Genomic DNA, 41,216 nt, shown 5'->3' with positions numbered 1-41,216 from the left:
CCGACAACCTGCCGGCCGGCCTCGACGTGGTCGTGCTGACCGACCGCACCCAGACCATCCGCGCCTCGGTCAAGGACGTGCAGCACGAATTGCTGATCGCCATCGCCCTGGTGGTGATGGTCACCTTTCTGTTCCTGCGCCGCGCCAGTGCCACGATCATTCCGTCGGTGGCCGTGCCGCTGTCGTTGATCGGTACGTTCGGCGTGATGTACCTGGCGGGGTTCTCGGTCAACAACCTGACCCTGATGGCCCTGACCATCGCCACCGGCTTCGTGGTAGACGATGCGATCGTCATGCTGGAAAACATTGCGCGCTTCATCGAAGAGGGCGACAGCCCGCTGAACGCGGCGCTCAAGGGCGCCAGGCAGATCGGTTTCACGTTGATTTCCCTGACGTTGTCGCTGATCGCCGTGCTGATCCCGCTGCTGTTCATGGCGGACGTGGTCGGGCGGCTATTCCGCGAATTTGCCATCACCCTGGCGGTGGCGATTCTGATTTCCCTGGTGGTTTCCCTGACCCTGACGCCGATGATGTGTGCGCGGTTGCTCAAGCGTGAACCCAAGGAAGCAGAGCAGGGCCGCTTCTACCGTGCCAGTGGCGCGTTCATCGACTGGATGATTGCCGCCTACGGACGCAAGTTGCAGTGGGTGCTCAAACACCAGCCGCTGACCTTGATGGTGGCCATTGGCACTTTGGCGCTGACGGTATTCCTGTACATGGTGGTGCCCAAGGGCTTCTTCCCGGTGCAGGACACCGGCGTCATTCAGGGGATTTCCGAAGCGCCGCAATCGATTTCCTTCGCCGCCATGAGCGAGCGTCAGCAGGAGCTGGCCAAGGTCATTCTGGCCGACCCGGCCGTCGAGAGCCTGTCCTCCTACATCGGTGTGGACGGTGACAACTCGACCCTCAACAGCGGTCGTTTGCTGATCAACCTCAAGTCGCACCACGACCGTGACCTGAGTGCAACGCAAGTGATTGCCCGCCTGCAACCGGAGCTGGACAAGCTGGTCGGCATCCGCCTGTTCATGCAGCCGGTGCAGGACCTGACCATCGAGGACCGGGTCAGCCGCACGCAGTACCAGTTCAGCATGTCGTCACCGGACTCGGAGCTGCTGAGCCTGTGGAGCGGGCGCCTGGTCGAAGCCCTGGCCGACCGCCCGGAATTGACCGACGTCGCCAGCGATTTGCAGGACAAGGGCCTGCAGGTCTATCTGGTGATCGACCGCGATGCGGCGTCGCGGGTCGGGGTGTCGGTGTCGAACATCACCGATGCGCTGTACGACGCCTTCGGTCAGCGGCAGATCTCCACGATTTATACCCAGGCGAGCCAGTACCGCGTGGTGCTGCAATCGCAGTCCGGCGAGAAGATCGGCCCGGATGCGTTGAACCAGATTCACGTCAAGACCACCAATGGCGGTCAGGTACGCCTGTCCAGCCTGGCGCATATCGAGGAGCGTCAGGCGCAACTGGTGATCACCCACATCGGCCAGTTCCCGGCGGTGATGATGTCCTTCAACCTCGCGCCGGGCGTGGCGTTGGGGCATGCGGTGCAGATCATCGAGCAGGTGCAGAAGGACATCGGCATGCCGATTGGCGTGCAGACCCGGTTCCAGGGCGCGGCCGAGGCTTTCCAGGCGTCGTTGTCGAGCACCTTGCTGCTGATTCTGGCAGCGGTGGTGACCATGTACATCGTGCTGGGCGTGCTCTACGAGAGCTACATCCACCCGATCACCATTCTCTCGACCTTGCCCTCGGCGGCGGTCGGCGCGTTGTTGGCGTTGATCCTGAGCGGCAACGACCTGGGCATGATCGCGATCATCGGCATCATTCTGCTGATCGGCATCGTCAAGAAGAACGCGATCATGATGATCGACTTTGCCCTCGACGCCGAGCGCAATCAGGGCATGGACCCGCAGACGGCGATCTATCAGGCCGCGCTGCTGCGTTTCCGGCCGATCCTGATGACCACCCTGGCAGCGTTGTTCGGTGCCGTGCCGTTGATGCTCGCCACCGGTTCCGGCGCAGAACTGCGCCAGCCGCTRGGTCTGGTGATGGTCGGCGGCCTGTTGCTGAGCCAGGTTCTGACGCTGTTCACCACGCCGGTGATCTACCTGTATTTCGACCGTCTCGGTCGGCGATTTGGCAAGACCGGCGCTCAGGAGACGGCGGTATGACGGCCTGCATAACCTGTGGGAACGAGCTTGCTCGCGATGAGGCCCGTAAGTTCAACATCATTGCCGGCCGACCCACCGCTATCGCGAGCAAGCTCGCTCCCACAGTGGCGCAACAGCGATGAACCTTTCGGGACCTTTCATCAAGCGCCCGGTCGCGACCATGTTGCTGAGCCTGGCGATCATGCTGCTGGGCGGCGTGAGCTTCGGCTTGCTGCCCGTATCGCCGCTGCCGCAAATGGACTTTCCGGTGATCGTGGTCCAGGCCAGCCTGCCCGGGGCAAGCCCCGAGGTGATGGCGTCGACGGTGGCCACGCCGCTGGAGCGCTCTTTCGGCGCCATCGCCGGGGTCAACACCATGAGCAGCCGGTCCAGCCAGGGATCGACCCGGGTGATCCTGCAATTCGACCTGGACCGCGACATCAACGGCGCGGCGCGGGAAGTGCAGGCAGCCATCAATGCCTCGCGCAACCTGCTGCCCAGCGGGATGCGCAGCATGCCGACCTACAAGAAGGTCAACCCGTCCCAGGCGCCGATCATGGTGCTGTCGCTGACCTCGGATGTGCTGGAAAAAGGCCAGCTCTATGACCTGGCCTCGACGATCCTGTCCCAGAGCCTGTCCCAGGTGCAGGGCGTCGGTGAGGTGCAGATCGGCGGCAGTTCCCTGCCTGCGGTGCGTATCGAACTCGAACCGCAGTCGTTGAACCAGTACGGCGTGGCCCTGGACGATGTGCGCAACACCATCGCCAATGCCAACGTGCGCCGGCCCAAGGGCTCGGTGGAAGACGATCAACGGCTGTGGCAGGTCCAGGCCAACGATCAGTTGGAAAAAGCCAAGGACTACGAGTCGCTGATCATCCACTACAACGGTGGCGCAGCCCTGCGCCTGAAGGATGTGGCCAAGGTCAGCGATGGCGTCGAGGACCGCTACAACAGCGGCTTCTTCAACGATGACGCGGCGGTGCTGCTGGTGATCAACCGGCAGGCCGGCGCCAACATCATCGAGACAGTCAACGAGATCAAGGCCCAGTTGCCGGCGTTGCAGGCGGTGTTGCCGGCCAGCGTCAAGCTGAACCTGGCCATGGACCGTTCCCCGGTCATCAAGGCGACGCTTCACGAGGCGGAAATGACCCTGCTGATCGCCGTGGCACTGGTGATTCTGGTGGTGTTCCTGTTCCTCGGTAACTTCCGCGCCTCGCTGATTCCGACCCTGGCGGTGCCGGTGTCGCTGGTCGGCACCTTCGCGGTGATGTACCTCTACGGTTTCTCGCTGAACAACCTGTCGCTGATGGCGCTGATCCTGGCCACCGGGCTGGTGGTGGACGATGCCATCGTGGTGCTGGAGAACATATCCCGGCATATCGACGAGGGCGTAAAGCCGATGAAGGCGGCATACCTCGGCGCCCAGGAAGTTGGTTTTACCTTGCTGTCGATGAACGTGTCGCTGGTGGCGGTGTTCCTGTCGATCCTGTTCATGGGCGGGATCATCGAAAGCCTGTTCCGCGAATTCTCCATCACCCTGGCGGCGGCCATCGTGGTCTCGCTGCTGGTGTCGCTGACCCTGACGCCGATGCTCTGCGCCCGCTGGCTCAAGCCGCACACGCCGGGGCAGGAGAACCGCCTGCAACGCTGGAGCCGGCGAACCAACGACTGGATGGTTGGTAAATACGCCACCAGCCTCGACTGGGTGCTGCGTCACAAGCGCCTGACGTTACTCAGCCTGTTCGTGACAATCGGCGTGAACATCGCGCTATATGTGGTTGTTCCTAAAACATTTATGCCGCAGCAGGACACAGGCCAGTTGATCGGTTTCGTGCGCGGCGACGACGGCCTGTCGTTCAGTGTGATGCAGCCGAAGATGGAGATTTTCCGCCGGGCGGTGTTGAAGGACGAGGCGGTAGAAAGCGTCGCCGGGTTCATTGGCGGTAACAACGGCACCAACAACGCCTTCATGCTGGTGCGCCTCAAGCCGATCAAGGAACGCAACATTTCCGCGCAAAAGGTCATCGAGCGTCTGCGCAAGGAGATGCCCAAGGTCCCTGGTGCACAGCTGATGCTCATGGCGGACCAGGACCTGCAATTCGGCGGCGGCCGCGAGCAGACCTCGTCGCAGTATTCCTACATCCTGCAAAGCGGTGATCTGGGGTCGTTGCGCGAGTGGTATCCGAAAGTCGTCACCGCGCTCAGGGCCTTGCCGGAGCTGACGGCGATCGATGCGCGGGAAGGCCGGGGCGCCCGACAAGTGACGCTGATCGTCGACCGCGACCAGGCCAAGCGCCTGGGTGTCGACATGGATATGGTCACGGCGGTGCTGAACAACGCCTACAGTCAGCGACAGATTTCGACCATCTACGACAGCCTCAACCAGTATCAGGTGGTGATGGAGGTCAATCCGAAATACGCCCAGGACCCGATCACTCTCAAGCAGGTCCAGGTGATCACCGCTGATGGCGCGCGGATTCCACTGTCGACCATCGCCCATTACGAAAACAGCCTGGAAAACGACCGGGTCAGCCACGAAGGCCAGTTCGCGTCGGAAAGCATTGCCTTCGACATGGCCGAAGGCGTGACCGTGGAGCAGGGCAGTGCCGCCATTGAACGAGCGATTACCAAGGTCGGCCTCCCGGAAGACGTGATCGTGAAAATGGCCGGCACCGCCGACGCCTTTGCCGCCACGCAAAAGAGCCAGCCGTTCATGATTCTCGGCGCGCTGGTGGCGGTGTATCTGGTGCTCGGCGTGTTGTACGAAAGCTACATTCATCCGCTGACCATCCTGTCCACCCTGCCGTCGGCCGGGGTCGGCGCATTGCTGTCGATCTATGCGCTGGGCGGCGAGTTCAGCCTGATTTCATTGCTGGGGCTGTTTCTGCTGATCGGCGTGGTGAAGAAAAACGCGATTCTGATGATCGACCTGGCGTTGCAGCTGGAACGAAACCAGGGGATGGCACCGCTGGAATCGATTCGCAGCGCCTGCCTGCAACGTCTGCGACCTATTCTGATGACCACCCTGGCGGCAATCCTCGGTGCCTTGCCGTTACTGCTGAGCCGTGCCGAAGGGGCGGAAATGCGCCAGCCGCTGGGCCTGACCATCATCGGCGGGCTGATCTTCAGCCAGGTGCTGACGCTTTACACCACCCCGGTGGTTTACCTCTATCTCGACAAACTGCGCCATCGCTTCAATAAATGGCGTGGGGTGCGTACCGATGCTGCTCTGGAAACTCCGCTATGACTGAACGTTCGCTTTTCAACCTGGCTGCACCGCTGCTCATGGCCCGAGGCTCGCGTTTGTTGAGCCTGTCACTGTGCGTGGCAATGCYCAGTGCCTGCGCCGTCGGTCCGGATTACCAGCGCCCGAAAACCGCGGAACCTGCGCAGTACAAGGCCGCAGAGGGCTGGCGTCAGGCCAATCCGAGCGATGCCCTGGCGCGCGGCGCATGGTGGGAGTTGTACGGCGACCGGCAGCTCAACGGCCTGATCGAAAAACTCAACAGCTCGAATCAGACCGTTGCCCAGTCCGAAGCGCAGTACCGGCAGGCCCAGGCCTTGGTGCGCAGCGCACGCGGGGCGTTTTTCCCGACGGTCGACCTGAACGTCAGCAAGAACCGTTCAAGCCAGGGCACCGGCAGCAGCAGCTCCAGCCTGAGCAGTTCATCCAGCGGTATTCGCAACACGTATTCCGCCCAGGCGGGCGTCAGTTGGGAAGCGGATGTATGGGGCAAGCTGCGCCGGGGGCTCGAAGCCGACACCGCGAATGCCCAGGCGAGCTTTGCCGATCTGGCGGCCATGCGCCTGAGCCAACAGTCGGAGCTGGTGCAAAATTACCTGCAACTGCGGGTGATCGATGGCCAAAAGCGCTTGCTCCAGGACACGGTCGAGGCTTATCGGCGTTCGCTGAAGATGACCGAGAACCAGTACCGCGCCGGCGTATCGGGCAAGGACGCGGTGGCCCAGGCCCAGACACAGCTCAAAGGCACCGAAGCCGATATGGTCGACCTGATCTGGCAACGCGCCCAGTTCGAGAACGCCATTGCCGTGCTGATCGGCCTGCCGCCTTCGGAGTTCAGCCTGGCGGAAAGCCAGGACATCCCGCAGTTGCCGCAAGTGCCGCCGGCCTTGCCTTCACAGTTGCTGGAGCGGCGCCCGGACATTGCTTCCGCCGAGCGTTCGGTGATGGCCGCCAACGCCAACATCGGTGTGGCCAAGGCCGCCTATTACCCCGATCTGACACTGAACATGAACGGCGGTTACAGCAGCAGCACCTATTCCAACTGGATCAGCCTGCCGAACCGCTTCTGGTCGGTGGGACCGCAATTGGCCGTGACTCTGTTCGACGGCGGCCAGCGCTCGGCGGAAGTCGACCGCAGTGAAGCGGCCTATGACGAAACGGTGGCCAAATATCGCCAGACCGTGCTGGACGGATTCCGCGAAGTGGAAAACTTCCTGGTGCAGCTCAAGGTGCTTGAAGACGAGGCCGTCGTGCGCCAACAGGCCCTGGATGCCGCCCGTGAATCGCTACGCCTGACCCAGAACCAATACAAGGCCGGTTTGATTGCCTACATAGACGTAGTGGTGACCCAGGCGGCGGCGTTGAGCAATGAGCGCAGTAACCTGGACCTGCTGCAAAACCGCCTGATTGCCAGCGTGCAGTTGATTGCCGCGTTGGGAGGTGGCTGGGATGGGCAGCTTGAGGTGAGCGAAAACCGATAGCGCAATCCCTGTGGGAGCGAGCTTGCTCGCGATGGCTGCGTCACATTCAGCATGGATGTTGCCTGGCCCACCGCTATCGCGAGCAAGCTCGCTCCCACAGGTTTTGTACTCTTGACGCCTTCCTTGTGGCTGGCGCCAGCAGTTAATGTTTTACCTTAAAACAAGCGTTTCATCGGACTGGTGGCCCTTTGCTCATTTTGTGAGTGCGTTCTCAATTGGAATCAGTACAATCGCCGCATTTGCCCCCCACCCGAGATTGAATGCCATTAACAAGGGGGCGTTCGCGAGAAGTCTCCATGCTCATCGGCAGCTATTCCCCCACCCTGGTCATCATTTCCCTCTGTGTTGCGATTCTCGCCTCATACACCGCACTCGACCTGACCGGACGCATTGCCACTGCCAAAGGCCGCGCCGTGCATTTTTGGACCGCGGGCGGGGCCATTGCCATGGGCATCGGCATCTGGTCGATGCACTTTATCGGCATGCTCGCGTTCAAGTTGCCGATCGATCTGGGCTACGACGGTACGATCACCCTGTTGTCGCTACTGATCGGCGTGCTCTCCAGCGGTTTTGCGCTGTGGCTGGTCAGCCAACCGCAATTGCCGGCCTGGCAGCTGGCCTTTGGCGCGTTGGTCATGGGCGCCGGCATCAGCGCGATGCACTACACCGGCATGGCCGCCATGCGCATGCAACCGGGCATCGACTACGATCCGACGCTGTTCGGCGCTTCGCTTCTGATCGCGGTCGGTGCATCGGGCGCGGCATTGTGGATCGCTTTCCGCCTGCGCCAGCACACGCCTTATGTCCGGCTGATCCGTGGTGGTGCCGCGGTGATCATGGGTATCGCCATCGTCGGCATGCACTACACCGGCATGGCCGCCGCACGCTTTGCCGATGGCAGTTTTTGCGGGGCAGCGGTCAATGGCCTGAGCGGCAACGGCCTGGACAACCTGGTGCTGGTCACCACGCTGGCGGTGCTGAGCATCGCTTTGCTGACCTCGATCCTCGATGCGCGCCTGGAGGCCCGCACCGCGAGCCTGGCCGAGTCGCTGACCGAGGCCAACCGTGAACTGACCCAACTGGCGCTGCACGACACCCTGACCGGGTTGCCGAACCGGATGTTGCTTGCCGATCGTATCGATCAGGCCATGTCGCGGGCTCGGGAAGAGGGTGGCTGCTTTGCCCTGATGTTCATCGATCTGGACGGCTTCAAACCGGTCAACGATGCCTTTGGCCACCATACGGGTGATTTGCTGTTGCGCGAAGTGGCCTTGCGCCTGCGCGAAGACTTGCGTAGCCAGGACACCCTGGCGCGGATCGGCGGTGATGAGTTCGTGTTGCTGGTGCAATTGAGCGAGCAGATCGACGCCTTGAACCTCGCGGCCCGCCAGGTCGGGCTGATCGCGCGGGCGTTCCGGGTTGCCGAACATGATTTGCATATTTCCGCCAGCGTCGGCATTGCGCTCTACCCGGGTAATGGGCAGTCCGCCCACGAGTTGCTGATGAACGCCGACGCGGCGATGTATCACGCCAAGGGCGCGGGTAAAAACGGCTACAGTTTTTTCGATGCCTCGATGAACAGCAACGCCCGCAAACAGCTGCAATTGCTGCAGGACTTGCGCAATGCCGTGGAACAACAGGAATTCAGCCTGTATTACCAGCCCAAGTTCGACGCCGCCAATGGCCGTCCGGTGGGCGCCGAGGCCTTGTTGCGCTGGGAGCACCCCACGCAAGGGATGCTGTTGCCGGATACATTCATCGAGCTTGCAGAAAAAACCGGGCTGATCATTCCGATCGGCGAATGGGTGCTCAACGAAGCCTGCCGCCAGATGCGCGAGTGGTACGTGTCGGGCTACACCGATTGGCGCATTGCGGTGAACCTTTCGGCCATCCAGTTTTGCCATTCCGGGCTGGTCCAGAGCGTCGCCAAGGCCCTGGCGACTCACCATCTGCCGGCCAACAGCCTGACCCTGGAAATCACTGAGACCACCGCCATGAGCGATGCCGATGCGAGCATGAGGGTGCTTCAGGAGCTGTCGGAAATGGGCGTCGATTTGTCCATCGACGATTTTGGCACTGGTTATTCGAGCTTGATGTACCTCAAGCGCCTGCCGGCCAACGAACTGAAGATCGACCGCGGTTTTGTCCGCGACCTGGAGCACGACAGCGATGACGCCGCCATTGTTTCGGCCATCGTCGCCCTTGGCCAGGCGTTGGGGCTGCGCATCGTCGCCGAAGGCGTGGAGACGGGTGTGCAGCAGGACTTCCTGACGCAGCTCGGTTGCGATTCATTGCAGGGTTACCTGCTGGGGCATCCGCTGCCGGCTGCAGGTTTCATGGTGGAAATCCATCGCGGGGAGCAATTGGTCGAGCAATTGAAAGCCAGTGCCGAGCGCGAAATGTCGATGACATGACAGCTGACGTGAAGCCATGCAAAAACCGTCAATGGCGGTTATTCTTGCCCCCGACCGCTTAAGCTTCGATTGGGGGAAAGCTCGCATGGACAAAGTCATCGTCATCACCGGCGGTAGCCGCGGCATTGGTGCCGCCACCGCTCTGTTGGCCGCCGCGCAGGGCTATCGGATCTGCATCAACTACCAGGCTGACGAAAAGGCTGCGCTCGGCGTGCTCGAGCAAGTCCGCACCCTCGGTGCGCTAGCCATTGCGGTACGGGCCGATGTCAGCATCGAAGACGAAGTCATCGCGCTGTTCCATCGGGTAGACAGTGAACTGGGCCGGGTCACCGCGCTGGTGAACAACGCCGGCACCGTCGGGCAAAAGTCCCGGGTCGACGAAATGTCCGAGTTCCGCATTCTCAAGATCATGAAAACCAACGTCCTGGCGCCGATCCTTTGTGCCAAGCACGCGATCCTGCGCATGTCGCCCAGACACGGCGGGCAGGGCGGCAGCATCGTCAACGTGTCTTCGGTGGCCTCGCGTTTGGGCTCACCCAATGAATATGTCGACTACGCCGCCTCCAAAGGTGCGCTGGACACCTTCACCATCGGTCTGTCCAAGGAAGTGGCGGGCGAGGGAATTCGGGTCAACGCCGTGCGCCCGGGCTACATCTACACCGATTTCCATGCCTTGAGCGGCGATCCGGACCGGGTCAGCAAACTGGAATCGGCGATTCCGATGGCCCGGGGCGGGCGTCCGGATGAGGTGGCGGAGGCGATTGTCTGGTTGCTGTCGGACAAGGCTTCTTATGCGACGGGGACGTTTGTTGATCTTGGTGGTGGGCGTTAGTTCCTGAGACAGACGTTGTCTGCTCTGGCCTCATCGCGAGCAAGCTCGCTCCCACAATGGATCTCAACTGCTCACAAATCTTGTGTGTACGGAGAAACCTGTGGGAGCGAGCTTGCTCGCGATAGCCATTTATCAAACGACATGGCGCTGTCAGAACGAGCGCACAATCCGCCCGAGCGTCTCCATCGCCTTTTCCGCAGCCTCATCCCAAGGGCTCCCATAATTCAACCGAATACAATTCCTGAACCGCTGCGCCGGTGAAAAGATCGGCCCCGGCGCAATGCTGATTCCCTGCGCCAACGCCATCTGAAACAACTTCAGCGAATCCATCTGCTCCGGCAATTCCAGCCACAAAAAGTACCCGCCCGCCGGTTGGCTGACCCGCGTTTGCGCGGGAAAATAGCGGGCGATGGCGGCGAGCATGGCGCTTTGCTGGTCTTCCAGCGCGTGGCGCAATTTACGCAGGTGCCGGTCGTAGCCGCCGTGTTGCAGGTAATCGGCGATGGCGGCCTGGGCTGGCATCGAGGCACAGAGTGAGGTCATGAGTTTCAGTCGTTCGATTTTCTGCGCATAGCGCCCGGCGGCAACCCAGCCGATGCGGTAGCCGGGGGCCAGGCTCTTGGCGAACGAGCCGCAGTGCATCACCAGGCCTTCGGTATCAAAGGCCTTGGCCGGTTTCGGTGCTTGCTGGCCGTAATACAGTTCGGCGTAGACATCGTCTTCGATCAGCGGCACCTGGTGGCGGCGCAGCAGTTCCACAAGCTGCTGTTTCTTTGCCTCGGGCACGGTTGCACCCATGGGGTTCTGGAAGCTGGTCATGCACCAGCAGGCCTTGATCGGATGGCGCTCCAGGGTTTGCTCGAGCACACCGAGGTCAATGCCGTCGCGCGGGTGCACGGGGATTTCCACGGCCTTGAGCTTCAGGCGTTCGAGCACTTGCAGGCAGGCGTAGAACGCCGGGGCTTCGATGGCTACCAGGTCGCCGGGTTGGGTCACCGCTTGCAGGCACAGGTTGAGGGCTTCCAGCGCGCCATTGGTGATCAGCAGTTCTTCCATGGGCAGCATCAGCCCGCCGACCATGTAGCGCAGGGCGATTTGCCGGCGCAGCTGCGGGTTGCCCGGCGACATGTCGGTGACCACCATGCGCGGGTCCATCTCGCGGCTGGCGCTGGCCAGGGAGCGGGACAAGCGTTGCAGGGGAAACAGGGTCGGGCTGGGGAACGCCGAGCCGAAGGGCACGGTGTTCGGGTCCTTGATCGAGTCCAGCACCGAGAACACCAGTTCGCTGACGTCGACTTCCGTTGACTCGTTGACCTCATTGCTGATCACCGGCTCGGAAAACGGCCGGGGTGCGTGGGCGTTGACGAAATAGCCGGAGCGCGGACGGGCGCGGATCAGTCCACGACGTTCCAGCAGGTAGTAGGCCTGGAACACCGTCGACGGGCTGACACCGTAGGTCTGGCTGGCGTAGCGCACCGACGGCACACGCTGGCCCGGGCCGAGGACGCCGGAGCGGATCAGTTCTGCGATGTCGTCGGCGAATTTTTCGTAGCGTTTCATCGAGTGCCCGGAAGGTTGTCATTCAAGAAAATCGAGGTGAGTTCATCGCGGGCAAGTCGAATCGTCGCACCGCGATGGCAGCAACACAGTCTAAGGGCTCAGCGATTCATCGGCGCAACAAACCGGCTCTTCGCCACGCTGTAGACGTCGGGCTCATCGCTGTCGACCACCTTGAAGCCGATGCTCTGCGAACTGCTGGCCGGCCGCTCCGAGAGCATCGCCACCGACACCGGCACATCGACAATCTCCCCCGGCGCCAGGCTCAACCCGGTCTTGCCCCGCAACTCGAAACCATCGGCATCGACCAGGCGCAATTGGTAGTCCTGACGCTGCTGGGTCTTGTTGATCACCTTCAGACTGTAGATGTTTTCGATCTGCCCCTGGCTGTTCTCGCGGAACAGGCCACGGTCCTTACTGACGTCGAGCGACACCATCGGCCGTTCCACCAGGGCCACCACCAGGGCGGCGATCATCACCAGCAGCACGGCGGTGTAGCCGATCAGGCGCGGACGCAGCAGTTGGGTCTTGCCACCCTGCAACTGATGTTCGGACGTATAGCTGATCAATCCTCGGGCGTAGCCCATTTTGTCCATGATCGAATCACAGGCGTCGATGCACGCGGCGCAACCGATGCACTCCATCTGCAAGCCATCGCGAATGTCGATGCCGGTCGGACAGACCTGTACGCAGAGCTGGCAATCGATGCAATCGCCCAAACCGGCCTCGGCGGGTTTGACTTCGCGTTTGCGCGGACCACGGTTTTCACCTCGGGCCACGTCGTAGGAAATGGTCAGGGTGTCCTTGTCGAACATCACGCTCTGGAACCGCGCGTAGGGGCACATGTGCATGCAAACCGCTTCACGCAGCCAACCGGCATTGATGTAGGTGGCGCCGGTAAAAAACAGCACCCAGAACAGGCTGACGCCACTCATTTGCAAGGTCAGCAGCTCTTCGGCCAGTGGCCGGATCGGTGTGAAGTAGCCAACGAAGGTCAGGCCGGTCAACAGGCTGATGACCAGCCACAAGGTGTGCTTGGCCGCTCGACGCATCAGTTTGTTCAGGCCCCACGGCGCGGCTTGTAACTTGATCCGCTGGTTGCGCTCGCCCTCGGTGATCTTCTCGCACCACATGAAGATCCAGGTCCACGAACTTTGCGGGCAGGTGTAGCCGCACCAGACCCGTCCCGCGAACACGGTGATCGCAAACAGGCCGAAGGCGGCAATGATCAACAACGCCGAGAGCAGGATGAAATCCTGCGGCCAGAAAGTCGCGCCGAAGATATGGAATTTGCTTTCGGAAAGATCCCAGAGCACCGCCTGGCGGCCACCCCAGTTCAACCACACGGTGCCGAAGAACAGCAAAAACAGAAAACCCGCACCGCTGATGCGCAGGTTGCGGAACAGCCCGGTGAAGCTGCGGGTATGGATGTGGTTGTCGCTGGATTTGGCCTTCATCTTCGGACGCAAAGGCTCGAATGTTTCTACGGTTCGGACGGGGATTCTCTCGCTCATGGTCTTTCGCTCATCAGCCTCCATCAGGCATGAGCACTATGAGTGGCGATCTGTTTGCATAACAGACTCAGGTATTGCATTAAAAAGCGGATCAGATGGTGCTGGACGCACGGCCTGCGACAACTTGAAGCACCCGCCGCAGAACGGTGCAAACGCCTATCCACAATAGCTGCGGCGGATGTTGATCAACGTCAGTCAAATCACCGAATCACTGGCGGTGGCTTTCAAATGCCGGCGTTGCGGCCGGGCTGGGCAGTGAGGCAGTGAGGCAGTGAGGCAGTGAGGAGACAGCGTTGGGGCAAACGGGAATGGATTGTTCATTGTTCAAACCTCCACTGGCACATGGCGTGAGTCGTGCTTAAGTAGGTGGACTAGTGGGTTAACCGCTGCGCCAAAGACTTGATTGCGCAAATTGCAGATGAAACTTTCCCGGCGACTGTCGCTCGGAACCTAAGTAAGTGCATCCCGGGGCGGACAGTCCAGCGGGATGGTGACCAGACACACGCGCGTCCATGGGGCGTCAGGAGAGAGGCTCGATGACGGCTGAAAAACCGACTGAGTTGAGCTACAACCCGCACATGCCGCTGTCGCAGGCGTTGTTGCTGCCGCGTATCGTCATGGAAAACATCATGCCGACCCTTGAAGGCGGGCAATTCGCGGTCAAGGCCGTGGTGGGGCAGGACGTGGTGGTGACCGCCAAGGTGTTTGCCGACGGGCATGACAAACTGGCGGTTCGCGTGCGTTGGCGGGCCGAGGATGAGGACGTCTGGCAAAGCGCGGTCATGGACGATCTGGGCAACAACGGTTGGCAAGGGCAGTTCCGTGTCGACAGCCAGGGCCGTTATCTGTTCTGTATCGAAGCCTGGATCGATCAGTTCGCCAGTTTTTGCTACGAACTGGAAAAGAAGCATACGGCGGCGGTGCCCGTCAGCCTGGAGCTGCAGGAAGGGCGAATTCAAGTGCAACAAGCCGCCGAGCGCAGCGAAGGGCCACTCAGCGAGCAACTGGCGGCCTTGCACCATGAGCTGTCAGGACTGCTCGAAGCCGAGCAGGTCGCGCTGTTTTTGCACCCGCGTAGTGCCGACCTCATGGCCCGCGCGAATCATCGTGCTTTCCTGAGCCTGAGCCCGGAGTACCCGGTGGATGTGGAGCGCGAACTGGCGCAGTTCGCCAGTTGGTATGAGTTGTTCCCGCGTTCGATCACCGACAATCCGGCGCGCCACGGCACCTTCAATGACGTGCATTCACGGCTGGCGATGATTCAGGACATGGGCTTCGACGTGCTGTATTTCCCGCCGATCCACCCGATCGGGCGCAGCTACCGCAAAGGCCCGAACAACTCCCTGACGGCGGGCCCCGATGATCCGGGCAGTCCTTATGCAATCGGCAGCGAAGAGGGCGGGCACGAGGCGATTCACAAGCAGTTGGGCACGCGCGAAGACTTTCGCCGACTGGTGGCGGCCGCCGCGGCCCATGGCCTGGAAATCGCCCTCGACTTCGCCATCCAGTGTTCCCAGGACCACCCTTGGCTCAAGCAACACCCCGGCTGGTTCAACTGGCGGCCGGACGGCACGATCAAATATGCCGAGAACCCACCGAAGAAATACCAGGACATCGTCAACGTCGACTTCTATGCCCCCGAGGCGATTCCGGGCCTGTGGGTGGAACTGCGCGACATCGTGGTGGGCTGGGTCGAGGAGGGTGTGAAGATCTTCCGCGTCGATAACCCGCACACCAAGCCTTTGCCGTTCTGGCAGTGGCTGATCGCCGATGTACGGGCGTTGTACCCCGAGGTGATCTTCCTCGCTGAAGCCTTTACCACCCCGGCAATGATGGCGCGCCTGGGCAAGGTCGGTTATTCCCAGAGCTACACCTATTTTACCTGGCGCAACACCAAGGCCGAACTGGCGACCTACTTCACTGAACTCAACGAATCGCCATGGCGCGAATGCTACCGGCCGAACTTTTTCGTCAATACACCGGACATCAACCCGGCGTTCCTCCATGATTCAGGGCGCCCCGGGTTCCTCATCCGCGCCGTGTTGGCGACCATGGGTTCAGGCTTGTGGGGCATGTATTCGGGTTTCGAGTTGTGCGAGTCGGCGCCGGTGCCGGGCAAGGAGGAGTACCTTGACTCCGAGAAGTACGAGATCCGCCCCAGAGACTTCAACGCGCCGGGCAACATCATTGCCGAGATCGCCCAGCTCAACCGCATTCGCAGGCAGAACCCGGCGTTGCACACACATCTGGGACTGAAGGTCTACAACGCCTGGAACGACAACATCCTGTACTTCGGCAAACGCAGCTTTGACGGCGGCAATTTCATTCTGGTGGCGGTCAGCCTCGATCCGCACAACGTACAGGAAGCGAGCTTTGAGTTGCCGTTGTGGGAAATGGGCCTGCCCGATGACGCCAGCACCCAGGGCGAAGACCTGATGAATGGTCATCGCTGGACCTGGCACGGCAAGCAGCAATTCATGCGGATCGATCCGGCGTACCAGCCGTTCGGGATTTGGAGGATAACTGCTTAAACGCAAAACCTGTGGGAGCGAGCTTGCTCGCGATAGCAATTTTGTGGGCAACCTCTTTGTTGAATGTTCAATTGTCATCGCGAGCAAGCTCGCTCCCACAGAAATCTCATTGCGTTTGACTCGAGTGATCAGCCCGGCGGAACTTTCGAATTCACCAGGAGTTTCACATGGCGAAGAAACCCAAGGCAGCCACGTTCATCAAGGACCCGCTCTGGTACAAGGACGCGGTGATCTATCAAGTTCATGTCAAATCGTATTTCGACTCCAACAACGACGGAATTGGCGATTTTCCCGGCCTCATCGCCAAGCTCGACTACATCGCCGACCTTGGGGTCAACACCATCTGGTTGTTGCCGTTCTATCCCTCGCCACGGCGCGATGACGGTTACGACATCGCCGAGTATCGCGGCGTGCACAGTGACTACGGCACCATGGCCGATGCCAGGCGTTTCATTGCCGAGGCACACAAACGCGGCCTGCGGGTGATCACCGAACTGGTCATCAACCACACTTCCGACCAGCACCCGTGGTTCCAGCGCGCACGCAAGGCCAAAAAGGGTTCGGCCGCCCGGGACTTCTACGTGTGGTCCGATGACGATCAGAAATACGACGGCACCCGCATCATTTTCCTCGACACCGAAAAGTCCAACTGGACCTGGGACCCGGTCGCCGGCCAATACTTCTGGCACCGCTTCTACTCCCACCAGCCGGACCTGAATTTCGATAACCCGCAAGTCATGAAGGCGGTGCTGTCGGTGATGCGTTACTGGCTCGACATGGGCATCGACGGCTTGCGCCTGGACGCCATTCCTTATCTGATCGAACGCGACGGTACCAACAACGAGAACCTGCCGGAAACCCACGACGTCCTGAAAAAGATCCGCGCCGAAATCGACGCCAACTACCCCGATCGCATGCTGCTGGCCGAGGCCAATCAATGGCCGGAGGACACCCAGTTGTACTTCGGTGACACCGATAAAAAAGGCTTGAATGGCGACGAATGCCACATGGCCTTTCACTTTCCGTTGATGCCGCGCATGTACATGGCGCTGGCTCAGGAAGATCGCTTCCCGATTACCGACATTCTGCGCCAGACCCCGGATATTCCGGCCAATTGCCAGTGGGCGATTTTCCTGCGCAACCACGATGAGCTGACCCTGGAGATGGTCACCGACAAGGAGCGCGACTACCTGTGGAATTACTACGCTGCCGACCGCAGGGCGCGGATCAATCTGGGGATTCGCCGCCGTCTGGCGCCTTTGGTGGAGCGCGACCGCCGTCGGGTCGAGCTGCTCAATAGCCTGCTACTGTCGATGCCCGGCACGCCAACCCTGTACTACGGCGATGAAATCGGCATGGGCGACAACATCTACCTCGGTGACCGCGACGGCGTACGCACGCCGATGCAATGGTCCATCGACCGCAACGGCGGTTTCTCCCGCGCCGACCCGGCCAGCCTGGTGCTGCCACCGATCATGGACCCGCAATATGGCTACCTGTCGGTCAACGTCGAAACCCAKGCTGGCGACCCGCATTCGCTGTTGAACTGGACCCGGCGCATGCTTGCCGTGCGCAAGCAATCCWAGGCCTTCGGGCGCGGTACGTTGAGGATGCTTTCACCCAGCAACCGACGGATTCTGGCCTACACCCGTGAATACACCGGGGTGGATGGCAAGCACGAAGTCATTCTGTGCGTGGCCAATGTGTCGCGCAGTGCCCAGGCCGCCGAGCTGGATTTGTCGGCCTACGTCGGCATGGTGCCGGTGGAAATGCTCGGGGGTAACGCGTTCCCGCCGATCGGCCAGCTGAATTTCCTCCTGACGCTGGCGCCCTACGGCTTTTACTGGTTCGGCCTCGCCGCGGAAAACCAGATGCCGAGCTGGCACGTGGAGCCCGCACAAAGCCTGCCGGACTTCACCACGCTGGTGCTGAAAAAACGCATGGAAGAGCTGCTCGAAGCGCCGTCACGCACCATGCTGGAGCAAAGCATCCTGCCGAACTGGTTGCAGAATCGCCGCTGGTTCGCCGGCAAGGACGCCGCCATTGAACGGGTCGATCTGGCCTATGGCGTGCGTTTCGGCGATCCGCAGCATCCGGTGCTGTTCAGTGAGATCAATGTCACCAGTGCTGGCCAGGTCAGTCGCTACCAGTTGCCGTTCGGCTTTATTTCCGAGGATCAGGTCGGTACTCCGTTGCCGCAGCAGTTGGCGTTGTCGCGGGTACGGCGTGGACGTCAGGTCGGCCTGATCACCGATGCCTTCAGCCTGGACACCTTTGTGCATGCCGTATTACAGGGCATTCAGGCCGGCACCGTGTTGGCATCCAGTGATGGCGACATTCGCTTCGAGTCCACCGCGGAACTTGAAAAACTCGGCCTCAATGCCGAGTCCCCGGTGCGCTACCTGTCGGCCGAGCAGTCCAACAGCTCGGTGGTGATCGGCAACAGCCTGGTGCTTAAACTGATCCGCAAGGTCGCCTCAGGCGTGCATCCGGAACTGGAAATGAGCGCGTATCTGACCAACGCCGGGTTCGGCAATATTTCGCCATTGCTGGGGGCCGTGGTGCGCCGGGATGCGGCAGGTGAAGACAACCTGCTGATGATCGCCCAAGGCTATCTGAGCAATCAGGGCGACGCCTGGGAGTGGACGCAGAACAACCTTGAGCGGGCGCTGCGCGATGAGCTGGCCGACGCCGTGTCCGAGCAGGAACAACACTACAACGCCCTCGGCGAACTGAAAGATTTCGCCGGTATGCTCGGTCGGCGCCTGGGGGAAATGCATCAGGTACTGGCAGCGCCGAGTGTCAACCCGGACTTCCTGCCGCAGGTCACCACGCAGAAAGAAGCTCAGGCTACGGCCAAGGATGTTGCGGCACAAATCGAGCATGCATTGAGCTTGCTCGAGCAGCATAAAAATCAACTGAACACGGCGGACCAGACCCTGGTCAGCCGTTTACAGGACAACAAAAAAGTCATTCTCAGTCATGTGCAAGAGTTGGGCAAAAAGACCGCGGGCGGCTTGCGTATTCGCGTGCACGGCGACCTGCATCTGGGGCAGGTGCTGGTGATCAAGGGCGATGCCTACCTGATCGACTTCGAAGGCGAACCGGCGCGACCATTGCATGATCGACGGTGCAAACACAGCCCGTACAAGGATGTCAGCGGTGTGCTGCGTTCCTTCGACTATGCGGCGGCGATGGCGATCAATGTGCAGAGCCTCGATAACACCTCGTCAGCCGCTGCCGCGCGCTTGCGGGTCACCGATCGCTACTTGAGCGAGGCGCGGCAAGCATTTGTCGACGCTTATCGGCTAGCGGCAGCTACTCTTGCCCATGCATGGCAAGATCCCGAAGGCGAGGATGCCGCGCTGGCGTTGTTCGGTCTGGAGAAGGCGGCGTACGAAGTGGCCTATGAGGCGGAAAATCGCCCCACCTGGTTGCCCGTCCCGTTGCACGGTTTATATGGATTATTGAGTGGGCTTAAACCCTTTTCCGATCTTGGTGGAGAGTAGTCATGAGTGTCTCGAACAAGGAACAGGGTCATCACAAAGAAGCGCTGCTGCCCAGCGCGCGGGATATCGACGCATTGGTGCGCGCCGAGCATATCGACCCTTTTGCGATTCTCGGCCCTCACGCCGATGGCGTCGGCGGGCAGTTCATTCGCGCTTATCTGCCGGGCGCCCTGAGTGTAGAAGTGCTGGCCCGGGACTCGGGCGAAGCGCTTGGGAATCTTCAAGCCACAGAGACACCGGGGTTGTTTGTCGGGCATTTCCAGCGTGCGCTGGCGTATCTGCTGCGCACCCGTTGGGCCGGCGGCGAGCAAACCGCGGAAGATCCTTACAGCTTCGGCCCGTTGTTGGGCGAAATGGATTTGTACCTGTTTGCCGAAGGCAATCACCGCGACCTCAGTGCGTGCCTGGGCGCGCAACTCAAGACTGTGGACGGCGTCGACGGCGTGCGTTTCGCAGTGTGGGCGCCGAATGCCCGGCGGGTGTCGGTGGTCGGTGATTTCAACGTCTGGGACGGACGCCGGCATCCGATGCGCCTGCGTCATCCCACTGGCGTCTGGGAGTTGTTCATCCCGCGTCTGCGAGCCGGGGACACCTACAAATACGAGATTCTCGGCGCCCACGGCATTCTGCCCTTGAAGGCTGATCCCGTGGCACTGGCCACCAGCCTGCCACCGGACACCGCCTCGAAAGTCGCTTCACCCTTGAACGTCGACTGGCAGGATCAGGACTGGATGCTGGCCCGGAGCGACCGCCACCGGGTGACTGCGCCCTTGTCGATCTACGAATTGCACGCCGGCTCATGGCAATGTGAGCTGGATGACCTGGGCGAAGTGGCCCGCCAGTACACCTGGCCCGAATTGACCGAGCGACTGATTCCCTATGTAAAAGACCTGGGTTTTACCCACATCGAACTGATGCCGATCATGGAGCACCCGTTCGGCGGTTCGTGGGGCTATCAGTTGTTGTCGCAATTCGCGCCGAGTGCGCGGTATGGCACGCCGGACGAGTTCGCCGCCTTCGTCAACGCCTGCCATGTGGCCGGGCTCGGGGTGATCCTCGATTGGGTGCCGGCGCATTTCCCCACCGATACCCATGGCCTGGCCCAGTTCGACGGCACGGCGTTGTACGAGTACGGCAACCCCCAGGAAGGTTTCCACCAGGACTGGGACACGCTGATCTACAACCTGGGGCGCACCGAAGTGCACGGCTACATGCTGGCGTCGGCGCTGCACTGGCTCAAGCATTTCCACGTTGACGGCCTGCGGGTCGATGCGGTGGCCTCGATGCTGTACCGCGACTACTCGCGCAAGGCTGGCGAATGGGTGCCGAACCGCCATGGCGGGCGAGAGAACCTCGAAGCCATCGACTTCCTGCGCCACCTCAATGACGTAGTGGCCCTGGAAGCGCCTGGTGCATTGGTCATCGCCGAAGAATCCACCGCCTGGCCGGGTGTCAGCCAGGGCACGCAACAGGGCGGCCTGGGCTTTGCCTACAAATGGAACATGGGCTGGATGCACGATTCGCTGCACTACATCCAGCAAGATCCGGTGTACCGCGCCCATCACCATAACGAGTTGAGTTTCGGCCTGGTGTATGCCTGGTCCGAGCGCTTCATCCTGCCGATTTCCCATGATGAAGTGGTGCACGGCAAACACTCGCTGATCGACAAGATGCCCGGCGACCGCTGGCAGAAATTCGCCAACCTGCGGGCCTACCTGAGTTTCATGTGGGCGCATCCGGGCAAGAAATTGCTGTTCATGGGCTGTGAGTTCGGCCAGTGGCGCGAGTGGAACCACGACCAGCAGCTGGACTGGTACCTGTTGCAATACCCCGAGCACAAGGGCGTGCAGAAACTGGTGTCTGACCTCAATCGTTTGTACCGCGAAGAGCCGGCGCTGCACGAGCAGGACGATGTGCCGCAGGGTTTCCAATGGCTGATCGGCGATGACGCGATCAACAGCGTTTATGCGTGGCTGCGCTGGAGCAAGGACGGCCGGCCTGTGCTGGTGGTGGCCAACTTTACGCCGGTGCCGCGCGAGGCTTATCGCGTCGGGGTGCCGTTTGCCGGGCAGTGGAGTGAAGTGCTCAACAGCGATTCGTCGATCTATGCCGGTTCCAACTACGGCAACAGTGGCGGGGCGGTGGCCGAGGAAACGCCGAGCCATGGGCAGGCGTTGTCACTGGTGCTGAATTTGCCGCCGTTGGCGGTGTTGATGTTAAGGCCGCAGGGCTGATCCGAAGTCGGCGGTGCTGCTATTCGCGAGCAGGCTCGCTCCCACACTGGATTGATGTCGTACTCAAAACCCGTGTGGGAGCGGGCCTGCCCGCGAAGGGGCCGGTGCAGTCGACGCCGACATTTGGCGCCTGGCAATGAATGGCGGTGATTCAGAGATGCACTTCCACCGCCAACGGCAAATGGTCGGACAGGTGCGTCCACGGCTTGTGCCCGAGTATTTGCGGCTCATGGCTGCTGGCGTTGCGCAGGTAGACGCGGTCCAGGCGCAACAAGGGAAACCGCGCGGGGTAGGTTTTGGCCGGGCGGCCATGGTGGCGTTCGAAGGCTTCGTGCAGATAATCGCGACGGGCCAGGGCGGCATTGCCCTGCAGCTGCCAGTCGTTGAAGTCGCCGGCAATGATCACCGGCGCATCATCCGGCAGGGACTCGAGGAGTTGGCAGAGCAACTGCAACTGCAGCTGGCGATGACTTTCCAGCAGGCTGAGGTGCACGCAAATGGCATGTACTTCGTTATGTCCCGGCACGTCCAGTACGCAGTGCAGCAAGCCGCGACGTTCCGGGCCGGTAATGGAAACATCCAGGTTTCGGTACTCGCGGATCGGGTATTTCGACAGCAAGGCATTGCCATGATGACCGTCGGGATAGACGGCATTGCGTCCATAGGCGAAGTCGCCCCACATGCTGTCGGCGAGAAATTCGTACTGCGAGGTTTGTGGCCAATCGTTGTAGCGGGAGGAATACCGGTCGTGTTCGCCGACGACTTCTTGCAGAAACACCAGGTCTGCCGACGTACTGCGCACCGCTTCACGCAACTCCGGGAGGATGAAGCGCCGGTTGAGTGCGGTAAACCCCTTATGGGTGTTGACCGTCAGCACGCGAAGTCGATGAATCGCCGGGGGTGTGTTCAACGGCGTTGATTGGGCTAGCTGCCGTTTTGAATGACTGGCCACATCCACTCCTCTGATTCAGGGCTGCTTATGTATGCGACTGATGCGTCGGCAGGCAGTTCAGTCTGACGGGGTGCGCTTTCAAACCAACACGATTTCATAAGGCAAACGGATACGCTCGAGCAGCGCCCGTGGCAGCAATGGCGCGAGACCGATGGCCGGTTCGCCGTCGAGTTGGCTGGCGTAGGCGTGGATGGCGTGGCTCTTGCGGGCGACGGTCCAGGTATCGAGGCGCACCTTGCGTGCACGATGCCAGGGAATCAGCTCCCGGTCCCGTGCCGGCCAGTGCCAGGCCCAGAGCGGTACGTCGTTGTAGGATGCCCCTGCGTTGGCCGCCGCCCTGGCGCTGGCCCGGCCGACGGTGTCGTGGTCGACGTTGCCGTCCTCGCACCAGGTGCTGAACACCACATCACCGGGGCGCAGGTAGCGCGCGATGAATCGGGCGATCTGTTCTTCGTGTTCCACCAGGGCATTGTCGGTAAACCCGCCACGAATCCATTTCAGGCTGTGCATCGGCAAACCGAGTCGGCGGATGGCTTCCACGCTTTCCTGGGGACGAAATACGCTGAGCCGTTTTTCCGACCACTGCCGAGAGCCTGGATGGCTGGCGCTGCCGTCGGTGATCGAGATCAATTGCAGCGGGTGGCCCAGGTTGCTGAGCAATTGCAGCAGGCCGCCGCAGGTCACGACCTCATCGCCGGGGTGCGGGGCAATGAGCACCGCGCGTGCGCCGGTGGGCACCAGGGATTGGGTGCTGATGACCGGGATGCTGTCCAGTTGCGGGGCACTGTTCCAGACTTGTGATGCCAGGCTGGCTTCGCTGACGGAAACGGATTTCATGGGGATTACGTCCTTGTTGTGTTTCGCCTTCAGTCGTGCGCGAGTCAAGCCCGGCCGACCCGTGAGGGCTGGTGGATAGCGTGGTGCGACAAGCCCGACCCTTGATGGCCGCGAATCGAGTATTGCTCATGTAACGCTATTCGTCGCATCGCGAACTTAACCAATATGATTTTTCCGCTCTACGGCAGTGGCGCCGTGATTTTTCAACCTCGTCGTTACTCTTCTTCCTCATGCTGCAACTCGAACAGCAGCAACGAACGGCCGGTGACCGAGTACTCGTGGCCAAACTCGAAGCGCTCCTGGCCGTGGATCGACGGCTGGTTGGTGTCGATCATGCACGTCCAGAAACCACCGTCAGGCACTTCCGGTAGCCGGAAATTGACGATGTCGTGATGCGCGTTGACCACCAGCATCAACGTTGCGTCGGCGCCTTTGCGGCGAATGCCGGTTTCCTGGGCGCGACCATCAAGCAGCATGCCCAGGCAACGATTGTGCGCATCGTGCCAATGTCTGGTGGTCATTTCCGTGCCGTCCGGCGCCAGCCAGGTCACGTCCTTGACGCCGATGTCCTCGTTGTAATTACCCACCAGGAAACGCCCGCGCCGCAGGATCGGATAGGTCAGGCGCAACTTGATCAGGCGTTTGACGAACTTGAGCAGGGCCTTGCCGTCTTCGCTGAGGTCCCAGTTGACCCAGCCTATCTCGCTGTCCTGGCAGTACGCATTGTTGTTGCCGTCCTGGGTGCGGGCGAACTCGTCGCCAGCCACCAGCATCGGCGTGCCCTGGGCCAGCAGCAGGGTGGCGAAGAAATTGCGCATCTGCCGATGGCGCAATGCGTTGATGTCGGGATCGTCGGTGGGGCCTTCGACGCCGTGGTTCCAGGACAGGTTGTTGTTGCTGCCGTCCTGATTGTTTTCGTCGTTGGCTTCGTTGTGCTTGTCGTTGTACGACACCAGGTCGTTGAGGGTGAAGCCGTCATGGGCGGTGACGAAGTTCACCGATGAATAGGGGCGGCGACCACGCTGATTGAACATCTCGCCTGACGCGGTCAGGCGGCTGGCAAAGTCCGCCAGTTGGCCGTCGTCGCCTTTCCAGAAGGCGCGCACGGTGTCGCGGAACTTATCGTTCCACTCGACCCAGCCCGGGGGGAAGTTGCCCACCTGATAACCGCCGGGGCCACAGTCCCAGGGTTCGGCGATCAGTTTGACCTGACGCAACACCGGGTCCTGGCGGCAGGCCACGAGGAAACTGTGGCGCTCGTCGAAGCCATCGTGGTATCGCCCGAGGATGGTCGCCAAGTCGAAGCGGAAGCCGTCCACATGCATTTCCGAGGCCCAGTAGCGCAGGGAGTCGGTGACCATTTGCAGCACGCACGGATGGCTCAGGTCCAGGGTGTTGCCGGTGCCGGAATCGTTGATATAGAAGCGCTTGTCATCGGGCTTGAGGCGGTAGTAGGACGCATTGTCGATACCGCGCATGGACAGGGTCGGGCCTTGCTCGTTGCCCTCGGCGGTGTGGTTGTAGACCACGTCGAGGATCACCTCCAGATTGGCTTCGTGCAGGTGCGCGACCATTTCCTTGAATTCGGCGATCTTGCCACTGGCCAGGTAACGCGGGTCGGGGGCGAAGAACGCGATGCTGTTGTAGCCCCAGTAATTGGTCATGCCCTTGTGCAGCAGGTGCTGGTCATTGACGAAAGCGTGGATCGGCAGCAACTCCACGGTCGACACGCCGAGCTTGCGGATGTGCTCCATCACATCATCGACCATCAACCCGGCAAAGGTGCCGCGCAGGTTTTCGGGAACGGCAGGGTGACGCATGCTGAAGCCGCGCACATGGGTTTCATAGATGATTGTCTTGTCCCACGGCACGCTGACGCGATGATCGTGGCCCCAGGTGTGCGCCGGGTCGATGACCTTGCATTTGGGCACGAAGGGCGCGCTGTCCCGTTCATCGAAGCTGAGGTCGGCCTCGGGGTGGCCGATGGTGTAGCCGAACAGCGCTTCGGACCATTTCAGCTTGCCGACCAGTTGTTTGGCGTAGGGGTCGATCAGCAGTTTGTTGGGGTTGAAGCGATGGCCGTTGGCCGGGTCGTACGGACCGTACACGCGATAGCCGTAGATCAACCCCGGATGGGCGTCGGGCAGGTAGCCGTGATAGATCTCGTCGGTGTATTCGGGCAGTTCGATGCGTTCGAGTTCCACCTCGCCGGTGTCGTCGAACAGGCACAGTTCAACTTTGGTGGCGTGGGCGGAAAACAGCGCGAAGTTGACGCCCAGGCCATCCCAGGTGGCACCCAGCGGAAAGGGCAGGCCTTCGCGGATTCGCGTGGCTTCGGCACGCGGGGCTGGCGCTGAGGCTTTCTTCGGACTGGTCATAGGTACTCCCACAAATACTTGTCAGTACTGCAACCTGTGGGAGCGAGCTTGCTCGCGATAGCGGTGTGTCAGTCCACATGGGTGTTGAATGGTGGACCGATATCGCGAGCAAGCTCGCTCCCACAGTTTTTCAGGGCGAGCATTACCCAACGTGGCAAGCGGACTCGGCACCCCTTCAATCAGGTCAAACGGCGTGCGCCTCAAACCGCCGGCGGTTTTCGCGCAGCCCGGGGCTTTTTCTCGACTGCCTTTTCTCCGGGCGGAATGACTTTCGAAGCTGCCGCAGGTTTGGCCTTGGCTTTCGGCGCAGCGGTCTTGCCATTGAGGGTCTTGTCCGGGCTGAGTTTTGCGTCTGCGGTTTTCTTCGGCGCTGTCTTGCTGGCGGGGGCCTTCGGTGACTTTTTCGGTGCCAGGGCTTCGGCTTCTGCCAGTTTGCGCGCCATCTCCCAGTGGCGGGCTTCCTGGCCCTCGGGTTTTCCTTCGGATTCCCAGATCTGATAGGCGAATTCGCGGATGCGTTTATCGTCGGTACTCATCGCAATGCTCCTGAACTGAACTCAAGTGTGGGTAGTTTGAATAAAGAGATTGACCGGGAAATCCCCCAGCGCGGCGCTGACCAGCAGCTCCCTGTGTTGTGTGACTGCGACGCCGGAAAAAAGTCCCTGCAGATTTTCGTCAGGGACGGTGAACGGCAATTTGACCCGGGTATCGCCCCACAGCGGCGCGTTGACCTGTGGTTCGGCACCGTTTTCCAGCAGCTCGGCACAACGTATCGGCACAATCACGATGGCGCGTGTTCCCTCCCGTTCACGGACAAAACCCAGCACTCGATGGGCCTCGCTGCCCACCACTTCCAGGGCCTGGTAAGTGCCACGCCGAAACAGCTCGGCATGCTCGGCACGCAAACCCAGGGTGCGCGCAATCAAGGCCTGCTTGATGCGCCCGTCACGCCAGTTCAGCAACAAGTCCGGCAGGTCCACCGCTTGCTGCAGCGCCTGCTGGCGGCTGGTGTAATCCACCGGGCGGCGGTTGTCCGGATCGACCAGGCTGAAGTCCCAGAAATCGTTACCCTGATACAGATCCGGCACGCCGGGTACGGTCATGCGCAGCAAGGTTTGCGCCAAACCGTTGAGTGCACCGGGCACGGCAATCGAACGGGCAGCCTTGGCGAGGGCCGTACGCAACAGCTCACCTTCGGGGCTGAGCAACAGGCGCTGGATGAAGTCCTCGCTCGCTTGCTCACAAGTGTCATTGGGCGCGCTCCAGCTGCTTTGCAGTTTGGCTTCGCGCAGGGCCTTGCGTTGCCATTGCCTCAGGCGTTTTGCGTAGTCTTCGAGCGCGAGCGGATTATCGAAACGCAATTGCAGAGGCCAACTGCCGAGAATTGTCTGGTACAGAATCAATTCATCGCCCGCCGAAGGCACTTGATCGTCACTGCGCAGTGGCCGGGCGAGGGTGCGCCACAGACCGATCTGGTCGGCGTACCAGTCGCTGCGCTCGCTCAATACCGCCAGCCGCGCCCGTGAATCTTCCCCGCGCTTGTGGTCGTGGGTAGCGCTGGCCAGCAGATTGTCCGGGAAGGCGTCGAGACGCTCGATGCAGGCTTGATGAAAGTCGGCAACCGGCGCACTGAACTGCTGGGTGTTGAACCCCACATCGTTGCGCGAGAGCAGGACCGCCGACCGATAGAGCGCGGTGTCTTCGACCGCTTTCGCCGCGGCCGGCGAAGTCAGTTGCTGGAAGCGTACGCAGGCGTGCTTGAGGCGTTTGCGCTGGCGACCGGCCGGGCGCTGCCGCCAGGGTTCACCGCCGAGCCAGCCGGCCAGGCAGTCGAGCACCGGCCAGTCTGCTTCGCCCAGGGTTTGCCGGGCACCGGCCATGGCCTGCTGGAAAAACACCTCGTCCTGGGCTGACCGGCCAAGGGGGCCGATGTAGGTGCGGTACACCGGGAAATGCACGATCAACGCCTGCAAGGCCCGGCGAATGGCGCCAAGGGTCAGGTCGCGGGTCATGAGATTGTCCCGGGCCACTTGCAGCAAGGCCTGGGCAACGCTTTCGAAATCCCCGGCGAGGGAGCCATTGAGGATTTGCTGACGGGCCAGTTGTGCTTCCTGGGAGAAGTCGGCGGTCCGCTCGCTGTGACGCTTCCAGCGCTCGGCCAGCGCCTGCGCACCCCTGGGGTCGGTTTGCAGCAGTGACAACTGGTTCATGAATTCGTAACCAGTGGTGCCATCCACCGACCAGTCACGAGGCAGGCTTTCACCTGCGCCGAGGATCTTTTCGACATAGATGGGCAGGTGGCGCCCCGCGGACAGGCTGTCGACCCGACGGCGCAGTTTTCGGCAGTAGCCCCGCGGGTCGGCAAGGCCGTCGATATGGTCGATGCGCAACCCGTCGATCAGCCCTTCAGCCACCAGTTGGAAGATCTTCGCATGGGTGGCTTCGAACACGGCGGGACGCTCGACGCGCAGTCCACCGAGTTCATTGATATCAAAGAAGCGCCGCCAGTTGATGTCGTCGGCGGCGGTGCGCCAACTGGCCAGGCGATAGCTCTGCCGCTCCAGCAGGTTGTGCAGGCGCTGCAAGCCCTCGCGGGTCACTGAGTCGTAGTTTTTCAGGTGCTGGTCAATGGCTTGGGCAATGGCCGGATCGCCGGTCAGGTCGCGCAGTTCTGCTTTCAGCGGTAGCGCCAGGCTGTGGGCATCGGTCTGGTAGCTCAGGGTGCTGAAGCGATCGGCCAGGGATTTGAGTTGTTCGGCCTGTTGCGTATCGAGCGGCGCATCGACCTTGAGCAGCTCGCCGTAATCCCAGGGGCAAATGGGAAAACGGTGTTCGTAGTACTCGACATGAAAGCTTCCGTGCCAGGCATCGAAGCGCAGGGGCAGGGTGCCGTCCTGCAACGCGACGCCATAGTCGCTGCCCAGAAACGGCAGGAGTAACTGGCCCTCCATCAACGGGTCGGGCGAGTGCCACTGGATGTCGAAAAATTCGCCGTAGGGGCTCAGGCGCCCCCACTCCAGCAAATCCAGCCACCAGGGATTATCACTGCCGCCGACCGCCATGTGGTTGGAGACGATATCGAGGATCAACCCCATGTTGTGCCCGTGCAGGGCACCGACCAGGCTGCGCAGCGCCGCTTCGCCGCCCAGCTCAGGATTGACCCTTGTCGGGTCCACCACGTCGTAGCCGTGCGTCGACCCGGCGCGCGCGCGCAACAGCGGGGAGGCGTAGACATGGCTGATGCCGAGACGGGCGAAGTACGGCACCAGTGGCACCGCGTCTTCCAGCGTGAAGCCTTTATGAAATTGCAGGCGCAACGTGGCGCGCAGTGGTCGGGTCGGCACTTGAGTCATCGATCACGCTCGGCCGCCTGCAGTCGCGCACAGGCGAGCAGTTCCAGACGCCGCGCGGCATCCGCTCCATCGAGCAGGGCCTCACTGTATCCGGGCAAGCGTCGCGACCAGTTCGGGTGAGTATCGATAGTGCCCGGCAGATTGGCCTGTTGTTCCACGCCAAGGGCATCTTCCAGTGGCAGCAACACCAGCGGCGAGCGGGTATGGCCGAGGAAGCGCACGCTGGCATCGAGCACCTGGTCGGTTTCGTGGGACTCTTCGCGGAAGTTCTGCGGGTCCTGGCTCAACGCCCGGCGCAGGCCCTCACGCTCGCGCTCGCGGTGCTGGCGCCATTCGATTTCAGCGCTGGCATCGACCATGCCGAGCCGGGCGTTCCAGTCGATATCGCGGCCATGCCACCAGCCGTTGAGGGTGGGCAGGTCATGGGTGCTGGTGGTCGCCAGGGCATTGTCCGGCCAGTCGAGGATGGGCTTGAAGTGCGTGTTGTCCTGCTCGAACAGCAACACCCGCATGCCGAGTATCGAACGGGCGATGAGTTTTTCCCGCAGGCCGTCCGGCACGGTGCCGAGGTCTTCGCCAAGGACGATGGCCTGGTGACGATGGGATTCCAGGGTCAGCAGACGCAGCAGATCGTCCACCGGGTAATACAGGTAGGCGCCGTCGGCCGGCGGCGAACCGTTAGGGATTACCCACAGACGCTGCAAGCCCATGACATGGTCGATGCGCAAGCCACCGGAGTGGGCGAAGTTGGCCCGCAGCATTTCGATGAAGGCCCGGAAACCATTGCGTACCAGGCCTTCGGGGGAGAACGCGGAAATCCCCCAGCCCTGGCCACTGCGGTTGAGAATGTCCGGTGGCGCACCGACGGTGAGAGAGGCGAGCAGTTCGTCCTGACGGCTCCAGGCCTGGCTGCCTCCGCCATCGGCACCGACGGCCAGATCGGCAATCAGGCCGATGCTCATGCCGCTGGCGCGGGCGGCGGTTTGCGCGCGCTCCAGGCAGCGCGTGATCAGCCACTGGCAGAAGGCGAAGAAGCCGATGCGTCCGGCATTTTCTTCGGCGAATGCCGCCAGTTCGGCGCTGCGCGGATTGCGCCAGGGTTCGGGCCACTGCCGCCAGTCGAGGTGTTCACCGCGGGCGGCGCGCGCCTCCTGGATGGCTTCGAAGCGACAGTGGTTTTCCAGCGCTTCGCCCGCCGCGTGACGAAAACTGCTGAAGTCTTCGTGCAACGGGTGTTCACCCTGGACGAAGCCTTCATATAGGGCCTGCAACAACCGATGCTTGGCTTCGGCGGCGGCCGGCCAGTCAATCAGCGGACGTTCTTGCAGCGCTTTGAATTCAATGGCCAGGCCGGTTGCATCGATGGCGGTACGCAGGGCGCGTTCGCCGAGAATGGTGCCGGGGGCGCAGTAAAGGCTGTTGAGAAACAAACGGCTGGACGGCGAATACGGGCTATAGCGTTGGGTGTCGCTTGAAAACATCGCATGCAACGGGCTGATCGCCAGCGCCTCGGCGCCACGCTCACCGGCCACCCGGGCGAGGTCCTCCAGAGCCTGGGTGTCACCAAACCCGCCATCGCCGGAGCGGCGCAATCCGTACAACTGCACGCTCAGGCCCCAGGCACGAGGAATGGGGTTATCCACGGCGTCGGCCACGCTGTAACAACGGGCCGGGGCCACCGCCAGGGTAAAGGTTTGTCCGTCGATGCCGACCTGTTGATAGCCGACCGGTACCAGCCCGGGCAGCACCGCGTTGGCGTCCAGTCTCAGGTTGAGCCGCGAACCGTCTTCGAGGTGGATTTCGCAAGGGGTTTGGGGCTCGAAATAACGCGCCAGGTCCAGGCCCACCCCCACATCGGCGGTGATCAATGGCGGCAAGTGGTGGGTCTGTTGCGCCGCTTGCAATTCCAGCAGGCTGGCGTCGATTTCCTGGGCACTGCCGGCCGGGTGGCCAAGGCCGCTCAGCACGTTGCGCAACACTGACGGCGCGACTTTTTGCGGGCGGCCGTTGGCGTCGATCCAGTCGACCGCGAGACCGGCACGGCTGGCCAGGATTTCCAGTTGCGCATCACTCATGGACGCTCTCCAAACGAGGTAGCAAAGGGGGCTGCAGCGGTGAGGCTGACGAGCGCGCAATACGGGGCAAGGGTGCCCTGGTCCAGAAGGCCGGCACTCTCTGGCGGGTATTCGAATAACCGCACGGCACCGGTCTGTGAGGTGTGGCCTACGGGCCTGTCGCTGAGGTTCAGGTCAATGCGCAGCTGGCTGCCATCGCCCAATCGCCAGGCTGCACTGACCGCGCCTTCGCCCAGCACGTCGGTGCCCAGTGCCTGGGTGCCCGGCAAGTGCGGGACGATGAGCCGGTGCCGGATCTGCAACAGTCGGCAGTACAGGTCGTGCATCTCGCTGTGGCCGATCGAGGGCAGGACAGGGCAGGACGCTGCAAATGTCTGCGGATCATTCGGGTCCGGAATGTGTTCGCGTTGACGCGAGTCCGCAAACGCGCTGAACGCCGCGAACTCGTTGCGCCGGCCGTCGCGGACTAACTTCGCCAACTCACCATGATGGCTGGTGAAAAACAGGAAGGGTTGCTCGACGGCAAACTCGTCACCCATGAACAGCAGCGGAATCATCGGCGACAGCAGCAGCAACGCCGTGGCGGCCCGCAGCGCTTGCGGGTGGGCGAGTTGATGCAGGCGCTCGCCGAACGCCCGATTGCCGATCTGGTCATGGTTCTGCAAAAACAGGATGAAGGCGTTGGGCGGCAAATGCCCGCTGGGTTCACCGCGCGCCACACCATGGCGGTTGAGATGGCCCTGGAACACGAAACCCTGGCTCAGGCAGCGCGCCAGTTGTTCGGTGGGGTTTTGCGCGTAGTCGGCGTAATAGGCGTCGGTTTCGCCGGTCAGCAATACGTGCAGGGCATTGTGGCCATCATCATTCCATTGCGCGTCGTAACCCTGTTCGAGCAGGCTGGCCTGGTTGTGTTCGTTCTCGACCATCAGCCACACATGCCGCGCCGGTCCCGTCTGCTGGCGCACCCGTAGCGCCAGTTCCTGAAGAAAATCCGGGTCCTGGATGGCGTGCACCGCGTCCAGGCGCAATCCGTCGAAACGGTATTCCAGCAGCCACATCAAGGCGTTTTCGATGAAGAAGTCCCGTACTTCGCGACGGCGCAAGTCGATTGCCGCACCCCAGGGCGTGTGTCGGTCTTCGCGAAAGAAAGCACTGGCATAACGATGCAGATAATTGCCATCCGGGCCGAAGTGGTTGTAGACCACGTCGAGAATCACCGCCAGACCGTGGCCGTGGGCGGTGTCGATCAAGTGCTTGAGTTGCTCGGGTGAGCCGTATGAAGCCTGGGGCGCGTAGGGCAGGACGCCGTCATAGCCCCAATTGCGCTCACCGGGAAACTGCGCGATGGGCATCAGTTCGATTGCGGTGACACCCAGTTCGACCAGGCGTGCCAGATGCTGCTCGACGGCAGTGAAGCCGCCGAGCGCACCGACGTGCAACTCATAAATCACCGCTTCGTTCCACGGTCGTCCCAGCCAGGTACTGTGTTGCCACGCATAGGCCAACGGATCGACCACCACGCTGGGCTGGTCAATGCCGCCGGCCTGAGCGCGGGAGGCGGGGTCGGGCACTTCCAGTTCGCCGTCGATGCTGTAGCGGTAACGCGTGCCTGCCGGGCATCGGGTGTTGCTCACGAACCAGCCATCGGCCTGGGGCAGCAACGGCAAGGACTGTCCATTTTCCAGTTCGACACTGACGTAAAACGCATCTGGCGCCCACAACGCGAATCGCGTGTGCTCTGCGTCCAGCATGATTGCGCCGTGAGGCCAGGTCTCAAGGGTCCGTAACGGCATCTTGAAAGCCTCTTACTGTTTGTTCGATTTCCCCAACGCTTTTGCCACAAGCCGTTCATAGAGTTCGGCGTAGGGTTCGACCGCCTTGCACCAGTTGAACGGCGCGGCCATGGCCCGGCAACGCATGGCGTGCAGCAGGTCGGGAAAGGCGAATACCTTGAATGCGCGACTCAGGGCTTCCTGATAGCTCTGCACCGTGGATTCATCGAACAGGAAACCGGTTACGCCGTTCTCGATGGTGTCGGCCAGGCCACCGGTATTGCGTGCCACCGGCAACGAGCCGAAGCGCTGGGCGTACATCTGGCTCAGGCCGCACGGCTCGTAACGCGACGGCATCAGCAGGAAGTCGCTGCCGGCGAACATGCGTCGGGCGTCGGTTTCGTTGAAACCGATGCGCACGCCGATCTGCCCGGGGAAACGCAGGGCCAGTTCGCGCATCGACTGTTCTTCTTCCGGCTCGCCACGGCCGATGATCGCGATCTGGCCACCGGATTTGACGATGTATTCAGAGACCGCCTCGGTGAGGTCCAGGCCTTTCTGATAAACCAGCCGCGAGACCACTGCAAACAGTGGGCCTTCGGAATGTTCCAGGCCAAACAGCTCGCGGACATGAGCGGCGTTCACGGCCTTGCCCTCCCAGTCGCCGATGCTGAACGGGCAGAACAGGTGCGGATCGGTCGCCGCATCCCAGCTTTCATCGATGCCGTTGGGAATCCCGCTGAGCAGGCCTTGCTGGGTCTTGGCGGCGAGAAAACCGTCGAGACCGCAGCCGAAATCCGGGGTAGTGATTTCCTGGGCGTAGGTCGCGCTGACCGTGGTGATGTGGCTCGAATAGGCCATGCCGGCCTTGAGGAACGACATCTTGCCGTAGAACTCCATGCCTTCTTGCTGCAGCGCGTGATGGGGGATGCCCAATTCGGGGCACGAACCCAGGCTGATCACGCCCTGGTACGCCAGGTTGTGGATGGTGAACAGGGTGGGCGTGCGCTGTCCACGCCAGTGCATATAAGCAGGGGCCAGACCGGCCGGCCAGTCATGGGCGTGCACCAGGTCCGGGCACCAGTGGATTTGCGCGAGGTTGGCGGCAATATCGGCCGCCGCCAGGCCCAGGCGGGCGAAACGGATATGGTTGTCCGGCCAGTCGCGGCCGTTGTTGGCGCCGTAGGGCGAACCTTCGCGCTCGTAGAGTTCGGGGCAGATCAGTACGTAAATGACCAAACCGTCGGGCATGTCCATGCGCCCGATCTTGCACGGTGGCAATGCAGCATGACCGCCAAGCTCACCGATGATATGAATGGGGTTCTCGCTGTGCATCACCTGCGGGTAACCCGGGATCAACACCCGCACATCGTGCAGATGGGCCATGGCCCGCGGCAGCGCTGCGGAAACGTCGCCCAGGCCACCGGTTTTCACCAGGTCGGCGATTTCCGAGGTAACGAACAAGACTTTTTTTCGGTTCGGATTCCGGTTGGCTACCGGGGTCAGCGTCCTGCTGCCTGGAACACTGACGGGTTGGGTGTTTGCGGCAGTTACGGCGCTCGACTCACCGACCTGATGAGCACGCTCTCCCTGTATTTCCATAGCCGTACTGGTCATATGAATCTCCCGTGTTGTTGATCTAATTCTTAGGTCTGGCAAACGGTGTTCCATGGCCAATTTCCGTGGCCGGGCGCAAACGCGCTACGCATCAGTGAGCAAGCGCTGCCCAATGCGCTGAAGCAGAATGGGTGAATGAGCCACTGCAAAGATTGCACCAGTCGCAACGCACCGTCTTTTCAGAGGACCGATCGGGACTGGAAAAAGTTTCGACTATTTTTCCACTTTGTGACCGGCCGGTTTCGTCTCGAGAAAATGAGTCTAGGCCAGAACTTAGAGCGGTGAAGGCCGGATGGCAAAATTGTTCGACAATCGGTTTGTAGCGGTACGGACGTGCCTGATCGAGGTGCAAATGCCCCGACGAAGTGCATGTTTTTTTGCGTTTTGGCCGCAAAAAGTCACGGGGCAGTCACATAAATGTGCGCCACGTTTTGGTGGTGGTGCACTGTTAAGGTGCAGTCTGGCCAGTCCCGCATTTGGCCGAACCACTGCCTTACTGCCCACCTTGGTGCCTTGTTATAGTTCGGGCCTCATTTTTGCCCGCAAAAGGATCACTGGCATGTCTCGGTACAGCGCGTTCAACGTCGAACTGGTCGATAAAATCGCCCATGTGCAGATCAACCGCCCGGAGAAGATCAACTCGATGAACGCTGCGTTCTGGAGCGAGATCGTCGAGATCTTCCAGTGGATCGACGACACCGATGAAGTGCGCGTGGTGGTTCTCAGCGGCGCAGGCAAGCATTTCTCCTCGGGTATCGACCTGATGATGCTGGCGGGCGTGGCCAATGAACTGGGCAAGGACGTCGGACGCAATGCGCGCCTGTTGCGGCGCAAGATCCTCACCCTGCAAGCGTCGTTCAATGCCGTCGATAACTGCCGCAAACCGGTGCTTGCGGCGATTCAGGGTTACTGCCTGGGTGGCGCCATCGACCTGATTGCCGCGTGCGACATGCGTTATGCCGCCGAGGACGCACAGTTTTCGATCAAGGAAATCGACATCGGCATGGCCGCCGACGTCGGCACGTTGCAACGCTTGCCGCGGATCATCGGTGACGGCATGCTGCGTGAACTGGCTTACACTGGTCGCACGTTTGGCGCCGACGAAGCGCGGAGCATGGGCCTGGTCAATCGCGTCTACAGCGACAACGCCAGCCTGCTCGACGGCGTCATGGGCATTGCCCGCGAAATCGCCGGCAAGTCGCCGATCGCCGTTACCGGCACCAAAGAGATGATCAGCTACATGCGCGACCATCGCATCGATGACGGCCTCGAATACATCGCTACCTGGAACGCCGCCATGCTGCAATCCACCGATCTGCGCGTGGCCATGGCCGCCCATATGAGCAAACAGAAACCCGAATTTCTGGATTGATAAACCATGATTCCTCGCTGGACCACTGCAGTACTGGACACCGATCAACCCGGCGGCTGGGCTGTCGCGCGCAGCCCCGAAGGCTTTCTGTTCGATGACAATGGCGCACTGTTTGCGCGCGAATGGCTCAAGCGCCAGGACCTGCCGATTCTCGCCGAGCATGGCATCGGTCATCTCGATGGCGAGCCGGTCTATCTGCTGGAGCTGCGCAATCACAGCGAGGTGCCGGGCTGCAACTGGAAAGGCCTGCGGGCGTTCATGCTGGAGGGCGATCACACGCTCTACAAGGTGCTTGGTTACGCCGCGCAGATCGGCACCTGGGCCCGTGAACATCGCTTTTGCGGTAACTGCGGTCAGGCCATGATCCAGGTGCCGCGCGAACGGGCGATGTATTGCCAGCCGTGCGATCTGCGCAGCTATCCACGGATTTCGCCGAGCATGATCGTACTGGTGACCCGCGGCGACGAGATTCTGCTGGGGCGTTCGCCGCGTTTTGTGCCGGGGGTCTACAGCACCCTGGCCGGGTTTGCCGAGCCGGGCGAATCGGCCGAGGACTGCCTGATTCGCGAGGTTCGCGAAGAGGTGAGCATCGAGGTCAAGAACATCCAGTACATGGGCAGCCAGTGCTGGCCGTTCCCGCACTCGATGATGCTCGGCTTTCATGCCGAATATGCCGGTGGCGAGATTGTCTGTCAGGAAGACGAGATCGAGGACGCCCAGTGGTTCAACGTGCACGAGCTGCCGCCGTTGCCGGCGTCACGCTCGATTGCCCGTTACCTGATCGACGTCTATGTGGCGCGGCGCTTAGGCCACGCTGAACCAGTGCTGCCAGGCTAGGCGCACCGTTAGGCCCAACACCACGGTGATGAACACCGGACGAATGAATTTCGCACCGCCACTGATGGCGGTGCGGGCGCCGAAGAACGCGCCGACCATCAACGACGAGCCCATGCACAGGCCGATGATCCAGTCCACCTGACCGGAAAAGATGAAGATCGACAGCGCTGCCGCGTTGCTGACGAAGTTCATGCTGCGCGCCACGCCGCTGGCCTTCACCAGGTCGACGGGGTAGAGCAACAGGCTGCTTACGGTCCAGAACGCGCCCGTGCCGGGACCGGCCACGCCGTCATAGAAGCCGAGGCTGAAGCCTTGGGTCGACTGCCACTTTTTCTTGATCGGTGCATCGCTGTCCGTTGGCGCTTTCGGCGTGCCGCCAAACAAAAGATAAACGCCACAGGCGAAGACGATCACCGGCAGCATTTTGTTCAGCCACTCCGCCGGCAGGTAATGCGCGACCACGGCACCGGTCAGCGCGCCGACCAGGGTGCCGATGATGGCGTGCATCCATTGCGCGGGGTGGAACAGCTTGCGGCGGTAGAAGGTGAAACTGGCAATCGCCGAACCGAAGGTCGAGCTGAGCTTGTTGGTGCCCAGTACCAGGTGCGGCGGCAGGCCGGCGGTCAGCAAGGCGGGGGTGGTCAACAGGCCGCCGCCACCGGCGATGGCATCGATGAAACCGGCAACAAAAGCGACAAGGGCCAGGATGGCCAGGGTGGAGAGGTCAACGCTGAGTTCGAAAGGCATGGGATCGGCTTATTCGGCGGGTGCAGGAAGAGGCTGCGGGGAAGGGCAGCATCTTAACCACCTGCACACACAAAACCAATGTAGGAGCGAGCCTGCTCGCGATGGCGTCATCACATTCAACATTCATGTTGACTGATAGATCGCTATCGCGAGCAGGCTCGCTCCTACAGTTTGATCAGTGTTTACAAGCCAAGATCCGACAGCCCCGGATGATCGTCAGGCCGACGCCCCAGCGGCCAGTGGAACTTGCGCTCGCTTTCCTTGATCGGCAGGTCATTGATGCAGGCGAAGCGCCGGGCCATCAGGCCGTCCTCGTTGAACTCCCAGTTTTCGTTGCCGTAGGAGCGGAACCAGTTGCCCGAGTCGTCATGCCACTCATAGGCATAACGCACGGCGATGCGGTTGCCGGTAAAGGCCCAGAGTTCCTTGATCAGCCGATAATCCAGCTCCTTGGCCCATTTGCGGGTCAGGAAGCCTTTGGCCTCTTCTCGGTTGTAGGCGAACTCGGCGCGATTGCGCCATTGAGTGTCCAGGGTGTAGGCCAGGGACACGCGCTCGGGGTCGCGGGAGTTCCAGCCGTCTTCAGCCAGGCGAACTTTTTCAATGGCCGATTCACGGGTGAAAGGGGGTAATGGCGGACGAACTTCGGCATTAGACATTTCAAGTCTCCGTATCAAGTTAAAGTTCAAACAATTGTCGAGCTTGATCAGGTTGCTACAGGTCCAATAACTTTCGCGCCATGCATTGCGCATTATCGGCGGCACTGTGATCACCCATTACAAGCGCCACGGTAATGGCACCATCGATCAGGATCAGCAGCTGTCTGGCCAGCATCTGCGGATCCTCGGCGCCATGTTCGGTACACAGCTCGCACACGTAGTCGAGCAGCTTCTGTTTATGCTCTTTGGCGACCAGGCGCACCGGGTCTTGCGGGTCGCCGGTTTCGCCACTGGTGTTGATGAAGGCGCAGCCACGAAAGCCCTCGGACGCGAACCACGATTTGAGCACGGTAAACAGGTTAAGCAGTCGTTCGGCCGGGGTTTGTGCCTGGCAGACTGCGCCTCTGTACCAGTGCATCCAGCGCTGGTCGCGACGTTGCAGGGCGGCTACCACCAGATCGTCCTTGTTGGCGAAGTAGCGGTAAATGCTCTTTCTGGAGACGCCGGCGGTTTTCACCAGAAGATCCATGCCCGTGGCGGCTATGCCACTTTTGTAGATCAACTTTTCGGTGACATCCAGAATGATGTCGCGTGTTTCATTGTTAGTGATTTCGTTCATGTGGCTAACAGTAGAACGATCGTTCTCCATGGTCAATCGGTTTTTGTGTCGTTTGACAAATGGCTATCACGAGCAAGCTCGCTCCCACAGGGAAGCGCATATCAACATGTGGGAGCGAGCTTGCTCGCGATGGCGTCATTACTGACGGTAACAAGACCCGAACCTTTGCATGGTGTAAGCTCTCGGGTTCTTCGGATTCGACCCATTGCGAGCCCTATGCCGTTGCTTTTCAAACGTTCCCTGCTGCCCAAACTGCGCAGTTTTCCGCTGACGGCCGATGCCGTCGGCATCCTCTCTGGCGCTGCCGAATTCCGTCGTTGCCTGCTGGAGAAGATCGCCAGCGCGACCCGGCGCATCTATATCGTTGCGCTGTACCTGCAACAGGATGAAGCCGGCCAGGAAATTCTCGATGCCTTGCACGCGGCCAAGCTGGCGCGTCCGGAACTGGACGTGGTGGTGGTCGTCGACTGGCTGCGCGCCCAGCGCGGCCTGATTGGTGCCGGCAAGCAACCGGGCAACTCCGCCTGGTATCAGGAAATGACCCGCACCCATGCCAGCGAAGTGCCGATCTACGGAGTCCCGGTGCAAACCCGCGAACTGTTCGGTGTGTTGCACCTCAAAGGCTTCGTGATCGATGACTGCGTGATCTACAGTGGCGCGAGCCTGAACAACGTCTATCTGCACAAGTTCGACAAGTACCGCTACGACCGCTATCACCTGCTGCACAATCGTGATCTGGCCGATTCGATGCAGCACCTGGTGCAGCACGGCCTGGTGGCTTCCAAGGCGGTGCACCGCCTCGACCTGCCGAACCTGCCGACCACCCGCAGCCTGCGCCATGACATCGGCGACCTGCGCAGCCGCCTCAAGCACGCGGCGTACGACACTTCGCGGGGCACTACCGACAGGAGCGGTTTGTCTGTCAGCCCCTTGCTCGGCGTCGGCAAGAACAATCCGCTGAACCGGGTGATCTGCGAACTGATCGCCAGCGCCCAGCAGCAACTGACCATTTGCACACCGTACTTCAACCTGCCGCTGGCGGTCATCCGCGAGATCAACCGTGCGTTGGCCCGTGGGGTGAAGATCGACATTGTGGTCGGCGACAAGACGGCCAACGATTTCTACATTCCGCCGAGCGAACCGTTCCGGGTTATTTCGGCGCTGCCGTACCTGTACGAAATCAGCTTGCGCCGGTTTGCCAAGCGCCATCAGCGCGACATCGACAGCGGCCAGTTGAACCTGCACCTGTGGCGTGATGGCGACAACACCTATCACCTCAAGGGCATGTGGATCGACCGGCGCTATACCTTGCTGACCGGCAACAACCTCAACCCACGGGCGTTTCGACTCGATCTGGAAAACGCCTTGTTGATCGATGATCCCCATGGCGAACTGCTGGAGCCGCGTCGCGATGAGCTGACAAAGATCTTCCAGCACACTTCGCGTATCGAGCATTTCCAGAACCTGGAAACCCTCGCCGAGTACCCGGCGGGTGTGGCCAGGTTCCTCAAGCGCGTGAGTCGTGTGCGGATCGAGCGGTTGCTTTACCGCATTCTGTAAATCCGGTGGACTTCAGAAAAGCAATCGTCGGATCGCCGCCCGGAGCAAGCTCGCTTCCACAGTGGATCGGGGTCGAACACAACATTGTGGCCGACCACAAACCCTGTGGGAGCGAGCTTGCTCGCGAAAGCGGCCTGTCAGTCGATCAAATACACCACAGACGAACGAACCCAACAAACAGGCCGGCCGGTAGGCCGCCTCGAGCGCTGTTGCGGTGTACGCCCCCTCGTGAGGCCGAGCGCAGGTTCTGCGCAGTGGGCAACCCGGCATGGATGCCGGGTTAGCCGCCCTTGGCCATGGATGGCCGATGGCGGCGGGCCCACGGAGCAGGACCGGAGCGAGGGCATGCCGAGCCACGGCGAGGCACCGAATGTAAGGGGCAAGAGCCCTTGGTTACTTGGGGCTTTTCCAAGTGACCCGCTGTAAGAGCCAGCCCTTTCAAGGTGTTTTCCCTTTATGGGCTTTGAGCACCCGATCCGTCGACACATGAGCATGCGCAGCTTTGCCGTCCAGCCACTCCTTGGGTTTGGCGATTCTGGGACCACGTAGGCTTTTGGCCACTTGCTTGGGGTTGATATTCCTGGCGAGCGCCAACAGTCGTGTTGCCAGCGTTTCTGAGGTCGTTTGAAGTGTCAGGTAATCCGAGGGCAGTGCGATCTGCATGCCCTCGTATCCGCTACGCACTTGTACCGTCAGATGGAAGATCGAAGCTTCCCAGCCTTCGGGCAATGTCTCGCGATGAGCCTGTTCCACACTGCGCTTGAGCACTGCCAGGACGTTGTAGGCCAGGATCGCTGAAGCAAATCCCAGCAACGCCGCCCGCGGAGCGCCAAGGCTTTCGATTTCACTGTCCAGCACCGACTCCAGGCGCTGGAACATCCCTTCGATACTCCAGCGACGACGGTATAACTCGGCGATCTGCCCGGCGCTGACGGTGTCGGGCAAGTTGCTCCAGAACCACATCACCGT

General features: G+C 61.2%; 24 protein-coding genes and 1 pseudogene. 11 read left to right on the top strand and 14 right to left on the bottom strand.

All coding sequences use genetic code 11. The annotated features are described in order from the left end of the window. From AC1DU9_RS19480 to AC1DU9_RS19460, 5 genes are all read left to right on the top strand, one after another. Positions 1-2,174: efflux RND transporter permease subunit (locus AC1DU9_RS19480; RefSeq protein ID WP_477810649.1), on the top strand; the 2,174-nt coding region annotated here is incomplete at its 5' end. A gap of 118 nt (positions 2,175-2,292) precedes the next feature. Further along, the gene (locus AC1DU9_RS19475; RefSeq protein ID WP_223462886.1) at positions 2,293-5,400 is read left to right on the top strand and encodes an efflux RND transporter permease subunit; all 3,108 of its coding nucleotides are present in this window, start codon (positions 2,293-2,295) and stop codon (positions 5,398-5,400) included. Further along, a complete protein-coding gene (locus AC1DU9_RS19470; RefSeq protein ID WP_477810648.1) occupies positions 5,397-6,878 on the top strand; it encodes an efflux transporter outer membrane subunit in 1,482 nt (493 codons plus the stop codon). Before AC1DU9_RS19475 ends, AC1DU9_RS19470 begins: the two co-directional genes overlap by 4 nt. A gap of 296 nt (positions 6,879-7,174) precedes the next feature. Further along, a complete protein-coding gene (locus AC1DU9_RS19465; RefSeq protein WP_223462884.1) occupies positions 7,175-9,292 on the top strand; it encodes a putative bifunctional diguanylate cyclase/phosphodiesterase in 2,118 nt (705 codons plus the stop codon). 85 nt (positions 9,293-9,377) lie between these two features. Beyond that, on the top strand, positions 9,378-10,124 hold the full coding sequence (locus tag AC1DU9_RS19460) for an SDR family oxidoreductase (RefSeq protein ID WP_223462883.1): 747 nt from the start codon (positions 9,378-9,380) through the stop codon (positions 10,122-10,124). A 150-nt stretch (positions 10,125-10,274) separates the two neighbouring features. Here AC1DU9_RS19460 and mapR read toward each other — a convergent pair whose 3' ends face one another. Both mapR and ccoG read right to left on the bottom strand, forming a co-directional pair. Then, positions 10,275-11,684 carry a GntR family transcriptional regulator MpaR gene (gene mapR, locus AC1DU9_RS19455; RefSeq protein ID WP_223462882.1) on the bottom strand — a complete coding sequence of 470 codons (1,410 nt, stop codon included), beginning with the start codon at positions 11,682-11,684 and terminating at the stop codon, positions 10,275-10,277. A 98-nt stretch (positions 11,685-11,782) separates the two neighbouring features. Then, complete coding sequence (gene ccoG / locus AC1DU9_RS19450; RefSeq protein WP_223462881.1) at positions 11,783-13,195, bottom strand: cytochrome c oxidase accessory protein CcoG; 1,413 nt, start codon at positions 13,193-13,195, stop codon at positions 11,783-11,785. A gap of 536 nt (positions 13,196-13,731) precedes the next feature. On the opposite strand from ccoG, the gene AC1DU9_RS19445 reads away from it, so the two are divergent. The 3 genes from AC1DU9_RS19445 to glgB all read left to right on the top strand — a co-directional run bounded on the left by AC1DU9_RS19445 (position 13,732) and on the right by glgB (position 21,469). Next, the gene (locus AC1DU9_RS19445; protein WP_223462880.1) at positions 13,732-15,726 is read left to right on the top strand and encodes an alpha-1,4-glucan--maltose-1-phosphate maltosyltransferase; all 1,995 of its coding nucleotides are present in this window, start codon (positions 13,732-13,734) and stop codon (positions 15,724-15,726) included. 167 nt (positions 15,727-15,893) lie between these two features. Then, on the top strand, positions 15,894-19,235 hold the full coding sequence (gene treS, locus AC1DU9_RS19440; RefSeq protein ID WP_477810647.1) for a maltose alpha-D-glucosyltransferase: 3,342 nt from the start codon (positions 15,894-15,896) through the stop codon (positions 19,233-19,235). Between the two features lie 2 nt (positions 19,236-19,237). After that, entirely contained in the window at positions 19,238-21,469 is a 2,232-nt protein-coding gene (gene glgB, locus AC1DU9_RS19435) for a 1,4-alpha-glucan branching protein GlgB (RefSeq protein WP_223462878.1), read from the top strand. 151 nt (positions 21,470-21,620) lie between these two features. Here glgB and AC1DU9_RS19430 read toward each other — a convergent pair whose 3' ends face one another. The 8 genes from AC1DU9_RS19430 to glgA form a co-directional block, all read right to left on the bottom strand. Continuing rightward, positions 21,621-22,421, bottom strand: a complete 801-nt coding sequence (locus AC1DU9_RS19430) for an endonuclease/exonuclease/phosphatase family protein (RefSeq protein WP_223462877.1) — start codon at positions 22,419-22,421, stop codon at positions 21,621-21,623. A 78-nt stretch (positions 22,422-22,499) separates the two neighbouring features. Then, positions 22,500-23,258: a PIG-L deacetylase family protein gene (locus tag AC1DU9_RS19425; RefSeq protein WP_223462876.1), complete on the bottom strand. Its 759-nt coding sequence runs from the start codon at positions 23,256-23,258 to the stop codon at positions 22,500-22,502. A 215-nt stretch (positions 23,259-23,473) separates the two neighbouring features. Then, positions 23,474-25,636 (bottom strand): glycogen debranching protein GlgX, encoded by a 2,163-nt coding sequence (gene glgX / locus AC1DU9_RS19420; protein ID WP_223462875.1) that lies wholly within the window; start codon positions 25,634-25,636, stop codon positions 23,474-23,476. 200 nt (positions 25,637-25,836) lie between these two features. Next, the gene (locus AC1DU9_RS19415; RefSeq protein ID WP_223462874.1) at positions 25,837-26,172 is read right to left on the bottom strand and encodes a DUF2934 domain-containing protein; all 336 of its coding nucleotides are present in this window, start codon (positions 26,170-26,172) and stop codon (positions 25,837-25,839) included. Positions 26,173-26,193: 21 nt separating this feature from the next. Continuing rightward, entirely contained in the window at positions 26,194-28,989 is a 2,796-nt protein-coding gene (locus AC1DU9_RS19410) for a malto-oligosyltrehalose synthase (protein WP_223462873.1), read from the bottom strand. Further along, on the bottom strand, positions 28,986-31,064 hold the full coding sequence (gene malQ / locus AC1DU9_RS19405) for a 4-alpha-glucanotransferase (protein WP_223462872.1): 2,079 nt from the start codon (positions 31,062-31,064) through the stop codon (positions 28,986-28,988). The genes AC1DU9_RS19410 and malQ overlap by 4 nt, the downstream gene beginning before the upstream one ends. Then, positions 31,061-32,857 (bottom strand): malto-oligosyltrehalose trehalohydrolase, encoded by a 1,797-nt coding sequence (treZ, locus tag AC1DU9_RS19400; RefSeq protein WP_477810646.1) that lies wholly within the window; start codon positions 32,855-32,857, stop codon positions 31,061-31,063. The genes malQ and treZ overlap by 4 nt, the downstream gene beginning before the upstream one ends. A 12-nt stretch (positions 32,858-32,869) precedes the next feature. Next, entirely contained in the window at positions 32,870-34,453 is a 1,584-nt protein-coding gene (glgA, locus tag AC1DU9_RS19395) for a glycogen synthase GlgA (RefSeq protein WP_223462870.1), read from the bottom strand. 559 nt (positions 34,454-35,012) lie between these two features. Between glgA and AC1DU9_RS19390 the strand changes: the two genes are divergently transcribed. Beyond that, positions 35,013-35,825 (top strand): crotonase/enoyl-CoA hydratase family protein, encoded by an 813-nt coding sequence (locus AC1DU9_RS19390; protein ID WP_223462869.1) that lies wholly within the window; start codon positions 35,013-35,015, stop codon positions 35,823-35,825. A gap of 6 nt (positions 35,826-35,831) precedes the next feature. Continuing rightward, on the top strand, positions 35,832-36,662 hold the full coding sequence (gene nudC, locus AC1DU9_RS19385; protein WP_223462868.1) for an NAD(+) diphosphatase: 831 nt from the start codon (positions 35,832-35,834) through the stop codon (positions 36,660-36,662). Here nudC and AC1DU9_RS19380 read toward each other — a convergent pair. The 3 genes from AC1DU9_RS19380 to AC1DU9_RS19370 all read right to left on the bottom strand — a co-directional run bounded on the left by AC1DU9_RS19380 (position 36,630) and on the right by AC1DU9_RS19370 (position 38,687). Continuing rightward, positions 36,630-37,409 (bottom strand): TSUP family transporter, encoded by a 780-nt coding sequence (locus tag AC1DU9_RS19380; protein ID WP_223462867.1) that lies wholly within the window; start codon positions 37,407-37,409, stop codon positions 36,630-36,632. The two genes, nudC and AC1DU9_RS19380, sit on opposite strands and share 33 nt — an antisense overlap. Before the next feature lie 182 nt (positions 37,410-37,591). After that, complete coding sequence (locus tag AC1DU9_RS19375) at positions 37,592-38,068, bottom strand: nuclear transport factor 2 family protein (RefSeq protein WP_477810645.1); 477 nt, start codon at positions 38,066-38,068, stop codon at positions 37,592-37,594. A gap of 55 nt (positions 38,069-38,123) precedes the next feature. Continuing rightward, on the bottom strand, positions 38,124-38,687 hold the full coding sequence (locus tag AC1DU9_RS19370) for a TetR/AcrR family transcriptional regulator (RefSeq protein ID WP_477810644.1): 564 nt from the start codon (positions 38,685-38,687) through the stop codon (positions 38,124-38,126). A 216-nt stretch (positions 38,688-38,903) separates the two neighbouring features. Between AC1DU9_RS19370 and pssA the strand changes: the two genes are divergently transcribed. Further along, the gene (pssA, locus tag AC1DU9_RS19365) at positions 38,904-40,247 is read left to right on the top strand and encodes a CDP-diacylglycerol--serine O-phosphatidyltransferase (protein WP_223462864.1); all 1,344 of its coding nucleotides are present in this window, start codon (positions 38,904-38,906) and stop codon (positions 40,245-40,247) included. Positions 40,248-40,685: 438 nt separating this feature from the next. Here the strand turns inward: pssA and AC1DU9_RS19360 are convergent. Next, positions 40,686-41,216, bottom strand: a pseudogene (locus tag AC1DU9_RS19360) (IS4 family transposase); the annotation flags it as partial.

The sequence above is a fragment of the Pseudomonas sp. P4_C1 genome (genome assembly GCF_056402155.1).
The sequence above is the reverse complement of the archived record's forward strand: the minus strand, read 5'-3'. Positions and strand labels throughout refer to the sequence as shown.

Coding starts and splice junctions, on each gene's coding strand:
- AC1DU9_RS19475 (WP_223462886.1), top strand. CDS start 2,293: ATGAACCTTTCGGGACCTTTCATCAAGCGCCCGGTCGCGACCATGTTG.
- AC1DU9_RS19465 (WP_223462884.1), top strand. CDS start 7,175: ATGCTCATCGGCAGCTATTCCCCCACCCTGGTCATCATTTCCCTCTGT.
- AC1DU9_RS19460 (WP_223462883.1), top strand. CDS start 9,378: ATGGACAAAGTCATCGTCATCACCGGCGGTAGCCGCGGCATTGGTGCC.
- mapR (WP_223462882.1), bottom strand. CDS start 11,684: ATGAAACGCTACGAAAAATTCGCCGACGACATCGCAGAACTGATCCGC.
- ccoG (WP_223462881.1), bottom strand. CDS start 13,195: ATGAGCGAGAGAATCCCCGTCCGAACCGTAGAAACATTCGAGCCTTTG.
- AC1DU9_RS19445 (WP_223462880.1), top strand. CDS start 13,732: ATGACGGCTGAAAAACCGACTGAGTTGAGCTACAACCCGCACATGCCG.
- glgB (WP_223462878.1), top strand. CDS start 19,238: ATGAGTGTCTCGAACAAGGAACAGGGTCATCACAAAGAAGCGCTGCTG.
- AC1DU9_RS19425 (WP_223462876.1), bottom strand. CDS start 23,258: ATGAAATCCGTTTCCGTCAGCGAAGCCAGCCTGGCATCACAAGTCTGG.
- glgX (WP_223462875.1), bottom strand. CDS start 25,636: ATGACCAGTCCGAAGAAAGCCTCAGCGCCAGCCCCGCGTGCCGAAGCC.
- AC1DU9_RS19415 (WP_223462874.1), bottom strand. CDS start 26,172: ATGAGTACCGACGATAAACGCATCCGCGAATTCGCCTATCAGATCTGG.
- AC1DU9_RS19410 (WP_223462873.1), bottom strand. CDS start 28,989: ATGACTCAAGTGCCGACCCGACCACTGCGCGCCACGTTGCGCCTGCAA.
- malQ (WP_223462872.1), bottom strand. CDS start 31,064: ATGAGTGATGCGCAACTGGAAATCCTGGCCAGCCGTGCCGGTCTCGCG.
- treZ (WP_477810646.1), bottom strand. CDS start 32,857: ATGCCGTTACGGACCCTTGAGACCTGGCCTCACGGCGCAATCATGCTG.
- glgA (WP_223462870.1), bottom strand. CDS start 34,453: ATGACCAGTACGGCTATGGAAATACAGGGAGAGCGTGCTCATCAGGTC.
- AC1DU9_RS19390 (WP_223462869.1), top strand. CDS start 35,013: ATGTCTCGGTACAGCGCGTTCAACGTCGAACTGGTCGATAAAATCGCC.
- nudC (WP_223462868.1), top strand. CDS start 35,832: ATGATTCCTCGCTGGACCACTGCAGTACTGGACACCGATCAACCCGGC.
- AC1DU9_RS19380 (WP_223462867.1), bottom strand. CDS start 37,409: ATGCCTTTCGAACTCAGCGTTGACCTCTCCACCCTGGCCATCCTGGCC.
- AC1DU9_RS19375 (WP_477810645.1), bottom strand. CDS start 38,068: ATGTCTAATGCCGAAGTTCGTCCGCCATTACCCCCTTTCACCCGTGAA.
- AC1DU9_RS19370 (WP_477810644.1), bottom strand. CDS start 38,687: ATGAACGAAATCACTAACAATGAAACACGCGACATCATTCTGGATGTC.
- pssA (WP_223462864.1), top strand. CDS start 38,904: ATGCCGTTGCTTTTCAAACGTTCCCTGCTGCCCAAACTGCGCAGTTTT.